Genomic DNA, 57,671 nt, shown 5'->3' with positions numbered 1-57,671 from the left:
GCGTCCTCCGCCGCCTGGGCGGTGGTGTACGCGTGCCCGGCCGCGTCCGCAGCGCCCGCGACCGCCTTGGCGGCCTCGGCCTTCGACGCGTCCGCCTGCTTCATGGCGTCGGCGGCGTGCTTCTCGGCCTCGTCGGCCAGCTTGACCGCGGTCCGGGCGGCGGACGCCGAGGCCTCGGACGCCTTGATGGCGTCGGCGGCCGCGCTGGTCGCCGTACGGACGGCCGCGTCCGCCCTCAGCTTGGCAGCCTGGGCCGCGTCCGCGTCGGAACGGGCCCGCTTCGCGGCCGCCTCCGCGCGGGTCGCGGCAGCGTCCGCGTCGGCCGCGGCCTGCGTGGCCGCGTCCGCCTCGGCACGGGCCGAACTCGCGGCCGACTCCGCGTCACCGGCGGCCTTGTCCGCCTCGTCAGCGGCGGCCCGGGAGTCCTTCGCGTCGGCATCCGAATCGTGGGCCTCGGCGTAGGCGTCCTTGGCGTCGGCCTTGGCGCGGGCCGCGTTCGCCTTGCTCTCCGCGTCCCACGCGTCATCGCTCTTGCCCTTGGCCCGGTCCCGGGCGCCCTCGGCGTCCTGCCGCTTGGCACGGGCCGTGGACTCGGCGCTCTCCGCCCGGCCCTTGGCCTCCTGGGCGGTCTGCGCGTACCCCTGCGCGTTCTGCTTGTGCTGGGCGGCCTCGGCCTGCTTGGCGGCCGCGGTCTCCTTCTCCGCCTTCGCCGTCGCCGCCTCGGCCTCCGCCGCGAGCCGCTTGGCGTGCGCGTCGGCGGCCGCCGCCTTCGCGTCGGCCTCGGCCTTCTGCGTCTCGGCGAGCTTGGCCTTCGCGAGGTCGCGGGCGGCCTTGGCGGTCTGCGCCTGTACGGCGGCCGCGTCGGCGGCGGCCTTCGCCTGGGCCCGGGCCTCGTTCGCGGCCGCGGTACGGAAGGCGGCCTTCGACTGCGCGGCCTGCGTCAGCGCGCGGGCGGCGACGGTGGCACTGTCCCCGGCGGCGGCACGGGTGGCCGCGTAGGCGGTGTCACCGGCCTTGGCGAGCGCGTCCAGCGCGGCCGACGACGCCTTGGTGACCTGCGCCTTCTGCTGTCCGACGAGCAGGCCCCGGCCGCGCGGGGAACCGGCCTTGTCGGCGATGTCGTACGCGGCGGTCAACGCGGTGTCCGAGGTGGTGGCAGCCGTCTTCGCCGTCGTGGCCTGGGCCTTGAGCAGGTCGACCTGCTTCTTCGCCGCGGCCTGGGCGTCCGTGACTCCCTTGGCCGCCTTGTCGAACTGGGCCTTGGTAGGGTAGTCGAGGTCGTCGGTGCCCTGGTGCCCGGACGGGACGACGTCGAACTGCTGCGGCGCCTTGCCGGTGCAGTCCCACATCCGGCCGTCACGGCTGTTGGTGTAGTCGGCGAGGTCGAGGCAGTTGCCGGTGCCCGGGTTGTACAGCCGGGAGGTGCCGTGGGTGCCGTACTCCCACTTCTGCGAGGCGCCGGTGCCGCACGTGGAGATCTGCACCGCCGTCCCGTTGGCGCTCGCGCCGCCCTTGACGGTCAGGCACTTGCCGGAGTTGGGGTTGACCAGGCGGTCGCCGTCGATCTGCCACTTCTGACCGACGCTGCCGTTGCAGGTGTAGATCTGCACGGGCGTGCCGTTGTCCTTCTTGCCGCCCGCCACATCGAGACACTTGTCGGTGGCCCCGTGGGCGTGCACGACGAAGGGGCTGGTGCCGATCCAGCCGGGGCCGCCGGCCGACCAGTAGTCCTGCCAGCGGACCAGGTGGTCGGCCCGCCAGGAGAGCCCCAGCAGTTCACCGAGCGCCTTGGAGCCGGTGGCCAGCGCCTTGACGGCGGTCTTGTTGGCGGTCAGGAGCTGGTTGCGCGGGGTGGCCTGCGCGGCGATCTCCTGCTGCCACTCGGCGGACGCGGCGGCGACCTCCTTGCCGAGCACCTTGTTCGGGTCGACGGGGGTGCGCCAGGCGCAGGACGCGAACCGGGTCTTCAGGTCCTCGACCGCGATGCGGTACTCGACGCTGCCGGGCTCGGGCGCGGTGCGCGGGAAGCCGCCGTACGAGAGGAAGAGCCGGGCGTTGTCCGCGGCCGTCGGCTCCATGGACCAGTTCACCAGGCCGTCGTAGGCCTGGTGCTCCTCGTACGCCTGATTCCAGTTGGGCGCGTTCGGGTCGGGGTCGCCGCCGTACAGCGGGTCACCCAGGCTCTTGACCGCCTTGACGGTGGCGTCGTCGGCCTTCGGAGTCAGGTCGCGGTAGAAGTCGCCCTCGCTCTTCCAGAACTGCTCCCAGATCCACTTGGAGATGCCGGTCTGCTGGAAGAAGTTCGGGCGGTCGTCCCCGCTCGTCCCGGGCGGCCACTCGAAGTCGGCCACCGACTTGAAGCCGCCGGGCGTGGGCAGCCCCGAGATCTCGAAGTCCCGGATGTGGTCGTAGAGAGCGGAGCCCTCCTTGTCGGCGGCGTCCCTGTCCTGCTTGAACGCCGTCGACAGCGGAGTGGTCTCCCAGTACGACCGGTTCGCCGCGGTGTGCAGTTTGTCCGGCGTCTGGTTCAGCCCGTCCTGCGCGACGCCGAACATGGCCGGGCCGCCCATGCGCAGCGTCTCGCCGAGCAGGCACTGGTCCTGGCGGAGCTCTTCGGCGGCCTTGGCGTCGAAGCCGTCGTAGCTGTCACCGACATCGGCCGCGGGTGCCATGTCGTCGGCCGCGTACCGGCTGATCAGGTCGGGCTGTACGGCCACCGATCCGATCAGAGCCACCGCGACGGCGGATGTCAGCAGCGGCGTGAGAAGCCCGGAGCGCGCGCGGGCATGCATGAAGCGCCGATGTCTCGGCATGGTGGTCTGTCCTCCCCGTGGCGACGGTGTTCCCCCGGTCGCCGTTCGACGCGCCCTGTGGCGGAGTGGTCGGCTCCGTCCGGCGCGGCGTTTACTTTAGGCATACATGTCGGGTGCAGGACAAGAGTTTTCCGGGTTACATGTGAGCAACATGTGAAGGCCGGGCAGGACGGGGCAGGCGCGGCAGGACATGACGAAGGCCCCGCTGCCGTGAAGCAGCGGGGCCTTCGCCCACATGGGGTTGCCTCCCGGAAGAGGCGAGTGGAGATGGCGGGAATCGAACCCGCGTCCAACGGTGCAGAACCAGGGCTTCTCCGTGTGCAGTTCGCTGCGATTTTCTCGGCCCCGGCGATCACGCGAACAAGTCGCCGACGGGCCCAGTCACTGTTTGATTTCCCATCGAACCCCGTGACCGGGCTCAATGGTTTAGTCCCCTAGATTATGCCAGGATCCGGGTCGGGAACACTCCCGGGCTGACACCCGTTAGGGCCTTCGCTCACTGCTTATTAGGCAGCGAGGGCGAAGACGCGGGAATCGCTCTTGGAATTGGCGATTATTGGTTGCGACATATGGTTTACGAGATCATTGCCGCTTCCTCGACACGCTTCCCCTGCCTCAACAGCCGCTGTCGAAACCGATCATCCCCATGTTTTGTTTTCAATGCGCCACCGACCTCGGCCGGTGTTGACTCCATCGTACGTGACCAACGCCCGCCGATGCCACCGTATTCCCGGCGGCCGCGCCAGGCCGGCCGCACCCTACTGGCCGCGCTCCTTGCGCTTGACCGCCGCGATCGCGCGGTCCGACTCGCGCCGGTCCTGCTTCTCGCGCAGGGTCTGCCGCTTGTCGTACTCCTTCTTGCCTCGCGCGAGAGCGATCTCGGCCTTGGCGCGGCCATTGGTGAAGTACAGGGCGAGGGGCACGATCGTGTGACCCGTCTCCTGGGCCTTCGTCTCCAGCTTGTCGATCTCCTCGCGGTGCAGCAGCAGCTTGCGCTTGCGGCGCGCGGAGTGGTTGGTCCAGCTGCCCTGGCTGTACTCGGGGATGTGGGCGTTGTGCAGCCACGCCTCACCGCCGTCGATCTGGACGAACCCGTCGGCCAGCGAGGTCCGCCCCTGGCGCAGCGACTTCACCTCGGTACCCGTGAGCACGATCCCGGCCTCGTAGGTGTCGATGATCGCGTAGTCGTGCCGGGCCTTCTTGTTCTGGGCGACCAGCTTCCGCTTGCCGCCCTTCTCCCCGTCCCGGGCCTTGCCGCCCCCGCCGCCCTGCTTCGGCTGGGACTCCTTCGGTACGTACATTCCCTTGCTCATAGTGCTGCCCATTTTCGCACTAGTGAGGGGGGCGGAGACCAGTCCTTATCCACGGGCGTCAGGTCAGCCCACCAGGGGGCGCGGGGAACTGCGCGACCAGCCCCCACCGGCGGCGGCCGAGGGACAACCTCTAGTCGCCCAGTCCCCCAAGCACCGTCTCGGCCTGCCGAAGAGCCCCCTCGTCGACCTCGAGGTCAGGCGTGATCCCCCGCCCGTCCACCCCTCGCCCCGACGGAGTCCGGTAGTGCCCCACGGTCAGCTCGGCCACGGCCCCGTCCGGCAGCCGGCTGGGCATCTGCACCGAGCCCTTGCCGAAGGTGCGGGACCCGACGACGACGGCCCGCCCCCGGTCCTGCAGCGCCCCGGTGAGCAGCTCCGCCGCGCTCATCGTCCCGCCGTCGACCAGCGCGACCAGCGCCCTGCTCGTGTCCCCGCCGGGCTCGGCGTGCAGCGCCTGCTGCGTGCCGTCGACGTCGTAGGTGGCCACCAGGCCGCCGTCGAGGAAGGCGGACGCGGTGGTGACGGCCTCGGTGACCAGGCCGCCGGAGTTGCCGCGCAGGTCGAGAATGATCCCGCCGCCGGCCGGTGCGTCCCGCACGGCGTCCCGGACCTCGTCCCCGACGCCCTTGGTGAACGAGTCGATCCTGATCACGGTGACCCCGCCGGCGAGTTCCCGGACGGCGACCGAGTCCGTGGACAGACGGGCCCGCCGGACGGTCTTCGTCCACGCGTGTGTGCCGCGCTCCAGGCCGAGCCGGACCGCCGTACCGGCGGCCGCGTCCTTGGCGTCACCGCGCAGTAACGAGACCACCTCGGTGACCGGATGCCCGTCCACCCGCTCCCCGTCGACGCTGCGCAGCCGGTCGCCCTCACGGATCCCGGCGGCGGCCGCGGGAGAGTCCGAGCTCACCCGGGTCACCTCGATACGGCCGTCCCGCTCGCGCCGTGCCCACAGGCCGACGCCGGTGTACCGGCCGTCGAGGGCCGCCTCGAACTCCTCGTACTCGCCACGGGAGTAGACGGCCCCCCAACGGTCCCCGCTGCGGCTGACGGCGCGCTCGGCGGCCTCCACGGGGGACGCGCCGTCGGCCACGGCCTTCTCGGCCGCCTCGGCCACGTCCTCGTGATGACCCGCAGGGGCGGCCGAACGGGCCGCGTCCGACGAGGACTTCCGGTCGTTGGCGTCGGTCTCGGAAAAGGAGCCGGTCGCCGCGCCGGCCACCAGAACGCTCGCGAACACCAATGTCAGGGCCGCCCCGCGGCGGATGCGGCGGGGCTGACAGAACAGATCTCGGCCCGACATGCCGGTGAGTCTAGGACAACGCAAGAGGGCCGCACGGCCGGTTGACCGTACGGCCCTCTTGGCATGTGTCACACCTTCAGGTACTTGCGCAGCGCGAAGAACGCGGCCAGCGCGGGCATCAGCACGCTCGCGGCGAGGATGAGCGGCAGCTTCGTGAGGACGGCGTCCCAGCCCACGAAGTTGATCAGGTTGAGCTTGGTGGCCAGGGCCATGCCGTGGTCGACGGTGAAGTACCGGCCGACGACCAGGAAGACACAGGCGAGCCCGCCGCCGATCGCACCGGCGACGGCGGCCTCCATGATGAACGGCGCCTGGATGTAGAACCCGGACGCGCCCACCAGCCGCATGATCCCGGTCTCCCGCCGACGGCTGAACGCCGAGACGCGCACCGTGTTGACGATCAGCAGCAGGGCGACGATCAGCATGAGCGCCATGACGCCGAGCGCGGCCCGGTTCATCAGGTTCAGCATCGTGAAGAGGTTGTCCAGGATGCCCTTCTGGTCCTGCACGGACTGCACGCCGTCACGGCCGTTGAACGCGGTCGCGATGACCTGGTACTTCTCCGGGTCCTTCAGCTTGATCCGGTACGACTCCTGCATCTGGTCCGGCGTGAGGGACGCGGCCAGCGGGGAGTCGCCGAACTGCTCCTTGTAGTGCTTGTACGCCTCGTCCTGCGACTCGTGGATGACCGTCTCGACGACCGACATCTTCTTCAGGTCGGACAGGACGTCCTTCTTCTGGTCCTCGGTCACCGCGCCCTTGGCGCAGTTGGGGTCCGACTCGGCGTCGCTCTTGTTGCAGAGGAAGATCGAGACGTTGACCTTGTCGTACCAGTAGCCCTTCATGGCGCCGACCTGGTCGCTCATCAGGAGCGACCCGCCGAACAGGGCGAGCGACAGGGCGACGGAGACGATGACCGCGAACGTCATCGTCAGGTTGCGACGGAGACCGACACCGATCTCGGAGAGTACGAACTGGGCGCGCATGGCGTCTTCTTCAGGCCTTTCCGGGGACTCTTCGAACGGCGGTCAGTGCTGGTAGCCGTAGACGCCGCGCGCCTGGTCACGGACGAGGCGGCCCTTCTCCAGCTCGATGACGCGCTTGCGCATCTGGTCCACGATGTTCTGGTCGTGCGTCGCCATCAGCACGGTCGTGCCCGTCCGGTTGATCCGGTCGAGCAGCTTCATGATGCCGACGGAGGTCTGCGGGTCGAGGTTGCCGGTCGGCTCGTCGGCGATCAGCAGCTTGGGCCGGTTCACGAAGGCCCGCGCGATGGCCACGCGCTGCTGCTCACCGCCGGACAGCTCACCGGGCATCCGGTCCTCCTTGCCGCCGAGCCCGACGAGGTCGAGCACCTGCGGCACGGACTTGCGGATCTCGCCGCGCGACTTGCCGATGACCTCCTGCGCGAAGGCCACGTTCTCGGCGACCGTCTTGTTGGGCAGGAGCCGGAAGTCCTGGAACACCGTCCCCAGCTGGCGGCGCATCTGCGGCACCTTCCAGTTGGACAGGCGCGCGAGGTCCTTGCCCAGGACGTGCACCTGACCCTGGCTGGTCCGCTCCTCGCGGAGCACCAGCCGCAGGAAGGTGGACTTTCCGGAGCCGGAGGACCCGACGAGGAACACGAACTCGCCCTTCTCCACTTCCAGGGAGACATCCCTGAGTGCGGGGCGGGTCTGCTTGGGGTAGACCTTGGATACGTTGTCGAATCGGATCACGGATGCACCACGGTAGGCCGGGGGTAGATGAGCGTGACCATACGCGAACCGGGTGCGCGAGCGCAGGCGCCGGTTCGGGTTGCGTATCGCTTGGGCGGTTTTGTGCCCACCTGGGAACCGCGTTCCGGCAGCGCACAGGCGACCCCCGGAGGAACCTGGCACAGTAGAGAGGGGAACGTTCTCCGACCCGGAGGCGTTCTCCCCGTGGAAAGCATTTCGCAAGAAGGGTGACGCGCATGACGTACGACCGCCTGGTGTGCGCAAACTGCGCGGCACCCGTGAGCGAGGGCCGGTGCCATGTGTGCCGCGCGAACCGCGAGCGGCTGCAGCAGGAGAACCTCTTCGCGGGCCTGAACCCGATGACGCTGATCGCGCTGCTCGCGGTGCTGATCGCGGCGGTGGCCCTGCTGGCGCACCAGACCGTGTAGGCGGCGGTCGAGGGACATACGAAGGGCCCGGAGCGTGTCCGCTCCGGGCCCTTCGTCGTACCGTGCGCACACGCTGAGCAGGTGTGCGACTACCGGACGTCAGCGTCAGGCGGCAGCGCCACCGCGCCCGCCCGCCAGACGGGGCAGCAGACGGAAGCCGACACCGCCGGCGATCATCGTGGCGGCACCGATGACCAGGAAGGCGGTCTGACCGGCACCGGTCTCGGCGAGCTCCTGGCCGTTGCCCTGGGCCGACGTGTTGGACGTGGTGTCCGTGCCGGTCTCGGTGAGGGCCGAGGAGCCCTCCTCCTGGGCGGAGGTGTTGGAACCGCCGTCGGGGTTGGTGTTGCTGTTGCCACCCCCGGCGTTGCCGTTGCCGTTCCCGTTGCCGTTCCCGTTCCCGTTGCCATTCCCGTTGCCGTTCCCATTGCCGTTCCCGTTGCCCGGGTCGGTCGGGTCCTCGGTGGGCTCGGTGGGCTCCTCGGTCGGGTCCGTGGGCTCATCGGTGACCGGCGGCGTGGTCCCCGGGTCCGTCGGCACGTCCGTGCCGGGGTCCGTGGGGAGCTCGGTGCCCGGGTCGGTCGGAATCTCCGTGCCCGGGTCGGTCGGGTCGTCGCCGAGGCCGGTGTCGACGTTCACGCCGACACCGCTCTCGCCCACGCTCACGCCGATCTCCAGCGCGGAAGCAGCGCCGGCAGCAGTCAGCGAGGCACCGGCCGCGATCACGGCACCGGCGGCTATGCGCGCGATCCGGATCCGCGTCTTCTTCGTCATGTGGTTGCTACCCCCAGTAGCTCATCGTCAATGAGGCGGCGCTCGGGGCCGTGATCGACGGGGGAAGGTAGCTGTGCTTCAAGTCCCCCGGTTCACATGCGCCCCAGAGATACGCATGCCGCGCTTCACCCTTCCCATTTTTCAAAGCAACGTCAAGGCCGTTGCGGGCCCGATGTCCTGGTAAGCGCTCTTTGCCGGGGAAAGCGGTCTGTGAGTGTGATGTAAAACCCAGACATAAAGCAAACTGCCGCCCGGTGGGCGGCAGTTGCGGAACGGCGGTCAAGTCGACAAAGTTACTTCTCCTGCTGCTTGCGCCAGCGAATTCCGGCTTCCAGGAAGCCGTCGATCTCGCCGTTGAACACGGCCTCGGGGTTGCCGACCTCGAAGTCGGTGCGCAGGTCCTTGACCATCTGGTACGGGTGCAGGACGTACGAACGCATCTGGTTGCCCCAGGAGTTGCCGCCGTCGCCCTTGAGGGCGTCCATCGCGGCCTGCTCCTCCTGGCGGCGCCGCTCCAGCAGCTTGGCCTGGAGGACGTTCATCGCGCTCGCCTTGTTCTGGATCTGCGAGCGTTCGTTCTGGCAGGAGACGACGATGCCGGTGGGGAGGTGGGTCAACCGGACCGCGGAGTCGGTGGTGTTGACGCCCTGACCGCCGGGACCGGACGAACGGTAGACGTCCACCCGCAGCTCGGACTCGTCGATCTCGATGTGGTCGGTCTGCTCGACCACGGGGAGGATCTCGACGCCCGCGAAGGAGGTCTGGCGGCGCCCCTGGTTGTCGAAGGGCGAGATGCGCACGAGGCGATGGGTCCCCTGCTCCACGGAGAGGGTGCCGTAGGCGTACGGGATCTGCACGGCGAAGGTGGTCGACTTGATGCCGGCCTCTTCGGCGTACGAGGTCTCGTAGATCTCGGTCTTGTAGCCGTGCTGCTCCGCCCAGCGCAGGTACATCCGCTGGAGCTTCTCGGCGAAGTCGGCGGCGTCGACGCCACCGGCCTCGGCGCGGATGTTCACGAGCGCCTCGCGGGAGTCGTACTCACCGCTGAGCAGCGTACGGACCTCCATCTCGTCGAGCGCCTTCTTGACGGAGGTGAGCTCCGACTCGGCCTCGGCGAGGGTGTCCGGGTCGTCCTCCTCCTGGGCCATCTCGAACAGCACAGCGAGATCGTCGATCCGGCTGCGCAGCGCGTCGGCCTTCCTGACCTCGGCCTGGAGGTGGGACAGCTTGCTGGTGATCTTCTGCGCCTCGTCCGGGTTGTCCCACAGGGACGGCGCGGCCGCCTGCTCCTCGAGCACGGCGATGTCTGCCCTCAGCTTGTCGAGGTCCAGAACGGCCTCGATCGACTCCATGGTCGAGGAGAGGGACTTGAGCTCTTCGGATACATCGACGACTGCCACGCCCTCCAGCCTAACGGCTGTGGCAACCGACGTCGGTCGTCCCCCGGAGCGCCGCCCCCTCAGGGGGAGGCGGGCGCCGAGTTCTTCGTGTCCTGCGGCGACGCTCCCGCGTCGTCGCCCGAGGTGGCCGCCCAGATCCCGGCGCCCGCCGCGGCGACCAGCACCAGCCCGGCGATGCCCACGACCAGCCTCCGCCGCCGCGTGGTCGCCCGGTGCCGCGCGGATCCCGGCCGCGGCGCCCCGGCGGGCCTCGGCACCCGGGCGGTCCCCCGGGCACCGCCGGCCAGCTCGTCGGGACCGGGCACCCTCATCGAGGTGTGCGTGTCCCGGTTGGAGTCCGCGGGCTTCGCCCCCGGCACCAGGGGCACCGCCCCCCGCCGGGCCGGTCGCGCGGACGGCGCCGGCTCCCTGGAGGAGTCCGCGGCCGCGTCCTGCGCGCTCTGCTCCTCCTCCTGCTCCGTGTCCGGCTCGTCCACGTCCAGCGGGGGCATCCCGGCCAGCAGCGGCAGCAGCTCCCGCAGCCGCGTCCCCAGCTCGGACGCCCGCAACCGGGAGGCCGGCGCCTTCGCCAGGCACTGCACGATCAGCTGCCACAGCTCGTCGGGGATGCCCGGAAGCGGAACCACCGTCTCCGTCACATGTCGTCGCAGCACCGCCCCGGGGTGCCCGCCCCCGAACGGCGTGAACCCGGCCAGCAGCTCGTACAGGACGGTCGCGAGGGCGTAGATGTCCACGGACGCCCGCGGCGGCAGGCCCTCGACGATCTCCGGGGCCAGGTAGTCGGGCGTCCCGATGATCTTCGTGGCCCGGGTGCGCCGGGGCGAGTCGATGAGCTTCGCCACACCGAAGTCGGTCAGCAGCGCCGGATGCGCGCCACCGGGGCCCAGCGGCCCCTGCATGTCCAGCAGGATGTTCTCCGGCTTCACGTCCCGGTGCACGACCCCCGCCGCGTGCGCCGCGGCCAGGCCGTCCGCGACGTCCGCCACGATCGCGGCCGCCGCCTCGGGGGCGAGCCGCTTCTCCCGGTCGAGCCGGGTGCGCAGATCGGTCCCCCGGACCAGGTCCATGACGAGCGCGAGGTCGTTGCCGTCGACGACGAGGTCGCGCACGGAGACCACGTGCGGGTGGTCCAGGCCGAGCAGGGCCGTGCGCTCCTGGACGAAGCGTCCGACGAGCTCCTGGTCGGACGCGAGATCCTCGCGCAGCAGCTTCACGGCGACGGGCCCCTCGGGTCCCTCGCCCAGCCACACCGTGCCGGCGCTGCCCCGCCCCAGGATCTGGTTGGCGGTGTACCGGCTGCCGATCTTCCGTGCCAAGGCTGCTCCTACAGACGCGTGTTGCCGATAAAACTACGCGTCGGATGAGCCAACCTTCACCGCGGAGACGGAAATCACCCGCCGGGTGTCGACAAATCCCCAGACTTACTGCTGACCTGAGGAGTTTCCGCCCAGATCTCCGATCCATCCGCTGACGGTGTCGACGATGTCCCCGATCTGCTGCCAGTAGCTCTTGCCCGTGCCGATCCAGTCCTGGAGCGGGCTCAGCTCCCAGATCAGCCAGCTCGCGACGAACAGGATGACGATCGTGAACAGGCACCCCTTGAGGCAGCCCAGACCCGGGATCTTCATCGGGTTGGCGCTGCGCTGCCGCGGCTGCCGGGGCTCGCGCGCGGGGCGCTCGGGCTGCGGCGGGGGCGCGTACCGCTGCGGCTGCTGCTGCGGGGCGTACTGCTGGGGCTGCTGCTGCGGCTGACGCCCGTAACCGCCCTGCTGCGGGCGTTGCTGGGGCCGCTGCCGGCTCTGCGGCGGCTGCTGTTGCTGCGGCCTGGCGACCTGCCGCTGGGGGCGGCGGCGCAGCGGGTCCTCGCCCGGGTCCAGGTACTGGACCTGCGTCTGTTCGTTGCGGTCCCGGGCCGCGCGCAGCTGGTTCTGCCAGGGGTGCGGGTCCTCGGGCGAGCCGGGCTGCTGTCCCTGCTGCCCGTACTGGCCCTGTCCCGGCTGTCCGGGCGGCACCGGCGGCATGACGGCCGTCGGATCGGCCGCGCCACGGTTCGGGAGTACGGCGGTGGGGTCGGCGGCGCCGACGGGATTACCGGCGCCGGTGTGCGGCAGGAAGCTGGTCGCGGCGTTCGGGTCGTAGCCACCCGCGCCGTGCGGCAGCACCTGCGTCGGGTCGGCGGCGCCGGGGGTGTCCGGCACGGCCGCCGGGTCGGGGTCGGGCAGCAGCAGCGCGCCGACGTTGTCCGCCGCGGCGATCTGCGCGGAGTTCGCGTGCACGCCGATGCCCTCGGCGACGACCCGCAGCCCGCGCGCGAGGTTCTCGGCGCTGGGACGGCGGTCCGGGTTCTTGCTCAGACAGCGCTCTATGACCGTCCACAGCGGGTCGGGGACCGTGGAGGGGCGGCGCGGCTCGGCGCTCAGGTGCTGGTGCAGGACTTCGAGGGCGGAACCGCCGGCGAACGGCGGACGGCCGGTGACCAGCTCGTACAGCAGGATGCCGGCGCCGTAGATGTCGACGGCGGAGGTCTGCGGACGGCCCTCGGCGGACTCGGGCGCGACGTACGCGGGCGTGCCGACGAACTCCTGGGTCCGGGTCAGGCCCGGCGAGTCCGCGAGGCGCGCGATGCCGAAGTCGGTCAGCAGGGGGTGCATCTGGCCGCCGTACTGCCGCAGCAGCACGTTGGCCGGCTTGAGGTCGCGGTGGACCACGCCGTCGGCGTGGCTGGCGGCGAGCGCGTCGGCGATCTGGGCGGTGATCAGGGCGGCGCCGACGGGGCTGAAGGGGCCGTTCTCGCGCAGGTAGCGGTGCAGGTCGGGGCCCTCGACGAGGTCCATGACCAGGGCGAGCAGATCGCCCTCGACGACCAGGTCGCGCACCCGCACGATGTTCGGATGGGTCAGCCGCAGCAGGACGGAGCGCTCGCGCAGGAACCGCATCACGATGTCCGGGTCGCTCGCCAGCTCCTCCTTGAGGACCTTGATCGCGACGGTCTCGCCGGGCTGTCCCGGAACGGCGGCCTCGGCGCCCGCGGTCTCCCGCTGGCGGGCTCGCCACACGGTCCCCGTGGCACCGCGTCCGAGCGGCTCCTCGAGGAAGTACTTGCTGCCTACCGGCCGCACGTCATGCACTCCCTGCTGCTTGCTGTCGTTCCGACCCACTTCCGACCCACTGTAGTGCCGCTCCTCCTGGCACCGCGTAAGCGTTCCCGAGCACGTTCGCAGGAAAGACGCTCCGTCCGGGTCTCCCGGTTGCCGGACGTTGACGTGACCGATCTCAAGTGATCGCCGGCGCTGCACTGGTCAGGCACTTTTGGGGGCAGAGCTGACCAATCAAGATCACTTGCCCTCGGGCGACGGGCGCGTTGTCAGTGGCAGGTGCGAGGATGCCTGCAGTACTGGCCGATGGTGCTCGTGCGGGGTGGGGATGTCCGCGTCCGAGCAGAAGGGACCGCTGACGGCGATGCAGATCCGGCTGACCGTCGTAGACCCGCTGGGCCCGCCCGACCGGGCCCGGGGCCGCGCCGCGAGCTGCGACGTGCTGGTCACCGCTCCCGTCGGCACCGCCCTGGCCGCGGTGGCCACGGCCCTCGCCTCGGCGGTCCCGGGGGACGGGGGGACCTCGCGCGCGGGAGAGACCGAGCGCGGCGGCGGTCCGGTCGTGCTGTACGCGGACGGTGAGCGGCTGGACGCCCAGCGCGCCACCCTGGGCGAGCCCCCGCTGATCGACGGTGCCGTGCTGTCGCTGGGCGCCCCCGCGGCCCCCGAGCCCCACCCGGAGCTCGACGACGCCCCCACCCAGCTCCACGTGGTCGCCGGCCCCGACGCCGGCGGCGTCCATCTGCTGCACGGCGGCCAGATCCACATCGGCCGTTCCGCCGACGCCGACGTCCCGCTGGACGACCCCGACGTCTCCCGCCTGCACTGCGCGGTCACGGTCTCCGCCGACGGCCGCGTATCGGTGGCCGACCTCGACTCCACCAACGGCACGACCCTGGACGGCACCCGCGTGGGCACCCGTCCGGTCCGCTTCCCTCCGGGGGCGCTCCTGAGGATCGGCGAGTCGGTGCTCCGGCTGTCGCCGAGCGGGGGGCGCAGGCTCGGGACGGAACCGGACGGCGAGGGCCATGTGCGGGTGATCTCCGTCGAGGCCGGGGGCACGCCGGGCGACGAGCGGGCGCGCGGGGGCACGGATGCCACCGCCCGGACCGGCCGAGCCGGGCCCGCACCGGGCGGGAGCCGGACCCACGGACCCTCGGCACCGGCCGGTGAGCCGGGCGGCGGGCGGCGGCGAGAGAGCACCTCCACAGGCGAATCGGGCGCTGCCCAGGGGCGCGGGACGACGGAAGCCGGCGAGAACGGCAGGGGTGCGTCGGGCACCGTCCCCGGACAGGCCGAGCGCTCGCCCCGGGCGCGAGGCAGGGTGTCGGCGGCCGCGTCGGCCTCGGCCGAGGACTCGGCACGCGCGCGGGATGCCCGGGAGGGCGGCGGCAGCTCGCCGCAGCCACCCACCGGCCGGACCCACCACGCCTACGGCTCCGGGAGCTGGGGCGCCTCGGGCGGCGGCCCCGAAGCCACGGGAGCGCAGGGCCACCGCCCCACCGAGCCACCGGTCGTCGTGCCGGGCCAGGGCGGCGCGCCCCGGATCGAGCGCCGGGACGACCTCGGCGACGGACGTCCGGACACCGACGGCACCCCTCGGGCACGGGCCGCCTCCGACGCCCCCGGCGACGAGCGCGGCAGGGACTCCGGCGGCGACACCCACGGCGGCCGGTCGGGGCTCGGCTCCTTCGAGGTCACGCGCACGACCCCCGTCCCCTCACCTCCGCCGGCCGACCAGGACCGGCTCTTCTCTTCCTCCGCCCTCCCTTCCTCCCCTCCCGCCTCCGAGACCCCGGACGCCCCTGCCACCGGCCGCCGCAAGGGCACCCCGCTGCGCGGGACCGACGTACCGCAGGGCGTGCGGCGACGCGGTGGGCTGTCCGCGTGGGCCCGGCGGCTGGCCGGGGGGCGTGGCGAACAGGAGACATCCGAGCGGGACGTGGCGTACGACGAGCCGGCCGCGCCGGTCACCGCGGTGCCGTCGGCCGACGCGCCCCAGGTGCCCGAGGTCTGGCCCGACCCGGCCGCCCTGCTGCTGACGGCACTGGGGCCCGGCGCGCGCCTGTGGGAGCGCGGGCCGGGGCATCCGGAGGCGCTCACCGTGCGGCTCGGCACCGCCGACCGGGCGGCCCCGGACGGCTCGGGGCTGCTGCCGGCCGTTCCGGTCACCGCGGATCTGCGCGAGGCCGGCGCCCTGGGCCTGGCCGGTCCCCGCGCGCGACTGTCCGGGCTGGCCCGCGCGGTGGTGGCCCAGCTCGCCGCCCTGCACGCGCCCGAGACCCTGGAGATCGTCCTGATCAGCACGGACCGCTCCCGGTCCGCGCAGGAGCGCACCGCCGAGTGGGCCTGGCTGGGCTGGCTCCCCCATGTCCGCCCGGGGCACGGCCAGGACTGCCGCCTCCTCCTCGCCCACGACCGCGAACAGGCCGCGGCCCGCACCGACGAACTTCTGCGGCGCCTGGACGACCACCTGGCCGACGCGGAGCTCGCCCCCGCTCGCGGGACCGTCCCGGCCGCCCGCTCCGCCGCCCCGCAGGACCGCTCCCGGAACACCGCCCGACGGCCCTCCTGGGCCCGGGACGACGCGGAGGACGAGACGAGCGGCGGCTTCCCGGGGCCGTACACCGTGGTCGTCGTGGACGGCGACCCCGGCGGCGCGGACCTGCGCAAGGCGGTGGCACGGCTGGCCGCCGAGGGTCCCGGGGCCGGTATCCACATCGTGTGCCTGGCCGAGACGGCCCCGGCCTCGCCCGCGTCTCCGGTGACGGACACCTACGAGGCGGCGTGCGCCGCGGCCCCGACGTTCCACGAGTGCGGGGCGGTCGGCCTGCTCAGCGGGGACGTGGCGACGGCACTGCGGCTGATGCGGGTGGCGCGGACCGGGGTTCCCGGGCAGGGGGGCGCCGGGACCGGCGCCTCCCACAACCACCCCGAGCCCGGCCGAACCGGCACCACCCCGCCCCCGGCCGGGACCCGCCACGCGGACCGCGCCGACGCCGACACCCTTCACCTCACCGCGGCCCCCACCCCTGTCGGTCACGGCACGGTCGCCGCCGTGGACGCCGTCTCCGCGGCCTGGGCCGAGCGGTTCGCGCGGGCGCTGGCACCGCTGCGCACGGACGGGACCTCCGGTGCGGGCCACGCACGCGTGTCCTCTCCGCTGCCCCAGTCGGCGCGTCTGCTGGACGAGTTGGGGCTGGCCCGGGCCACCCCGCCGTCGCTGATGACCCGCTGGGCGGACGCGGCCGACGACCCGGAGTCGCTCGGCGGCCGGGCCTGGGCGGTGCTGGGCGCCGGACCGCGCGGCCCGGTCTGCGCCGACCTCGTCGCCCAGGGCCCGCACCTGCTGATCGAGGGACCCGCGGGCAGCGGCCGTACGGAACTGCTGCGGGCGGTCGTCGCCTCGCTGGCCGCGGCCGAGCGCCCCGACCGTCTCAGCGTCGTCCTGATGGACGGCCGGGACAGCGTGGGCGGCGGCGGCCAGGGCGAGGGCCTGCGCGTGTGCACGGACGTACCGCACGTGACCACGCATCTGACCGCCAACGACCCGGTCCGCATGCGGGAGTTCGCACAGTCCCTGAGCGCGGAGCTGAAGCGGCGCGCGGAGTTGCTGGGCCGCTGCGACTTCGCGGAGTGGCACACCGGCCGGGAGCTGTCGGGCCGCATGGTCGCCCAGCGCACGGCGTCCCCCCGCACCCCGACCGGCCCCGCGGGCACGAGCGGCGACCAGGGCGCCGGCGACCTCGACTCGCCGTCCAGTTCCACGATCCGCCTGCGCCCGGCGGCGGCCCGGCGCCGGACCGAGACGGCACCCCCGCTCCCCCGTCTGGTGGTGATCGTGGACGACCTGGACGCCCTGGTCTCCCCGCCCCTCGGCTCCCCGGGCAGGCCGGCCGCCGGCTCGGTCATACGCGCGCTGGAGGCGGTGTCCCGTGAGGGCGAGCGGCTGGGCGTCCATCTGGTGGCCGCGACCGGGCCGGGCGGTCGTACGGCCGAGTCGGAAGCGGCCCGCCGGGCCACCCTCCGCGTCACCCTGGACACCCCGGCCACCGGCCCGGACGAACCGGCTCCCGGCCGCGGCCGGCTGACCTGGCCCGACGGCCGGGTCACGGCCTTCCAGGCGGGCCGGGTCACCGGCCGCATCCCCCGCACGGCGACTCTGCGCCCCACGGTCGTCCCGCTGGAATGGGACCGCATGGGCGATCCCCCGGCCCGCCGCCCGGTCCGGGAACTGGGCAACGGCCCGACGGATCTTGCCCTGCTGGCAAGTGCATTGGAACGGGCAGCGAGGGAAGTGGCAGCAGCAGAGGTCCCGTCACTGCTCTAGACGCGAAGGGGTCCGGGGGCACCGCCCCCGGTGACGTGTGCCACGACGCACCGGCACTGGTCACGACGGCATCACGATCTTCCGGTTGACAGCGGACGCCCACTTGCCGACCTCCGCCCCCCGGCGTAGACCAGATCGCACGGGACAGCCCTCGAACGTTCGACGAGGAACGAAGAACGGGGTCGTGATGCGCAGCACGAGCAGCACACAGCGGAAGCCCAGGTCAGCGAACAGGGCTGCGAAATCGGCGGCCGCCGCCCTCGCGGCGGCCCTCGCCCTGTCGCTCACCGCATGCGGCGGAGACGATGACAAGAGCAGTGACACGGGCGGCGCGACAGGCGGCAAGGAGACCGGCACCACGGTCACCCTCCCCAAGCTGAACGGTCAGAGCCTGGAGGTCGCCGCCGTCTGGAGCGGCGAGGAGCAGGCCAACTTCAAGAAGGTCCTGGCGGAGTTCGAGAAGCGCACCGGCGCCAAGGTGACCTTCGTGCCCGCCCAGGACCCGATCGTGAACTTCCTGGGCTCGAAGGTCGCGGGCGGCCAGCCGCCGGACGTCGCGATGCTTCCGCAGCCGGGCGCGATCAAGCAGGCCGTGGACAAGAAGTGGGCCAAGCCCCTCGGCACGGAGGCCAAGGCGGAGCTCGCCAAGAACTACTCGCAGGGCTGGCAGGACATCGGCAAGGTCGGCGGCACCCAGTACGGCGTCTACTACAAGGCCGCCAACAAGTCGCTGATCTGGTACAACGCCAAGGTCTTCGAGAACGCGGGCGCCACCGAGCCGAAGACGTGGGACGAACTGCTCACCACGGCCCAGACGGTGTACGACTCGGGCGTGACGCCGTTCTCCGTGGGCGGCGCCGAGGGCTGGACCCTGACGGACTGGTTCGAGAACGTCTATCTCTCCCAGGCCGGCCCGGAGAAGTACGACCAGCTCGCCAAGCACGAGATCAAGTGGACGGACCCGTCCGTGAAGGACGCGCTGACCACGCTGGCCCAGGTGTGGGGCAAGAAGGACTATGTCGCGGGCGGCGCCAAGGGCGCCCTCCAGGTGGACTTCCCGGCCTCGGTGACGCAGACCTTCACCGGCGGCGACCAGCCCAAGGCGGCGATGGTCTACGAGGGCGACTTCGCGCAGGTCAACATCCAGACCGCCAAGGCGAAGGTGGGCACGGACGCGAAGGTGTTCCCGTTCCCGAAGGTCGGTGACACCGCCCCCGTGGTCTCCGGCGGCGACGCGGCCGTGATCCTGAAGGACTCCAAGGCGTCGCAGGCGCTGGCGACCTTCCTGGCCTCCCCGGACGCGGCGACGATCCAGGCCAAGCTGGGCGGCTATCTCTCGCCGAACAAGAGCGTGGACATCTCCGCGTATCCGAACGCGGTGCAGCAGAAGATCGCCAAGGCGCTGATCGACTCGGGCGACGACTTCCGCTTCGACATGTCCGACCAGGCCCCGCAGGCCTTCGGCGGCACCCCCGGCAAGGGTGAGTGGAAGGCGCTCCAGGACTTCCTGACGAACCCGAAGAACATCGCGGGCACGCAGGCGAAGCTGGAGGCCGACGCGGCGGCCGCCTTCGGGAACTGACGCGATGACGTCGGCCAGCGAGGCAGGGGTCCCACCGGCCCCTGCCTCTCCCAAGTCGCGCAAGAGCGTGACCGGCACGCGCAGGTCCGTGGCAGCGCTGTTCCTGCTGCCCGCCCTCGTGCTGCTGGGCGCGCTCGTGGTCTACCCGATCGGGTACTCGATCGGGCGCAGCTTCTACGACCAGTCCGGTGACGGCTTCGCCGGAATCGACAACTACAAGGCCCTGTTCACCGACGACGGCATCCGCACCGCCCTGAAGAACAACGTCATCTGGGTGGTGTTCGCGCCGACGATCTCCACCGCACTCGGTCTGATCTTCGCGGTGCTGACCGAACGGGTGCGCTGGGGAACGGCGTTCAAGCTGGTCGTCTTCATGCCGATGGCGATCTCCATGCTGGCGGCGGGCATCATCTTCCGGCTCGTCTACGACCAGGACCCGGACAAGGGGTTCGCGAACGCGGTATGGGTGGGTGTGCACGACACGTTCGCGCAGTCCTCGGCGTTCCCGAAGGCCCACCCGGGCCGCGACTCGCCGCTGGTGGCCCAGAGCGGCGGCTTCATCACCAAGGCGACGGTCCGCACCGGCGGCACGGTCACCCTGCCCCTGGTGGGCGTCGCCCCGGACCAGATGCCCACAGACGCGAAGAAGGCCGTGGCACCGCAGGCCGACCCGGGCCGGATCACCGGCACGACCTGGCAGGACTTCACGCGCGGCAAGGGCGTCGGCAAGCTCGGCGGGGTCGACCCGACCGAACTCGGCTACCCCGGCATGAAGATCGAGGCGGTCAAGGACGGCAAGGTCGTCGAGACGGCCAAGGCCGGGGACGACGGCACGTTCTCCTTCTCCGAGAAGGCCGACGGGGCCCGACTGCGGCTTCCGGCGAGCAACTTCAAGGAGGCCTACAACGGGCTCGACTGGCTCGGCCCCTCGCTGGTGACACCGGCGATCATCGGGTCGTACATCTGGATGTGGGCCGGTTTCGCGATGGTGCTGATCGCGGCCGGGCTCGCGGGCATCCCCCGGGAGCTGCTGGAGGCGGCCCGGGTCGACGGCGCGAGCGAGTGGCAGGTCTTCCGCAGGGTCACGGTCCCCCTGCTGGCGCCCGTCCTCGCGGTCGTCACCGTGACCCTGATGATCAACGTCCTGAAGATCTTCGACCTGGTCTTCATCATCGCCCCGGGCTCCTCGCAGGACGACGCGAACGTCCTCGCCCTGGAGCTGTACCGCAAGGGCTTCGCCGAGGACCAGCCCGGCATCGCGAGCGCCATCTCGGTGTTCCTGCTGCTGCTGGTGATCCCCGTGATGTGGTTCAACATTCGTCGGCTCAGGCGGGAGGTGCGGCGATGACGACTCAGGCCGAAAGGCTCCCGGAGACGGCGGCGGCCGACGGTGCGAAGGCGAAGCAGTCGCTCGGCTCACGGCTCGTCGAGCGCGTCAGCGGCGGCCTGATCAGCGTCCTGCTCGTCGTCGTCGGCCTGTTCTGGCTGGTGCCGACGATCGGGCTGCTGATCTCCTCGCTGCGCAGCCCGGAGGACCTCACCGCGAGCGGCTGGTGGACGGTCTTCACCAAGCCCTCCCAGCTCACCCTGGACAGCTACGACAAGCTGCTCCACAACAGCGACATCACCGGCTCGATCGTCAACACCATCCTGATCACGGTCCCGGCCACGCTTCTGGTGATCACCATCGGCGCGCTCGCGGGCTACGCGTTCGCGTGGATGGAGTTCCCGGGCCGCGACTGGTGGTTCATGGCCGTGGTCGGTCTGCTGGTGGTGCCGGTGCAGGTGGCGCTGATCCCGATCGCCGAACTCTTCGGCAAGATCGGCCTGTTCGGCAACATCTTCGGGGTGATCCTCTTCCACACGGGCTTCGGCCTGCCGTTCGCGGTGTTCCTGCTGCGGAACTTCTTCGCGGAGATCCCCCGCGAGCTGCTGGAGGCGGCACGGCTCGACGGCGCGGGCGAACTGCGCCTGTTCGTGCGGGTGGTGATGCCGCTCGGCGGGCCCGCGATCGCGAGCCTGGGCATCTTCCAGTTCCTGTGGGTGTGGAACGACATGCTGATCGCGCTGGTGTTCACGGACGCCGACAGCCAGCCGATCACGGTCGCGCTGCAGACGCAGATGCGCGCCTTCGCCGACAACGTCGACGTCCTGGCACCGGGCGCGTTCATCTCGATGGTGATTCCGCTGATCGTGTTCTTCGCGTTCCAGCGGCAGTTCGTGTCCGGAGTGATGGCGGGCGCGGTCAAGTAGCGCGTGGGGCAGTCGATTTGAGGGGGCGGGCCGGAACCGGTCCGCCCCCTCGCGTTCGCCCGAATGCCGTACGGACCGTAACCCCGCGCCGCCGTGGGGCGTTCCCGGGCAGAACGCCCGCGCCGACCCTTGGATGTGCCGTGCCCAGGTTCAGTGTCATCGTCCCCGCGTACAAGGTTCAGGCGTACCTGACGGCTTGCCTGGAATCGGTGCTGTCGCAGTCGTACGAGGATCTGGAGCTGATCGCGGTCGACGACCGCTCGCCGGACGCCTGCGGCGAGATCGCCGACGAGTTCGCGGCCCGCGATCCCCGGGTCCGGGCGGTCCACCTGGCGCGGAACGCGGGGCTCGGTGCCGCCCGCAACGCCGGGACGGCCGAGGCGAGCGGCGACTACCTGCTGTTCCTCGACGGCGACGACACCCTCGCCCCGCACGCGCTGCGGGCGATCGCCGACCGGCTGAAGGAGACGGGCGAGCCGGACGTCCTGGTCCACGACCACGCGCTCGTCGACCGGTCGGGCGAGCGGGTCCGCGCCGCCTTCACGGCTCAGCTCACCGAGCAGGGCCCGGCGCCGTTCCGCCTGGAGGACCGCCCGGGACTGCTGCGGGTGCCGGCGGTGGCCTGGAACAAGGCGTACCGCAGGGAGTTCGTCGAGCGGGCGGGCCTCTCCTTCCCGCCCGGCCACCACGCCGACCTGCCGTGGACCTACCCGGCCCTGACGGCCGCCGAGTCGATCGCCACCCTGGACCGGGTGTGCGTCCACCACCGCCGCAGCGAGGGCGAACTCCTCGACACGGCCGGCCGCCTCGACCTCTTCGACCAGTACGACAGGGTCTTCGCGTACGTCGACCGGCGGCCCGAACTCGCCCGGTGGCGGCTGGTGTTGTTCCGCCGCATGGTGGACCACCTCTCGGCGGTGTTCACCGACCGGGACCGCTTCCCGCGCGGCACCCGCGCCGCGTTCCTGCGGCGGGCCCGCGACCACTACCGCGCCCACCGCACCCCGGGCCACCCGGTCCCGGCGCGCTCCCGGCTGCGCCACACCGTGATCCGCCTGGGCCTCTACCGCACCCAACGGCTCGCGGAACTGGCCCGGGGCCTCGCCCGCCGCACCGCCCGTCCGGTCCTACGCCTCGCCAGGTCCCTGCACACGGCGGCCCTCCGCCTCCACTACCGCGTCCAGCGCTGCCTTCCCCTGCGCGAGGACCGTGCCGTCTTCACCGCGTACGAGGGTCGCGGCCACGGCTGCAACCCGGGCGCGCTGGAGGAGGCGTTCCGCACCTTCGCCCCGCACATCCGCACCGCCTGGGTCGCCCGCCCCGAGCACCACCACACCGTCCCGACGGCCACCCGCAGGCTGCGCCCGGGCACGGCCGCCCACTGGACCGCGCTGGCCCGCTCCAAGTACCTCGTCAGCAACACCGACTTCGACCGCCGTACGGTCAAGCGCCCCGGCCAGGTCCTCGTGCAGACCCAACACGGCACTCCCCTCAAGCACATGGGCCTGGACCTCAGGGAACGCCCGGCAGCGGCAGGCGACTTGGACGTCGAGGCGATGCTGAGCGGCGTCGACCAGTGGGACTACCTGCTGTCCCCCAACCGCCACACCACCCTGACCTGGGAGCGGGTCTATCCCGGCCGCTACACCACGCTCCCCTACGGCTATCCCCGCAACGACGTGTTCCAGCGGGCGACTTCGGAGGACGTACGGCGGCTGCGCGAGTGCCTGGGCATCCCCGAGGGCTCGGTCGCGATCCTGTACGCGCCCACCTACCGCGACTACCGCCGCACCCAGCGCACCACCCTCGACCTGGAGCGCCTCCTGCGCCGCCTGGGCCCCCGCTTCGTCGTGCTGGCCCGCGCCCACCACCGCCACGGCGGCCCGCTCGTCTCCCCCGCGACCGGCCGGGTCGTCGACGTCAGCGACCACCCGAGCGTGGAGTCCCTGTGCCTCGCCTCGGACGCCCTGGTCACCGACTACTCGTCCCTGATGTTCGACTACGCCAACCTGGACCGCCCGATCGTGATCCACGCCGACGACCGGGAGGCGTACGAGGCGGCCCGCGGCACCTACTTCGACCTGCGGTCCTTCGCACCGGGCGCGGTCGCGCGCAGCGAGGACGAACTGATCGACATCTTCGCCACCGGCCACTGGCGCGGCTCCCGCTCCACCCAGCTGCGCTCGGCGTTCCGCGAGCGCTTCTGCCCGTACGACGACGGCCGCGCCGCCGAACGGGTCATACGCCATGTCGTCCTGGGCGAGACCCGGTTGCCGGCCGTGGTGCCGCTCGCGGAGCGCCATCCGGTGCCGTCGGCGGCGGCGCTCGACCGCTCCCCGTCGGCCACGGTGCCCCGCCCCGCGACGCACACAGCCGTCACCGAGAACCTTTAGGAGGGGCCCGTGCCGTCCAGCCCGTCCCATCCCACACCGACCCGTCCGTCCACCTGGCGCCCGGTGGGCCGGCCGGGGCGCGGGGTGCGGCACGCCGGCCGGCGGCGTTGTCGTCGGTTGCCGACGCCCGGCGCTGTCGCCCTCCTCCGCCGTGCGTCTCGACCCGCCGGACCCCGCTGACCGGCACGGAAACGCGCGGGCCACCCGGATGCGACCTGATGCGCCCGACGGGCCCTGGGGCCTGTCGTTTGGATCAGGCCGGCCGTGAGGTGCGGTGCTTTTCTGCCGACGCGAGCGGGGTCTGGTGCGTGCAGCTGCAAGGCGGAGGAGGGCGACAGCGCGGAGCGTCGGCGACCGACGACAACGCCGCAGATGTGCGTGCCAGACCCCGCTCGCGTCGGGCTGATCCAAACGACAGGGCCTAGCCCCGGGCCGCCTGCGGATGCAGCCGCAGCCATCCCTCCCAGGCCGAGGTGATCATGTCCCGCACGTCGTGCTTGGCCTTCCAGCCGAGTTCCGTGGCCGCCAGGTCGGCGGAGGCCACGACCCGGGCCGGGTCCCCGGGGCGGCGGGGGGTGACGGTCGGGGGACGGTCGTGGCCGGTGACGGCGTTGATGTGGTCGATCATCTCGCGCACGGAGACGCCCTCGCCGCGGCCGATGTTGACGGTGAGCTCGCGTCCCGGGCTCGACTGCAGGGTGCGGGCGGCGGCCACGTGGGCCTCGGCCAGGTCGGCGACGTGGATGTAGTCGCGGACGCAGGTGCCGTCGGGGGTGTCGTAGTCGTCGCCGAAGATGCGCGGGGCCGCGTCCTCGGTGAGCTTCTCGAAGACCATCGGGACGATGTTGAAGACGCCCGTGTCGGCCAGCTCGGGGCTCGCCGCGCCCGCCACGTTGAAGTAGCGCAGGCACGCGGTGGACAGGCCGGTCGCGCGGCCCGTGGCACGCACCAGCCACTCCCCCGCCAGCTTGGTCTCACCGTACGGGGACATCGGCGCGCACGGGGTCCGCTCCGTCACCAGCGGGACGTCCGGCATGCCGTACACCGCCGCGGAGGAGGAGAAGACGAAGGAGGGGACCCCGGCCGTCGTCACCGCCTCCAGGAGGACGCGCAGGCCTTCGACGTTCTCCCGGTAGTAGTGCAGCGGCAGGGCCACCGACTCACCGACCTGCTTCTTGGCCGCTAGGTGGACCACACCGGTGACCTCGTGGTCCGCCAGGGTGTGCGCGACGCGCTCGGCGTCCAGCGTGGAACCCGTCACCAGCGGCACGTCGGCGGGCACGCGCTCGGCGATGCCGGTGGACAGGTCGTCGTACACGACCGCCTGCTCGCCCGCCCCGGTCATCGCCCTCACGACATGGGCCCCGATGTAGCCGGCGCCGCCGGTGATCAGCCAGGTCATGTACGGCCGTCCCCTCTTCGGTTGACCCGTGTGCGCGTATCAGTGAACCAGGCGGCCGGCTGGGGCGGCCGCGGTGTCGAGGGCCCGGGGCGCCGGCCCTCTCAGCTCTCTCGGTGCTCGGCGGGCAGCTCGGTGTGCACGGCCGCGTCCAGTGCCGAGGTGAGCTCGTCGAGGCGGGCCCGCAGGGCGCTGATCTCGTCCACGTCGAAGCCGGTCGCCGCGGCGATCCGCCGGGGCACCCGCTCCGCGCGCTCGCGCAGGGCGACGCCCTCCTCGGTGAGCCGCACCTCCACCGAGCGCTCGTCACGGGCGCTGCGCTCGCGCCGGACGAGGCCGGCCGTCTCCAGTCGCTTGAGGAGGGGGGAGAGGGTGCCCGAGTCGAGCCGCAGGTGCTCGCCGAGCTTCTTGACCGGCAGGTCGCCGTGCTCCCACAGCACCAGCATCACCAGGTACTGCGGGTAGGTGATCCCCAGGTCCTTGAGGATCACGCGGTAGACGCTGCCGAAGGCGCGGGAGGCCGCGTTCAGGGAGAAGCAGATCTGCTGGTCGAGGCGGAGCCAGTCGGAGGTGGCCGGGGACGTGTCCATGCGTCCAGGATAGCCCTTGCGAGCCATTTAGTTGTGCGCAATTGAATTGTGTGCTCTACTTATGACCGTGAGGCGGCCGCGAGAGAGCCGCCGGAACGAACTTCGAGAGGGACGGTTTCCATGGACGCGCTCTACACCGCTGTCGCCACCGCCACCCACGGCCGCGACGGCCGCGCCTACACGAACGACGGCAAGATCGACGTCGCTCTGGCACCGCCGGTGGAGCTGGGCGGCAACGGACAGGGCACCAACCCGGAGCAGCTGTTCGCCGCCGGCTACGCCGCCTGCTTCGGCAGCGCCCTCGGTCTCGTCGGCCGCCAGGCCAAGGTGGACGTCAGCGACGCCGCCGTCACCGCCGAGGTCGGCATAGGCAAGCAGGGCGAGGGCTTCGGCCTCAAGGTCACCCTCCGCGTCGAACTCCCCGAGACCGTCGACGCGGAGACCGGCCGCAAGCTCGTCGAGACCGCCCACCAGGTCTGCCCCTACTCCAACGCCACCCGCGGCAACATCGAGGTCGAGCTCGTCATCGAGTAGGGCGGTAACCCGGGGACGGGGAAACGGGGACGCGGAAACAGTGACGGACCGCTCAGGGGGGCCCTGGGCGGTCCGTCGTGCTGCGTTGCGGGGCGGGGGGGGTGCCCGCGCGGGGCTCCTTGGCCGGTCGGTCGGCCGGCGCGGGTGGCGGTGGCGGTGGCGGCTCAGGCTCAGGGGTGGCCGTGCGCGGCCCGCTCGCGGTCTGATTGAACCGACGGCCACGTCCCCCGCCTCGACAGGGTGGACCGACCAGCCCGCGAACAGACGTGACGGCGGCCAAATCCGGGGGCTCGGGCCGCAGCCACGGCCGCGGGCCCGGCCGCCGACGCTCAGAGCGCCTTCAGTGCCTCCGTCGTCGCACTGGCGAGCGTCGCGAGATAGCCCTTCGGCAGCTTGGGGCTGCGGATCACCACCGAGCGCCAGTACAGGGGGCCGGAGATCAGGTCGAGGGCCAGTTCGTCGTTGAAGCCGGCGCGGAGCTCCCCGCGCTGCTCCGCCGCCAGGATGATCTTGCTGGCCACGCCCTCCTGGCCCTTCTGCAACGCGTTCTGCAGGGCCTCGGCGATCTCGGGGTTACGGGCCGCCTCGGCCTGGAGGTCCGGGATGATCTGCGAGGCCACCGGGTGCCGCAGCGCCCGGGACGTCACCTCGTACAGCATCCGCAGGTCGTCCTCCAGCGAGCCCGTGTCCGGCACCGGCAGACCCATCACCGCGATCTCCGACACGACGTCGAGGACGAGGTGCAGCTTGGAACGCCACCGGCGGTAGACCGCGGTCTTGCCGACGCCCGCACGGCGCGCGATGCCCTCGATCGACATCCGCGCGTATCCGACGGCCGCGAGCTCCTCGAAGACGGCCGCCCGAATGGCTTCCGTCACATCCTCACGGAGGACGGCGGCTCCTGCCGGGGCACGGCGGCGCGGACGGGTCTGCGGCGCGTCGGCGTTGGTCGTCATGCGGACCAGCATAGGGCGTAGCGACGAAACGGTCCCGTTCCGACGCGGGAGGGTCGGGACGGGACTGCGTCGTCCCATCGGCGCGCGTCACGACGATACCGTCACGTCCCGACGTACGAGGTCACGACGAAACGGTTGCGTTCCGACGCTCACTCGTCCTACTCTCACGTTGCGACGATACGGTCCCGTCCCGACGTAAGAGAACGTAAAGAGTCACGTAAGGAAACGCCGGACGACGGGCGCACCGGCAGCACGCGCACCACCCCCACCCCCCGAGCGAAAGCAGCGGATGTGAGCCAGGTCCTCGACACACCGCCCCCGACAGCGCCCCCGGCCGACGACGACCTGTCGGCCCTGGCCGCCCGGCACGGCCTCACAGTCAGCGGCGCCCGCCCCACCCTGCCCGACTACGTCCGTCAGCTGTGGGCACGGCGCCACTTCATCACCGCGTTCTCGACCGCCAAGCTCACCGCGCAGTACAGCCAGGCGAAGCTGGGCCAGGTCTGGCAGGTGATGACCCCGCTGCTGAACGCGGCGGTCTACTACTTCATCTTCGGTGTGCTGCTGGGCACCAAGAGGAATGTGCCGGACTACGTCCCGTTCCTGGTCACGGGCGTGTTCATCTGGACGTTCACACAGAGCTCGATCATGGCCGGCACCCGGGCGATCTCCGGCAACCTCGGCCTCGTGCGCGCCCTGCACTTCCCGCGGGCCGCGCTGCCGATCTCGTTCGCCCTTCAGCAGCTCCAGCAGCTGCTCTTCTCGATGGCCGCCCTGGTCGTGATCCTGCTCTGCTTCGGTGTCCCCGTCGCCGCGTCCTGGCTGCTGGCGGTCCCGGCGCTGGTCCTGCAGTCCGTCTTCAACGCCGGCGTCTCGATGATCATGGCCCGGATGGGCGCCAAGACGCCGGACATCGCGCAGCTGATGCCGTTCGTCCTGCGCACCTGGATGTACGTCTCCGGCGTGATGTGGAGCATCGACAAGCTGGCCAAGGGCCACCATGACTGGCCGTCCTGGGTGGTGCCCGTCCTCCAGGCCAACCCGGCCGCCATCTACATCGACCTGATGCGCTACTCCCTGATCGACAGCTTCCACGCCAGCCAGCTGCCGCACCACGTGTGGGCGATCGCGGTGGGCTGGGCGCTGGTCGCCGGCGTCGGCGGCTTCATCTACTTCTGGAAGGCTGAGGAGACGTACGGCCGTGGCTGACATCGAGAACGACAAGATCCCCACCGTGGTCGTCGACGGCGTCGACATCGTCTACCGCGTCAACGGCACCGGCGCCGGCAAGGGCTCCGCCACCGCCGCCCTCAACCGCATGCTGCGCCGGGGGCAGGTCGAGAAGGCGTCGGGCGTACGCAAGGTGCACGCCGTCAAGAACGTGTCGTTCGTCGCCTACAAGGGCGAGGCGATCGGCCTGATCGGCACCAACGGCTCCGGCAAGTCGACCCTGCTCAAGGCGGTCGCGGGCCTGCTCCCGGTGGAGAACGGCCGGATCTACACCGACGGCCAGCCCTCCCTCCTCGGCGTCAACGCGGCCCTGATGAACGACCTCACCGGTGAGCGCAACGTCCACCTCGGTGGCCTCGCCATGGGCATGTCCCGCGAGCAGGTCAGGGACCGCTACCAGGAGATCGTCGACTTCTCCGGCATCAACGAGAAGGGTGACTTCATCACCCTCCCGATGCGCACCTACTCCTCCGGTATGGCGGCCCGGCTGCGCTTCTCGATCGCCGCAGCCAAGGACCACGACGTCCTGCTCATCGACGAGGCCCTCGCCACCGGCGACCGCTCCTTCCAGAAGCGCTCCGAGCAGCGCATCCGCGAACTGCGCAAGCACGCGGGCACGGTGTTCCTGGTGAGCCACAGCAACAAGTCGATCCGCGACACCTGCGACCGGGTGCTGTGGCTGGAGCGCGGTGAACTGCGCATGGACGGCCCCACCGACGAGGTCCTCGCGGCCTACGAGGACTTCACGGGCGGCCCGGACAAGGCGAAGCCGCAGCCGAAGGTCGCTGCCTGAGAAGCCGTACAGGACAGACCCCCGGACGACCGAGGGCGCCCCGAGCCGCATGGCCCGGGGCGCCCTCGTCGTCGTACCGCTGCCCTACCGCTTACGAGTGCTGCCGCAGCAGCGTCCTCATCGTGCGCATCGCCACCGACAGGTTGGCCAGGTCGAACGCGTCCGAGCTCTGGATCTCCTCCAGGGTGGTGCGCGCCCGGCCGAGGATCGGGGCGTTCTTCTCCTCCCAGGCCTTGAAGCGCTGCTCGGGAGTGGACGTGCCGTTGCCCACTGCCAGTACGTCGGCCGTCAGCGCCGAGTGGGCCGCGTACAGGTCCTCACGGATGGAGGCGCGGGCCATGGACTGCCAGCGGTCGGCGCGGGGCAGCTCGATGATGCGGTCCATGAGCTGGGTGATGTGGAGACGGTCGGCGAGGTCGTAGTACACCTCGGCGACGTCCATCGGGTCGCGACCCATGCGGTCGGCCACCGAGACGATGTCCAGCGTCGGGAAGGCCGAGGAGAACCCGGCCACGCGCGTGGCGAGTTCGTCGGGGACGCCGGCACCGCTCAGCTCGTCGTAGATCTTCTGGTACCACTCCAGGTCGGCGCCCCGCAGCAGCTTGGGCAGCTGCGACCACACCTGTTCGACGCGGTCGCCGAAGAACTCGACGGTCTCGGCGAGCTGGAGCGGCTGCGGCCGGTTGTTGAGCAGCCAGCGCGTGCCGCGCTCGACGAGTCGGCGGGAGTGCAGCCGGATCCGGGTCTGTACGGCGGCCTCGACACGGTTGTCGAGCGCCTCGACGCCGTCCCACACCACACTGGAGCGGAAGATCGCGCGGGCCACGGTCTGCGCCCGGACGATCTCCTCAAGCGACGCGCCGGTCTCCTCGCGCAGACGGTGCAGATAGGTCGTACCGCCGGTGTTGACCGTGTCGTTGACCAGGACGGTCGTGGTGATCTCGCGGTGCAGCGGGTGGTGGTCGATGTGCTCCGCGAACTGCTCCCGCAGCGCCTTCGGGAAGTACGTGTGCAGCAGACCGTGCAGATACGGGTCGTCCGGGAGCGAGGTGTGCAGCAGCTCCTCGGCGACCGTGATCTTCGTGTACGCCAGCAGGACGGCCGTCTCCGGGCTGGTCAGGCCCTGTGCGGCGCCGAGGCGTTCGCGGATCTGGCGGTCGGTGGGCAGGAACTCCAGTGCCCGGTCGAGGTGGCCCTCGCGCACCAGGTGGCGCATGAAGCGCTGCTGGGCGTGGAGCATGTCCTTGGACTGGGCGAGCGCGTTGGCGATGGCGGTGTTCTGCGCGTAGTTGTTGCGCAGGACCAGGCGGCCCACCTCGTCGGTCATCTCGGCGAGCAGCTTGTTGCGCTGCTTGACCGTCATGTCGCCCTCGGTGACCAGGCCGTTGAGCAGGATCTTAATGTTCACCTCGTGGTCGGAGGTGTCCACGCCCGCGCTGTTGTCGATGGCATCGGTGTTGATCTTGCCGCCGTGCAGCGCGAACTCGATCCGGCCGAGCTGGGTCAGGCCCAGGTTGCCGCCCTCGCCGACGACCCGCACCCGCAGGTCGGCGCCGTCGACGCGGATCGGGTCGTTGGCCTTGTCGCCGACGTCCGCGTGGGTCTCCGTGGACGCCTTCACATAGGTGCCGATGCCGCCGTTCCACAGCAGGTCCACCGGCGCCTTGAGGATCGCCCTCATCAGGTCGGCCGGGGTCATCTTGGTGACCTTGTCCTCGATGCCGAGGGCCTCGCGGATGTGGGCGTTGACCGGGATGGACTTGGCGGTACGGGGAAAGACGCCGCCGCCCGTGGAGATCAGCTCGGTGTTGTAGTCCGCCCAGCTGGAGCGCGGGAGTTCGAAGACGCGGCGGCGCTCGGCGTAGGAGGTGGCCGCGTCGGGCTTCGGGTCGATGAAGATGTGCCGGTGGTCGAAGGCGGCGACCAGGCGGATGTGCTCGCTGAGCAGCATGCCGTTGCCGAACACGTCACCGGACATGTCACCGATGCCGACGACGGTGAAGTCCTCGGACTGAGTGTCGAGGTCCAGTTCGCGGAAGTGCCGCTTGACGGACTCCCAGGCACCGCGGGCGGTGATGCCCATGCCCTTGTGGTCGTAGCCGGCCGAGCCGCCGGAGGCGAAGGCGTCACCGAGCCAGAAGTTGTACGACTCCGCGACCCCGTTGGCGATGTCGGAGAAGGTCGCGGTGCCCTTGTCGGCGGCGACGACGAGGTAGGTGTCGTCCTCGTCGTGCCGTACGACGTCAGCGGGCGGGACGACTTCACCGGCGACCATGTTGTCGGTGATGTCGAGCAGGGCCGAGATGAACATCTTGTAGCTGGCGATGCCCTCGGCCAGCCAGGCGTCCCGGTCGACGGACGGGTCGGGCAGCTGCTTGGCGACGAAGCCGCCCTTGGCGCCGACCGGCACGATGACGGTGTTCTTGACCATCTGCGCCTTGACCAGGCCGAGGATCTCGGTGCGGAAGTCCTCACGCCGGTCGGACCAGCGCAGCCCGCCGCGCGCGACCTTGCCGAAGCGCAGGTGCACGCCCTCGACGCGCGGCGAGTAGACCCAGATCTCGAACGCCGGGCGCGGGGCCGGCAGGTCGGGGATGGCCTGCGGGTCGAACTTCATGGAGACGTAGTCGTGCGGCTTGCCGCCCGCGGCCTCCTGGAAGAAGTTGGTGCGCAGGGTCGCCTTGATGACGGTCAGGAAGGAGCGCAGGATCCTGTCCTCGTCGAGCGAGGCCACCTGGTCGAGTGCCGCGTCGAGCTCCTCCAGGAGGGCGTCCACGAGTTCGTGGCCGGCGCGCTGGCGGTCCGGCGACATCCGCGCCTCGAACAGGGAGACGAGCAGCCGGGTGGTGTGGACGTTGTGGCGGAGGGTGTCCTCCATGTAGTCCTGGCTGAACGTCGAGCCCGCCTGCCGCAGGTACTTGGCGTACGCCCGCAGCACCATCGCCTGGCGCCAGCCAAGACCGGCGCTCAGCACCAGGGCGTTGAAGCCGTCGTTCTCCGCCTTGCCGGTCCAGGTGGCGGCGAAGGCCTCCTGGAAACGCTCGCGGCCGTCGTCGCCGAGGTGGTCACCGCCGCCGTTCCGCGACGTGGGCAGGCGCAGGCCGAAGTCGTAGATCCAGGCGATGCTGCGGTCGGAGCAGCGCAGTTCGTAGGGCCGCTCGTCGGTCACCTCGACGCCGAGCCGGCTGAGGACCGGCAGCACGGCGGACAGGGAGATGGCGTCGCCCTTGCGGTAGATCTTGAAGCGGCGTTCCTCGGGGGCGGCGCCCACCGGCTCGTACAGGCTGAGCGCGAAGTCGTTCTCCTCGCCGAGCCGCTCCAGGTGGACGAGGTCGGCGACCGCGGAGCGCGGGGTGTGGTCGGCCTTGTAGCCCTCGGGGAAGGCGTTGCCGTAGCGGCGCGTCAGTTCGGCGGCGCGCTCCTCGCCCAACTCGGCGTTGAGCGCCTCGGCGAAGCCGTCGGCCCAGGAGCGGGCGGCCTCGACCAGGCGGGCCTCGATGCGCTCCTTGTCGCTGTCGCTGAGCTGCGGCAGCTCGGTGCCCTGCGGGACGCGCACCACGAAGTGCAGCCGGGACAGGATCGACTCGGTGTTCCAGGCGGTGAAGTCGACGCTGATGCCGCCGAGTTCCTCCTTCAGGATGTCGATGATCCTGAGGCGGACACCGGTGGTGTAGCGGTCGCGGGGCAGGTAGACGAGGGCCGAGTAGTAGCGGCCGTACTCGTCCTGGCGCAGGTAGAGGCGCAGCCGCCGCCGCTCCTGGAGGTACAGGACGGAGGTGGCGATGGACTCCAGCTCGTCGGCCGGGGTCTGGAAGAGCTCGTCGCGCGGGTAGGTCTCCAGAATCTGGAGCAGATCGCGGCCGTCGTGGCTGTGGGGCGAGAATCCGGCCCTTTCGAGCACCTCGTCCACCTTGCGCCGAATGACCGGAACCCGGCGCACCGACTCGGTGTAGGCGGCGGAGGAGAACAGCCCGAGGAAACGCCGCTCGCCGACGACATTGCCGTCCGCGTCGAACTTCTTGACCCCGATGTAGTCGAGGTACGACGGCCGGTGCACCGTTGCCCGGCTGTTCGCCTTGGTCAGAACCAGCAGGTTGTGCTCACGCGCCTTCGCGCGGGCATCGGCGGGCAGTCGCTCGAAGGACGGGCTGACCGGGTGGCCCTCCTCGCCGGCGTGGTGCGGGTCGGAGCGCAGGATGCCGAGGCCGGTGCCGGGCACGGCCGCGAGGGAGTCGTCCGGCCTGAGCTGGTACTCCCGGTAGCCGAGGAAGGTGAAGTGGTCGTCGGCCAGCCAGCGCAGCAGTTCGCGGGCCTCCTCGATCTCCATGTCGCGCAGATCGGCGGCGACGGGCTCGGTAGGCAGTTCGTCGGCCATCCGCAGGGCCGCGTCCCGCATCTTCTCCCAGTCCTCGACGGTCTCCCGGACGTCCGACAGGACGCGCAGCAGGTCGGCGTTGATCTGCTTCAGGTCACCGCGGTCGGTCTCGCGGTCGATCTCGACGTGGATCCAGGACTCGGTGTGCGCGTCGTGCGGGAGGTCACTGGCGGAGGGCGGAGGGGTGAGGACCTCGATCAGCTTGCCGGTGAGATCGCGACGGACGATGACCTGGGGGTGGATGACGACATGGATGCCGCGCCCCTGCCGGGTCAGCTCGTTGGTGACGGAGTCGACGAGGAAGGGCATGTCGTCGGTGACGACCTCGACGACCGAGTGGGTGCACGTCCAGCCGTTCTCCTCCACCGTGGGCGTGTGCACCCGCACGTTGGCCGTGCCCTGCGGGCGCGTCTCGCCCAGCCGGAAGTGGGAGAGAGCAGCTCCGTAGACGTCGACCGGGTCGCGGCCGGCGAGGTCTTCCGGTGCCGTGTGCAGGTAGTAGCGCTGGAGGAACGCGAGCACACTCTCGCTGTCCGGGGTGTCCGGGGAGCGGGGCGTCTCGTCGTCCGTCGTCCCAGTCGGTAGGTGCCCCCCGACCGGGCTGTTCTCAGCTACCCGTGCAGCCCTCTCGAGCAACTCGGCCTTGGCTTCGTCCAGCTTGGTCTGCATTGTCCTCTGGCTCCTGTCGCGCGCCGTTGCGTGACGTAGAAGGAAGTACGGTCTCTTCCCCTGCGGCTCGACGCCACGGCCCGGGGTCTCCGGTCTGCTCCGACGCTATGCCGCAAGGTGAGATGAGCGGGGGTATATCAGCCATTCTCGACACGCCCACCAGGTGTGACGCTGCTCTCTGCCGCGCCGGTGACGAGGGCGTATTCGGCGTCATGAGGGCCCTTACGGCCCCGTCCCGCCCGCGAGGACCAGCGGCCGCCGCCCGGCCACGGAGGTGTTCCGTGCGCACCGGGCGCGGGGCGGGGGCCACAGCGCCCCCGCGAACTATCGCGCTGATCACGCCACCAAGGCTATCGCTCCTTACAGGGGGGCCGTCATGAGCCGTATGTGTACAAAACCAGGGGTGGAACTTTGACACTCTGCACAGTGCCCACGCCGCATCCAGGCCATGACCTTCTCCCCTTCCTTGCGCACACCCTCTTGGCAAGCGCGTCCCGCCGGTGCACTTTGCCGACATGACCGCAAAAATCCTCATCGTCACCGGTGACGCAGCAGAGTCACTGGAGGTCCTGTACCCCTACCAGCGCCTCCGCGAGGAGGGCTACGACGTCCACGTCGCGGCTCCCGCCCGCAAGCAACTCCGCTTCGTCGTCCACGACTTCGAACCCGGCTTCGACACCTACACCGAGAAGCCCGGCTACACCTGGCCCGCCGACCTGGCCTTCGCCGAGGTCGACGCCGGCGAGTACGCCGCTCTCGTCATCCCGGGCGGCCGCGCCCCCGAGTACCTGCGCAACGACCCCGAGCTCCGCAAGATCCTCAAGTCCTTCTTCGACGCGGACAAGCCGGTGGCCCAGATCTGTCACGGCCCCCTGCTCACCGCCGCGGTCGACGGCCTCCGTGGCCGGCGCGTCACGGCCTATCCGGCCCTGGAGCCGGACATGCAGTCGGCCGGCGCGGCCTTCCAGGACACCGAGGTGGTGGTCGACGGCACCCTGGTCTCCTCCCGCGCCTGGCCGGACCACTCGGGCTGGATGCGGGAGTTCCTCAAGGTGCTCAGGGCGAAGGCACCGGTGACCTAACCGACGGGGTGCCGCATGCCGTCGTGGTCGCGGATCCGGCGCGATGCGTCACGCCGCTATTCGCTCGGCCTCCGCGACCGCCTCGGCCAGGGTGTCCACCACGGGCACACCCACACCTTCGAGGCTGGCCCGGCTGTGCGACCCCCCGGTGTACAGAACGGCGCGCGCCCCCACCCGCATCGCGGCCACCGCGTCGTCCGCGGCGTCCCCGATCACCACGGTCCGGGCCGCTTCCACCCCCGCCAGGGCGGCGAGATGCCGCTCCATGTGCTCCGCCTTGCTCCCCCCGGACGGTCCGGTCCGGCCGTCCACCCGCAGGAAGTGCGCCTCGATCCCGAACCCGCGCACCAGGGGCACCAGTTCGTCGTGCACGTACATGCTGAGGATGGACTGGCTGCGCCCGGCCGACCGCCACCCCATGAGCAGTTCCACCGCGCCGTCGGTGAGGCCGCACCCCACCCGGTGCTCGGCGTAGTACCGGTGGAAGGTCTCGTCCATGACCTCCCACTCCGCGTCGGTGGGCAGCCGGCCGAGCAGTCGCTCGTAGAACTTCGGCACCGGCACGCAGTACAGCGCCCGGTACTGCTCCATCGTGATCGGCGCGAGCCCCAGCTCGCCGAACGCCGCGTTCGTCGCCCCGATGATGGCGTCGTTGTCGTGGAACAGCGTGCCGTTCCAGTCCCAGACGATGTGCGCCCCTGTCAGCTTCCCCATGCCAAAAACGTACCCGCCCGCACTGACAATGAAGAGACCAGCAGGTCAAGACGGGTAAAGCCGCGACCCGGCACGGCAGGGGACGGGCTCAGCCGCCCAGCCCCACGAGGTTCGGGATCTCCTGCGTCGCGAACCACAAAAGCTCGTGGTCCTCGGCCCCGTCCACGACGAACTGGGCGTCGTCGTCCCCGGCGTCCGCCGCCGCCAGCGCGTCCACGGCGGCGGTGACGTCCTCCACCGCGTCGTCCGAGTCGACGTGCACCGCGGCGGCCTTGGCCAGCCGCACGGTTCCGGCGACCTGCACCTCACCGAGCGCCGCGGGATCCAGCGCCCGGTCGGGATCGGCGACCGCCGCCCCGTCGGCGACGTCGACGGCCACCACGACCCGGCGCCGTACGGCCCCGGCGTCCGCGGCGAGCAGCCGCAGCGAGGCCAGCGCGGCCCGGTTCAGCGCCGCGTACTCCAGCTCCTCGATGTCGTCGGAGAGGTACCACTCGCGCAGGGCGGGCGTGACGGCGTAGGCGAGGAGCGGTCCGGCCCCCAGCTCACCCGTCTTGTACGCCTCGGCGAGACCGGAGAGGGTCAGGGGGACGTAGACGCGCATGACTGGCCGCTTTCGTGGTCGGAGAACATCATCGGAGGGGCTCCGCGAAGGCCTTCAGGATACGTGCGGGCGTCCCCTTTCGAGTCCCTGCCCGGACCTCGGCAGGCGTCCACCCCGGGCCCGGAATTCACCCGCCCCGCCCCCGGATTCACGGGCTTCCGCACCCTCGGATCACCCTGATAGGTGAACATTCCGGCCGCCCGACGCGGCCCGCCTCGTCCTTGCCGCCGTGGTCCACGGCCCCGTACAAGATCCCCAAGCAGAAGTTACCGCCCGGTACTCTCCGGGCCCGCTGAACGGGGATCCCATGAACAAGGTCATGACCAGGGCCCAGCACCCTTCCGGCGCCCGCCCGCCGGCCCGCCGCGACTCCCGTCGCCCGGGTGGCACGCCGCCCCGCGCACCCGGCGGCAGCACGCCTCGTACGGCCCCGGGCGACGGCCGCCCACCGGGCTCCCCCGGAAGCGGCCCCCGCATCCTTACGCGCCCCACGGACAGCCGTCCGCGGAACATCCCGGAGCCGAACGCGACCAGCACTGCGGCCGCTCGGCGCGGCGCCCCGGCCGGCGCCACGACCACCGGCACGCGCGGCACCCCCTCGGGCACGAGCGGCACCGCCACCCCGGCGACGGTCGTCCCGTCGCAGACCCCGCGGCGCCCCGTGGCCCCCCAGCCCCGCCCCACCGATCTCTTCGCCGACCTCCTCCTCGCCGTCCTGAGCGGCCAGCGCCCCGTCCACTCGATGCTCCGGCACACCGCGGGCCGCGCCTACGACGAGCTGGCCCTGCTCGCCGAACGCGGCCCCCTGCGCACTCGCGGCGCGCGGCCCGTCGTGCGGGACATCGGCTACTACGTCCCCCGCCAGGGCGCCGTGGAGGCCTTCGCCCGCATCGGCGCCGGGGACCAGCTGCGCGCCATGGCCTTCCGCCTGGAACAGGGCCAGGACCTGCGCTGGCGCTGCACGGCCGTCGAGCTGGGCGGCGCCCGGTCCTCCCGTCCGGACCAGGACTGACAGCCCCGGAGAAGCCCGGCCCCTCGCACGCCGAAGGGCCGGCCACCCGAAGGTGACCGGCCCTTGTCATGCCGCAGGCACTACTTCTTGCGCCGGCCCCGGCCACGGGACTGCTTGCGCCGCTCCGCGCGCGTGAGGCCGTCCGCCTCGGAGCGCACGGGCTCGTCGTCGTCGGCGAACTCGCCCTCGATGACACCACCCTCGCCGTCCACGGTCGGGGCGGAGAAGTGCAGGTCCCGGCGCTGCGGGGCGTCGAGCCCCTTCGCGCGGATCTCGGGACGCGCGCCGGCCTGCGCCGGAACGGAGTCCTGCTTGGCGAGGGACGGCTTCTCGTCCTCGACCGGGACCTCCTCGACCTGCTGCTCGACCTGGACCTCCAGGTTGAACAGGTAGCCGACGGACTCCTCCTTGATGCCCTCCATCATGGCGGTGAACATGTCGAAGCCCTCGCGCTGGTACTCGACCAGCGGGTCCTTCTGGGCCATCGCGCGCAGGCCGATGCCCTCCTGGAGGTAGTCCATCTCGTAGAGGTGCTCGCGCCACTTGCGGTCCAGGACCGACAGCACGACCCGGCGCTCCAGCTCACGCATGATCTCGGAGCCGAGCTGCGCCTCGCGCGCCTCGTACTGCTCGTGGATGTCGTCCTTGATGGACTCGGAGATGAACTCGGCGGTCAGACCCGCGCGGTCGCCGGCCGCGTCCTCCAGCTCCTCGACGGTGATCTTCACCGGGTAGAGCTGCTTGAACGCGCCCCACAGCCGGTCGAGGTCCCAGTCCTCCGCGAAGCCCTCGGCGGTCTCCGCCGCGATGTACGCGTCGATGGTGTCGTCCATGAAGTGCACGACCTGCTCCTGCAGGTCCTCGCCCTCCAGGACGCGGCGGCGCTCGCCGTAGATGACCTCGCGCTGGCGGTTGAGGACCTCGTCGTACTTCAGGACGTTCTTGCGGGTCTCGAAGTTCTGCTGCTCGACCTGCGACTGCGCGGACGCGATCGCGCGCGTGACCATCTTGTTCTCGATGGGGACGTCGTCCGGGACGTTCGCCATCGACATCACGCGCTCGACCATCTGGGCCTTGAACAGGCGCATCAGGTCGTCGCCCAGGGAGAGGTAGAAGCGGGACTCACCGGGGTCGCCCTGACGGCCGGAACGACCGCGCAGCTGGTTGTCGATGCGGCGCGACTCGTGCCGCTCGGTACCGAGGACGTAGAGCCCGCCGAGCTCCTTGACCTCCTCGAACTCCGCCTTGACCGCCTGCTCGGCCTTCTCCAGGGCGGCGGGCAGGGCCGCGGCCCACTCCTCGATGTGCTCCTCGGGGTCGAGGCCGCGCTGGCGCAGCTCCGCCTCCGCGAGGTCCTCGGGGTTGCCGCCGAGCTTGATGTCGGTACCACGGCCGGCCATGTTGGTGGCGACGGTGACGGCGCCCTTGCGGCCGGCCTGGGCGACGATCGTCGCCTCACGGTCGTGCTGCTTGGCGTTCAGCACCTCGTGCTGGACGCCGCGCTTGCTGAGCTGCTGGGAGAGGTACTCGGACTTCTCGACCGACGTCGTACCGACGAGGATCGGCTGGCCCTTCTCGTGCTTGTCGACGATGTCGTCGACGACCGCCTCGAACTTCGCGACCTCGGTGCGGTAGATCAGGTCCGACTGGTCCTTGCGGACCATGGGCCGGTTGGTCGGGATCGGGACGACGCCCAGCTTGTAGATCTGGTGGAACTCGGCGGCCTCGGTCATCGCCGTACCGGTCATGCCGCACAGACCCGGCTGTTCCTTGCCGTTGTGGTCGTGGCGCTTGTAGAGGCGGAAGAAGTTCTGGAGGGTGATCGTGGCAAGGGTCTGGTTCTCGTCCTTGATGTCCACCCCTTCCTTCGCCTCGATCGCCTGGTGCATGCCTTCGTTGTAACGGCGGCCGGCGAGGATACGGCCGGTGTGCTCGTCGACGATCATGACTTCGCCGTCCATGACGACGTAGTCCTTGTCCTTCTTGAAGAGCTCCTTCGCCTTGATGGCGTTGTTCAGGTAGCCCACCAGAGGGGTGTTGACCGACTCGTAGAGGTTGTCGATGCCCAGCCAGTCCTCGACCTTGCTGACACCGGACTCGTGGATGGCGACCGTGCGCTTCTTCTCGTCGACCTCGTAGTCGCCGGTCTCCTCGATGCCCTTGAGGGGGTTGCCGGCCTCGCCCTTCTTCAGGCGGGTGACCAGCTTGGCGAAGTCGCCGTACCACTTGGTGGCCTGGTCGGCCGGGCCGGAGATGATCAGCGGCGTACGGGCCTCGTCGACCAGGATGGAGTCGACCTCGTCGACGATGGCGAAGTTGTGGCCGCGCTGGACGAGTTCGTCCTTGGACCACGCCATGTTGTCGCGCAGGTAGTCGAACCCGAACTCGTTGTTCGTGCCGTACGTGATGTCGCACGCGTACTGCTCACGACGCTGGGCCGGCGTCATGTTGGCGAGGATGCAACCGACCTCGAGGCCCAGGAACTTGTGGACGCGGCCCATCATCTCGGAGTCGCGCTCGGCCAGGTAGTCGTTGACCGTGATGAGGTGGACGCCCTTGCCGGAGAGCGCGTTCAGGTACGCGGGCAGGGTGCCGACGAGGGTCTTGCCCTCACCGGTCTTCATCTCGGCCACGTAGCCGAGGTGGAGGGCGGCGCCGCCCATGATCTGCACGTCGTAGTGACGCTGGCCCAGGGCGCGCTTGGCGGCCTCGCGCACGGTGGCGAACGCCTCGGGGAGCAGGTCGTCCAGGCTCTCACCGTCGGCGTACCGCTGCTTGTACTCCTCGGTCAGGGCCCGCAGCTCGGCGTCGGAGAGGTCGACGAAGTCCTCTTCGATGGAGTTGACCTGGTCCGCGATGCGGTGCAGCTTGCGCAGGATCTTGCCTTCGCCTGCACGCATGATCTTCGAGAGGACGGACACGGGGGTTGGTCTCCTTGCCGGTCGGGCCTGGGACGGTCGGTTTCCATTTGGCTTACTGAGCAACGGCCATCGTATGCGAGGACCCCGCCACGCCGGGAGGCCTGCCGGGTACGCCGACTGTCAGCTCTTTCAAATCTGCTTCAAAGGGGACAACGGAGGGGGAACGCCGATGGTGCCGCGCCCCGCTCACGAATTGCGCGAATTGTGATCACCCGCTCACCCACAGCGAAAATGATGGCATCCGCGCCGAACACCTGAGCAGAATCGGCCGATGGAACCCGTCACGCTGGCCACGGACCGTCTCCTGCTGCGCCCGCCCACCCCGCAGGACACCGAGACCGTCCTCGCGGCCGTGCAGGATCCCGACATCCTGCGCTGGACCACGATCCCCTCCCCCTACCTGCTGGAGCACGCCCAGAGCTTCACGGAGCAACTGGCCCCGGCGGGCTGGGCGAACGACACGATGTTCACCTGGGGCCTGTTCCTGCCCGAAAGGGAGGAGCTGGTCGGCATGCTGGGTCTGACCATGCGTTCGCCGGGCACGGCCGAGATCGGCTACTGGGCCACCAAGGAACACCGCGGCAACGGCTACGTCACCGAGGCGGTACGCGCCGCCTCCCGCTGGGCGTTCGCCGAACTGTCGATCGATCGTGTGGAGTGGCGCGCGGAAGTGGGCAACCAGCCCTCCCGCGCGGTGGCGGAACGCGCCGGTTTCGTCATCGAGGGCGTCCTGCGCTCCGGCATCGCCCACCAGGGCGTCCGCCGGGACTGCTGGCTGGGAGCACTGCTGCCCTCGGACCTGGGCCTGCCGTCGACGCTGCAGTACCTCCCCGCGGCTCCGTAGATCCGCAGGTCACCTCGCATTGTCAGTGCCGGCCTCTATCGTTCGGACCCATGACGACTGCGCCTCCCACCACCGACCTCTCGGCCGACGAGGCCCGCCGCATCGTGCTGCGCGCCCAGGGCTTCCTCGGCACCCCCGACCGCCGGGCCGGGGTCCGCGGCGTCCTCCGTCACCTCGGCGCGGTCCAGCTCGACACCATCTCGGTGCTCGCCCGCTCCCACGAGCTGATCCCGTACGCCCGGCTCGGCGCGGTGGGCCGCAAGAAGGTGGAGAAGGCCTACTGGACCGACACCCACGCCTTCGAGTACTGGTCGCACGCGGCGTGCATCCTCCCCATCGAGGAATGGCCCCACTTCGCCTTCCGCCGCCGCGCCTACCGCAGCCGCCCGCACTGGAACCACCAGCTCCCGGACGGCACCTACGACCAGGTCATCAAGCAGCTCCGCACCGAGGGCCCGCTCACCGCCACGGAGTTGGGCGGCGCGAAGAAGACCAGCGAGTGGTGGGACTGGTCGGGCACCAAGGTCGCCGTCGAGCGCGCCCTGATGTACGGCGAGGTGGTCTGCGTGGAGCGCCGCGGCTGGAAGCGCGTCTACGACCTCGCCGAGCGCGCGGTCCCCGCCGACCTGCTCCACGACGAGCTGGACGACGCCGAGTGCCTGCGCCGCCTGGTCCGTCTCGCCGGCCAGTCGCTGGGCGTCGGCACCCGCGCGGACATCGCCGACTACCACCGCCTCAAGGGCGAACAGGTCGACGCGGTGATCGCCGACTCGGGCCTGGTGCCGGTCACGGTCGAGGGCTGGGGCAAGCCGGCCTGGGCCGATCCCGCCGCCCTGGAGACCTCCCCGCGCGGCCGCCACCGCACCACCCTGCTGTCCCCGTTCGACTCCCTGATCTGGGAACGCGCGCGCACGGAGCGGATCTTCGGCTTCACCCACCGCCTGGAGGCGTACGTCCCCAGGCCCAAGCGGGTCTACGGCTATTTCGCGATGCCGGTGCTGGCCGGTGGCCGTCTCGTCGGCCGCGTGGACCCTGCCCGGGAGGGCGGCACGCTGGTGGCCAGGCAGGTCACTCTGGACGGCCCGAAGGCGGTCCCGGCAGTGGCCCAGGCCCTGGTCGAGGCCGCGAGCTGGGTGGACTGCACGGACATCCGGGTCGAGCGGGTGGACGCGCCGGATCTGCGCGAGCCGCTCGCCAAGGAGGTGACCCGAGCTCTGTCGGCGACCCTGCTCTGACCGGAAGCCTCGTCAGCGGATCTCGAGGATCTTCTCCCGCATCGCGTAGACCACCGCCTCCATCCTGGAGTGCAGCTGCAGCTTCTCCAGGATGTTGCGCACATGGTTCTTCACGGTGTTCTCGGAGATGAACAACTCCTTCGCGATGTCGCGGTTGTTCATCCCGGTGGCGACGAGCTTGAGGACTTCCAGCTCACGGTCGGTCAGCCGCGGCGCCGGCACCAGACGGCGCTCGTCCGTCCGCTGGATCATCGACTTGAACTCGGTGAGCAGTTTCGACGCCATGGAAGGGCTGATCTGCGACTGGCCGTCGGCCACGGCGCGAATGGCGGTGGCCACCTCGTCCGTCGAGATCTCCTTGAGGAGATATCCGGTCGCGCCCGCCTTGATCGCGTCGTAGAGGTCGGCTTCCTCGTCACTGATCGTCAACATGATGATCTTGGCGCTGGGTGCCACCTCCTTGATGGAGGTGCAGGCCTCGATCCCGCCCCGCTTGGGCATCCGCACATCCATCAGAACGATGTCCGGCAGCAGGTCGGCGGCCTTGTCAACGGCCTCCGCGCCGTCGCCCGCCTCCCCCACGACCTGGATGTCCTCCTCGGCCGCGAGCACGATCTCCAGTCCGCGCCGGAAGAGTGCGTGGTCGTCCACGACGAGAACCCGGATCGGCTCCTTGCGTGGAGAGCCCGTGTCCGCGCCCACGCCGACGACACCGTCGCCGGCGTCCTGGCCGTGCAGCGGTCCGAAGCTGTCCGCCATCGTTCCTCCCCCTGAAGGCTGTGGCTGGTCCTGTGCCATCGCCAACCCAAGGCAACGACCCACCGGTTGGGCCGGTGGGCCCATGATTTCATGCCCGGACGACAGTGAGGTGACAGAGCGGGGCGCGAAGTGGTTGCACGCGGGTGCCCCTGGGGGCGCGCACGCGCTCCAGGGGCACCGGCTCAGCTGTCATCCGGGAGGGTCAGCTGCCCGTCGTGTCGCCGGCCGCGGGAGAGTGCGCCCGGGCGACCATCGGGTCCGTGCTCAGGTGGATGACGCCGTAGTCATAGGCGTGCCGCCGGTAGACGACACTCGGTTCCTTGGTCTCGGAGTCGACGAACAGATAGAAGTCGTGCCCGACCAGTTCCATCTCGTAGAGCGCCTGGTCGAGGGTCATCGGGGAGGCGACGTGGGTCTTCTCACGGACGACGAGGGGGCCTTCACCCTTGATCTCCAGCGAGCCGATCTTCTTGGTGGGCACGCCGTCCGACTCTTCCTCGTGGACGGCCTGTCCGTTGCCGTTGAGCGTCGCCGCGTCCGGAACGTGGTCGGCCACCTCGGCAGCCGTGAGCCGTCGTGCGCCCCTGCGTGTGTGGCGCTTGTCGTGCTCCTTGCGCAGCCGGGCGTCCAGCTTCTCCGCTGCCAAGTCGAGTGCCGCGTACGGGTCGCTGGCTGCCGCTTCCGCCCGGATCACCGGACCGCGGGAGCGGAGCGTGATCTCCACTCGGTCACAGCGGTCGGCCTGTCGGGGGTTCGGCTCCTTGGACACCTCGACGTCGAGGCTGATCACCTTGCCATCGAGCTTCTGGATCTTCTCCAGCTTCAGCTTCTCGGCCACGTGCTTGCGGAACCGCTCGGGCACCTCGGTCTTGCGGCCCTTGACGACGATGTCCACGCAGAACTCCGTTCCCGGATCGCTCCGCCTCGATGCGGAGCATCTCCCTTTTGCACCAGGCTCCGGTGAGCCCCGGAACCTCGGACTCGGTGACGTCCACCTCCTCCCCCGCGGGCAAGATCTCCATTCCACCGTCGCGGGTGAAGGTGGAAATCCCGCGGGTACGGCATTCGGATTCGCGAGGTGTGGCCTGCGCCTTTCTCTCACAACCGAACATATCTCGCCTGGACGGATGTCGTCACCCTCTACTGCGGCGTACCTCCGTTCAGGTGAATTTACCCTCTCGTAACCTGCAACGATGCAACTACGCAGTCAGTTCCGGTTTATTTCGAAAGAATCCGGCGGCGCCGCGACCACGGCCGCGCAGACCACGTCACGGACGCCCCCGGCGCCCGCCGTTGTCGCCACGCAGCGCTCCCGGTCCGTGCCCTCCTCCGTCACTGCCGCCGTCCGTTCCCCCATGCCTTCCCGAGTTGCCGCGGTGTACACGAGGTCCGCCGGATCATCGCGACATCCGGCCACCACTCGTCCACCGCGCCGCCCGCTGCCGTCCTGCCGCCGTTCGTCATGGCATCCGTCCTTCCCCGGCTGTCCTCGGACACGCCTGCCCACCGTGCCCGGCGGTCGATCACCGGACAGCGACTCCGTTCCCGGCGACCGAGGACCGCCGCGCTCTCCTCGTCCCTGTTGTCGATGATCACGGTGTCCGGCGGTCGTCCGTTCACCGCGGCGCGCGAGGTCCTCCAGAGCCACCGCTGCCCGGTTCTCCCGAGCCCTCGCCTCCTGGACGGCCCGCGCCGCCTCCGTCAGGGACGCGCCCGTCGTCATCAGGTCGTCGACCAGCACGACCAGGCCCTCGGCCAGGAGCCGCCCGCCACCGGGGACCACGGTCAGCGCGCCCGCGAGGTTGTCCAGCCGCTGCCGGGAGTTGAGCCCCGACTGGTCGGCCACCCATCGCCGCTGCCGCAGTACGGCCACCACCCGCGCCGGCATCCCCGCCCGCCGCAGCTCCCCCGCCGCCGCGAGCGCGATCCGCCGCGCCGGATCATGCCCCCGAGCCCGAACCGCCCGTCGCGCGGACGGTACGGGAACGAGCAGGACAGGCCCCCGCAGCAACGGGGTGCCGGAGGCAGAGACCCTGGCCGCACGTGGTGCGTCGAGGGGTGAGACCCCGGCATTGACCGGGAAGGCAAACCCGCCCCCGCGCAAGGCCTCGACACCTGCCGCGTCCCGGCCGCCGGCCAAAGCTGCAGCACCCGCCCCACTGACCTCCGCCCCGTCAAGGCCCACCGTCACCCGTCCAGCAGGCCCACCCTCCAACTCCCCACCACGCCCCGCCAAAGCCCCATGACCCCGCTCCCAGGCCCCCCGAGACCATCCCCGGGCCGACTCCTCACCCCCCGACTCGCACACCTCCCGCACGCTCGCCGACACGGCCCCCGCCAGAGCCGTACCGAGCGGCCCCGCGAGGCCCAGCGCCCCCCTCTCCTTGTGGGCCAGCAATGCCGCCCGTACCGCATCCGCATACCGGGCCGCCGCGTGCACGACCGGCAGTCCGGGCGGTTCCGGCACCGGTCGCACCCGGCCCGGCACGGCCCCGTACAAGGCGGCACGGCACTCCGGACAGAGCACCGTGCGAGGCTTCCCGCAGCCTCCGCACTCGGCCGGCAGCACCAGATCGGTGAGGTCCCGCCACCACCCCCGCATGCCCACCACTGTGCCAACGCCGAAGCCGACCGGCCACCCCTGTGGATAACGCCCTGTGGAAAACCCCGCCCCGGGACACGAACAGCAGTTCCCACCACAATTACCGGCCCTATACAGCTAACCCTCGGTCGCAAACACAGCCCGCGAATCAACCCCGTACGACGATTCCGGTCCGCCCCACTCGGCGAATCCAGACCGTCCGCCCCGCCACGAATCCCCCACCCGCCCCAGAACAAAAGCGGCCGCCCCCGCCAGGGCCTCGCCCCGGCAAAAGCGGCCGCTCCCGACAGGGCGGTCCCGTCACGTCAGCCCGGATAGACCGGCGCCGTCCCGTCCGCGTCCACCTTCTGCCACTGCGCCCCGGACGGCAGCCGGACGATCCCGTCCTCCGAGTAGGCGACCAGGGGCATGTCGGCGTCCTCGGACGCCGCGATCTCCTTCACCCCCGTGAGCACGGCCGGCGGCGGCCCCTCCGGAGTGGAGCCGTCGACCTGGACGTAGCGCGTCTGCTGCACGCCGCCCTGCTCGCGCCCGACCACCACGAGCCTGCTGTCGCCGGCCCAGGACATGGTCGTGACCTCCTCCAGGTCCGGCGTCGTGGAGCGCAGTTCCCGCACCGAGACACTCTGCGGGTCCCCGGTCCTGCCCTCCCGCTCGATCCGCCCGATGAACAGCGACTGCTTGCCGCCCTTCTCCACGACGAGCGCGATCCGCACCCCGTCGGCGGCCACCCGCAGGTCCCTGATCCGCCCGTCCAGCCCCGGAGTCTCCACCTCCAGCGGCTTGCCCGCGCCCTCCTTGAACAGCAGCAGCCGCGGATCGGCGGGGTTCCGGTCGGCCACCCACAGATCGCCCTCGGTGTCCCAGCTCGGCGTGGTCAGCCGGTCCCCGGTCGTCTTGCCGCTGCTGACCAGCACCGGCTCCCCGAGCGACCCGCCCGACACCAGAGACCCGACGTACAGCGCCCTGCCGTCGAGGCCGACGCCGGCCGCCGTGTGCTCGTCACGCGAGACGGCCACCGACCGCAGGTCCTTGTCGCCCTCACCCAGCGCTCCGGGCACCGGCACCGGCTGGGCCTTCGCCCCGCTGCCGTCCGGCTCCGCCGCGACCCGTACCAGCCGGTGCTCACCGTTGACGAAGTACAGGAACTCGGGGTTCTCTACGGAGCCGCGAGTGGCGTCCCCGTTGGCGTCGCTCTCGGCGGCGGAGCACAACTGCCTGCCACCGGCCTGCAGCTCGACCTCGTCCACCGCAGGGGTGAGGTCCTGCAGCGTGAACAGCAGCTGGGCCGCCATCGCCTTGCACTGGTCCATGCCGGCGTTCTCGGCCTTGGTGTTGAGCGGCACCGTCAGCGTGCTCCGGTCGTCCGGAGCCAGCGAGGAGACGCCGCTCCTGAGCGCCGTACCGGTGGGAAAACTCGTCCTGACGACGGGGTCGAGCCAGCTCGTCGGTCCCTTGAGCAGGGACCGCACCAACTGCGTCATGGGATCCACGCGCTCACGCACATACACGGGGTCGGCGACCGCCACGGTCTGCGGAGCCGTCGCCGCCCTGGTGTTCGACGCGAAGTAGTACTTGTTGACGGACACGTAGTTCCGCTGGAAGTCCGACCTGCCCATGACGACACCGCGCGGGGGGCTGTCGATCCGCCACTGCTTGGTCTTCTTGTCGTGCACGAGGTGCACGGTCTCCCGGTACTCGCCCGATGCCGGCGCGTAAGACTGCTGCGCGTCCACCACCGCCACCTTGGTGCCGACCAGCGTGAACGACTTGTCGTCGCTCTGCTCCCGGTCCACCGGCGGCACGACGTCGGCACCGGGCCCGTCGTCGAGGACCGTGGTGGACAGCCCGGGCTGCCACTGCTTCGCCGCACTCGTGGTCAGGTATTTGCGGGCCGTCTCGTAGTTCGGGTCGTCGCTGGTCAGCGCCTCGAGAAAGCCCTGCACGATGTCCGTGGGCTCGGCGTCCTCCTGCGGCGGCATCGCGAAGACCCGCACCGGCGTGTCCTGCCGCGCCGTGGAGTCGACCCCGCGCAGATCGCCGCTGTCCGGCATGGAGGCACACCCCGCCAGCAGTACGACGCCACAGGCGGCGTACACCACGGTCCGCCCCGGCACCCGCCGGCCGCGTCCCTCGCGGTCAGCGTCCACGGAAGGCCTCCCCCTGCTGTTCGTACGACTCCTGCGAGCCGGTGTCCTGACGGCTCGCGGCGCCCGCGCCGGGCGTCTTCCCACCCGAAGAGCCCTCCGGCCGTGTCGCACTCGGCGACGGCCGGGGCACCACGCGCGCGCCGTTGCCGGGCAGTGCCGTCGGATCCGCCGTGGGTGTCACGGCGGCCGACCTGGGCGCTATCGGGTCCCGCGAGGTCACCTGGTCGCCCGTCGGCTGCGCCGGCACGGTGGCCGCCTTGTCGCCGCCCCCACGGGGCAGACCGGCGTCGTCGAGTCCACGATTGCGGCGCGAGTCCTTGGGCTCCAGCGGTATCGGCGAGCCCCGCAGCGGCTCGTCGGCCGTCCTCGGCAACGTCAGCCGGAACTGCGAACCGCCGCCCGGCTCACCCCACGCCTGCAGCCAGCCGCCGTGCAGCCGGGCGTCCTCCAGAGCGATGGACAGCCCGAGCCCGGTGCCGCCGGTGGTACGCGCGCGTGCCGGGTCGGCCCGCCAGAAGCGGCTGAACACGCGCGTGGCCTCGCCGGGCTTGAGCCCGACGCCGTAGTCGCGCACCGCGATCGCGACCGCCCCGCCCGCCGAGGCCAGTTTGACGACGACGTCCTTGCCCTCGCCGTGCTCGACGGCGTTGACGACGAGATTGCGCAGCACCCGCTCCACCCGCCGGGCGTCGGCCTCGGCTATGACAGGCTGCTGGTCGCCCACGATCCGGACCGTCGTGCCCTTGCGCTCGGCGAGCGGCGCGGCCCCGCCGACCACGCGTCGTACGACGTCCCTCAGGTCTATCGGTTCGGCCTCCAGCGCCGCCGCGCCCGCGTCGAACCGGCTGATCTCCAGCAGGTCCGCGAGCAGCGTCTCGAACCGGTCGAGCTGGTCGGCGAGCAGCTCGGCCGACCGCGCGGTCATCGGGTCGAAGTCCTCGCGCGCGTCATGGATGACGTCGGCGGCCATCCGCACGGTCGTCAGCGGTGTCCGGAGCTCGTGCGACACATCCGACACGAACCGCCGCTGCATCCGCGACAGGTCCTCCAGTTGCTGGATCTTCAGCTGAAGGTTCTGCGCCATCTTGTTGAAGGCCTCGCCGAGCCGCGCGATGTCGTCCTCGCCGGTGACCTTCATCCGCTCCTGGAGCCGCCCGGCCGACAGCCTCTCGGCGATCCCGGCCGCCATCCGCACCGGCGTGACGACCTGCCGCACCACGAGCCAGGCGATCGCTCCGAGGAGTACGACGACGAAGAGCCCGGCGGTCGCCAGGGTGCCCTTGACCAGGCTGAGCGACTTCTCCTCCTGTGTGAGCGGGAAGAGGTAGTACAGCTGGTACGGGTCGCCGTTGGGATCGTTGACCTGCTTGCCGATGACCAGGGCCGGCTGGGGCTCCTGGTAGGGGTCGTACACGATGCGGGTGTAGCTCTGGGCGGCCGTCGTGCTCTCGTCGATCTTCTCGCGCAGGGCCTCGGGGACGCTGGCCGTCGGGTCGACATCACCCGAGGCACGCGGCCCGCGCCCGCTGCCGCTGTCGCCGCCCACCGGCAGGGTCACCACGTCGAAGGCGCCCTGGCCGCCGCTGGAGAGGGAGTAGACGAGATTGCTCATCCACTCGATGACGAACTGGTCGGACTGCCCGTCCGCCGCGGCCGTGTCGTCGGTCCCGGCGTCGGCCTCCTCCGCCTTCTGCTTGGCCACCGCGAACCCTCCGGTGGCCTGGCTCTGCGACGCCTTGACCTTGGCGTCGAGAAGTCCGTTGCGCACCTGCCCGATGACGACGAAGCCAAGGAGCAGGACCACTCCGAGCGACATCAGCAGGGTCGTGACGACGACCTTGAGCTGGATGTTGCGCCGCCACAGCCGCATCACGGGCAGCAGCGGCCGGCGCACCCAGCGCATGAACAGCCTCAGGACCGGGCTGCCCTGGACGCCGCCCTGGAGCAGCCCGCCCTCCAGGAAGCGTCCCCAGCGGGAACCCGCCGACTTCCGCCCGACAGGCCGCCCCGCGTCCGCCCCGGTCCGCCGGGGCGACGACGCGGCACTGTCTCCGGACATGTCAGCTGGGCCCTGCCTTGTAACCCACACCACGGACGGTCACCACGATCTCGGGCCGCTCCGGGTCCTTCTCGACCTTGGAGCGCAGCCGCTGCACATGCACATTGACGAGCCGGGTGTCGGCGGCGTGCCGATAGCCCCACACCTGCTCCAGCAGCACCTCACGCGTGAACACCTGCCACGGCTTGCGCGCGAGCGCGACCAGCAGGTCGAACTCCAGCGGCGTCAGCGCGATCGACTGCCCTTCCCGCTTCACGGAGTGCCCGGCCACGTCGATGACCAGGTCGCCGATGGCGAGCTGCTCGGGAGCCGGCTCCTCCGACCTCCGCAGCCGTGCCCGGATGCGGGCCACGAGCTCCTTCGGCTTGAACGGCTTCACGATGTAGTCGTCGGCGCCGGACTCCAGCCCCACGACGACATCCACCGTGTCGCTCTTGGCCGTCAGCATCACGATCGGCACCCCGGACTCCGCCCTGATCAGACGGCACACCTCGATGCCGTCCCGTCCGGGCAGCATCAGATCCAGCAGCACCAGATCCGGTTTGGCCTCACGGAACGCGGCCAGCGCCTTGTCACCGTCGGCTACGAAAGACGGCTCAAAACCTTCACCACGCAGCACGATGCCCAACATCTCGGCAAGTGCGGTGTCGTCGTCGACGACAAGGACTCGTCCCTTCATAAAGACATCATCCCATTCTCATAACAGTGGTGAAGGCAGTGGTGAGACAGCTCACCGACCAGTGACCTTAGTCGTACCGGACGGTCACTGTCTGCCTCGGCCGCCGCGGACGCGAGCCAAGGGCGTCGGGCGCAATACGTGGCGCCCGCATCCACATCAGCTGATCGGCACCTCCCGGGCCCTCGCACACAGCCCGGCAAGGGCCTCGGCCGTCACCGGCGACACCACGCCCTCCTCCGTGACGATCGCCGTCACCAGCTCCGGCGGCGTCACGTCGAAGGCCGGGTTGTACGCCTGCGTCCCCAGCGGCGCCACCGGAATCCCGCCGCCCGCCTCCGCGCCTGCCACCGGAACCTGCGGCGCCGCGATCTCGGTCACCTCGTGCCCGGCCCGCTGCTCCACCTCGATCGACGCCCCGTCCGGCGTGTCCGGATCCACCGTGGTCACCGGCGCCACCACGATGAACGGCACATGGTGATACCGGGCGAGCACCGCGAGCGGATAGCTCCCCACCTTGTTCGCCACCGAGCCGTCGGCCGCGATCCGGTCGGCCCCGATCAGCACCGCGTCCACCTCCCCGGCCGCGAACAGCGAGCCCGCCGCGTTGTCGGTCAGCAGGGTGTACGCCATCCCGCTGCGCGCCGCCTCGTACGCCGTCAGCCGGGCCCCCTGCAGCAGCGGACGTGTCTCGTCCACCCACAGCCGCCGCAGCCGCCCCACCCGGTGAGCCGCGAGCGCCACCGCGAACGCCGTCCCCTCACCGCCCGACACCAGCGAACCGGTGTTGCAGTGGGTCAGGATCCGGTGCCCGCCGCCCGGCAGCAGCTCGTCCAGCAGTGCCAGCCCCCGCTCGGCCATCGCCGTACTGGCCGCCGCGTCCTCCCGGTGCAGCCTGCGTGCCGCCGCCAGCGCCGCCCCGGCGGCCAGTTCCTGGTCGCCGCTCCTGCCGAGCTCGGCACGGTAGGCCGCCTCGGCTCTGCGCACCCCGACAGCGAGGTTCACCGCGGTCGGACGCGCGCCCGCCAGCACGGCCGCCGCCTCTTCCACGTCGAACCCGCGCGCGGCGGCGAGCGCGACTCCGTAGGCCCCCGCGATGCCGAGCAACGGCGCCCCGCGCACGGCGAGCGAACGGATCGCCTCCACCAGCGCGGACGCGTCCGTACAGACCAGTTCCACTTCCTCGGCCGGCAGCCTCGTCTGGTCGAGAAGCACCAGCACGGGGCCTTCGGGTGGCTCCTCCCAGCGGATCGCCGGGATCTCGGTGGGCTTGCTGTCCTCGCCGGATTGCACGTACTGATCAGCCATGCGATCAGTCTGCCCCTTGTCGGCCGGAGTATTGAAGGTGCGCAGCCCATACCGCGGCTGGTCCCTCGCCGACCACCCCATGGCACGATGGCTGCCAACCTGCCGCCGCGACCGCGGACGGGCACCGTGAAGGAGCGACGATGAACGACACTCCGGGCTGGGCCTCGCCCGGATCCGCCCCGTCCGACGGACACGAGCCCGGCACGTCCGGTCCCGCTGAGCCCGCCGCCCGGCCCGACACCGCGAACCCCGCACAGCAGCCGGAGGACGACCCGCAGGACGCGGGCACGAAGTGGTCCCAGGAGCAGCCGCCCCCCGGTCAGTGGTCCGCCCCCACCGGCCCCGCCGCTCCCGGCCCGACGCCTCCGCCCCCGCCTCCCGGCCCGGGCTGGGGCACGCAGCCTCCCGCAGGTCCGCCCGGAGGCTACAGCCCTCCCCCGGGCTGGGGCGGCGGCTACGGCGGCTGGGGTGGCCCCCCGCCCGCGGCCAAGCCCGGTGTGATCCCCCTGCGCCCGCTCGGCGTGGGCGAGATCCTCGACGGCGCGGTCTCCACCATGCGCACCTACTGGCGCACCGTCCTCGGCATCTCGCTGACCGTCGCCGTCGTGACCGAGGTCCTCGTCATCCTGCTCCAGGGCTTCGTCCTGAACGACAGCGCGGGAAGCGCGGCTCTCAACGACCCCAGCGCCAGCGCCGACGAGCTGACCCGCGCCCTGGGCGAGACCATGCTCGGCACCACCGTCGTCTTCCTGATCTCCCTCATCGGCACGGTCGCCGCGACCGCGCTGCTGACGACCGTCACCAGCCGGGCCGTGCTCGGCAGGCCCGTCACCACCGGCGAGGCATGGCGCGACGCCCGCCCGCAGGTGCCCAGGCTGTTCGGCCTGATCTTCCTGCTGCTGCTCATCACCTTCGGCGTGCTCGCCGTCGGGGCACTGCCCGGCATCCTCGTAGCCGCCGCGGGCTCGAACGGCGGCGGTATCGCCCTCGCGATCCTGGGCATCCTCGGCGCCGGCGTCGTCGCGCTGTGGCTGATGATCCGCTTCTCCCTGGCCTCGCCCGCGCTGATGCTGGAGAAGCAGAGCATCGTCAAGTCGATGAGCCGCTCCACCAAGCTGGTCCGCGGTTCCTGGTGGCGGGTCCTCGGCATCCAGCTGCTCGCCGGGATCATCGCGAACATCGTCGCGGCGATCATCGTCGTCCCCTTCACCTTCCTCGCCGCGGCGCTCAGCGGCGAGGGTGTCGGCGGCTTCGTCAACGGCACCGGCGACCTCGGCTGGACGTTCCTCATCATCAGCGGCATCGGCTCGGTGATCGGCTCCATGATCACCTTCCCGATCACGGCGGGCGTCACCGTGCTGCTCTACATCGACCAGCGCATCCGCCGCGAGGCCCTCGACCTCGAACTGGCCCGCGCGGCCGGCCTCCAGGACTACGAGACCCACCCCACTCCCGGGAGCTGATGCGGTGAACCTACCGGGGGGAGTGCTCACCATGCTGCGTGCCGTCGACGCCTCCGCGCTGTCACTGGCACGGTCCGACGACGAGCCGCCGCTGACGATCCCGCGCGACCCCGCGCGGGAGGCGGCCCGCCGCGAGCTGTCCAAGCGCATGTACCACGAGAACGACCCCAGCTGGTTCCAGCGCGCCCTCGACGCGTTCTGGGACTGGGTCGGCAGGCTGTTCGACACCGCCTCGTCTGCGACCCCGGGCGGACCACTCGGCCTGGTCGTCGTCATCGCCGCGATCGTCCTGGTCGTGGGCGCGCTGTGGTGGCGCCTGGGCACCCCGAGCCGCGGGCCCGCCTCCTCCGCCGCCCTGTTCGACGACCGCCCCCGCAGCGCCGCCGAACACCGCGCGGCCGCGGAGGCACACGCGGCCCAGGGCCACTGGAACCAGGCCGTGCAGGAGCGCATGCGCGCGATCGTCCGTTCGCTGGAGGAGCGCGCCCTCCTCGACGTCCGTCCCGGCCGCACCGCGGACGAGGCCGCCGCGGAAGCGGGCCGCGCCCTGCCCTCCCGCACGGACCGGCTGCGCTCCGCGGCCCGGGACTTCGACGACGTCACGTACGGCGGCCGGGCCGCGACCGAGCAGTCGTACCACCGCATCGCCGAACTCGACCGCGACCTGGAACGCACCAAGCCGGTACTCGCGAACAGCACGAGCAGCAGCCACAGCGCGGACCACAACGCCCGCCGGGGAGCCGCCGAATGACCACCGAGGCCACGCTCCCGTCCACCTCGGCCTCGCCCACCGCCCGCCAGGTGTGGACCCGCGCGCGAGGCGTCGTCCTCGCCCTGGTGCTGCTCCTCGTCGCGGCCGTGGCGATCGCGGCGATCCGCTCCACCGAACGCCACGGCAGCCTCGACCCGCGCTCCGCCGACCCCTTCGGCAGCCGCGCGGTCGCCGAACTCCTCGCCGAACGAGGCGTCGACACCCGCGTGGTCACCACCCTGGACGAGGCACGCGCCGCGGCCGGCCCCGACACCACGCTCCTGGTCGCCGTGCCCGACCTCCTGACGCACCGCCAGCAGAGCGCACTGCGCTCCGCGACCGCCGACTCCGACGGCCGCACCCTCCTCGTCGCCCCCGGCAGCTGGTCCGTCGAACGGCTGGCCCCCGGCGTCGTCGCGGACCCCGCGACCAGCCTCGACTCGACGCTCTCCCCCGACTGCGGCCTGCCGGCGGCCCAGCGGGCGGGCAAGGCCGACACCGGCGGCATCCGCTACACCGTCACCCACCCCGGCAACGACGAGTGCTACCGCAGCGAGCGACTGCCCACCCTGGTACGGGTCCCGGCGGCCTCCGGGGACGGCGACACCCTCGTGCTCGGCGCGCCCGACATCCTCTACAACGACTCCCTCGACGAGCAGGGCAACGCCTCGCTCGCCCTCCAACTCCTCGGCTCCCGCCCCCATCTGGTCTGGTACCTCCCCTCGCTCTCCGACGCCTCCGCCGCCGACCCGGCCGAGCAGAAGGACTTCCTCGACCTGCTCCCCTCGGGCTGGCTCTGGGGCACCCTGCAGCTCTTCTTCGCGGCAGCGCTCGCCGCCCTGTGGCGGGCACGCCGACTCGGCCCCCTGGTGCCCGAGAAGCTCCCCGTGGCGATCCGCGCCTCCGAGACCGTCGAAGGCCGCGCCCGCCTCTACCGCAAGGCCAACGCCCGCGACCGCGCGGCCACCGCTCTTCGCTCCACCATCCGCACCCGCCTCGCCCCCCTCGTAGGCGTCCCCGTCTCCCAGGCGCACGCGCCCGAGACCTTGCTCCCCGCCCTGTCCGCCCATCTCCGCACCGACGGCGACGGACAGTCCCTGCACTCCCTGCTCTTCGGCCCGCCGCCCGGCGACGACGCAGCCCTCATCTCCCTGGCCGACCAACTCGACGCCCTCGAAAGAGAGGTACGACGTCCATGATGGACCCGACCACTGACAACGCCGGGACCACCGGGGACCCGGACAGCGCCCGCGCCTCCCTGGAGGCCCTGCGCGCCGAGATCGCCAAAGCCGTGGTCGGCCAGGACCCCGCCGTGACCGGTCTTGTCGTCGCCCTCCTCTGCCGCGGGCACGTACTCCTGGAAGGAGTCCCCGGAGTCGCCAAAACGCTGCTCGTCCGCGCCCTCGCCTCCGCACTCGAACTCGACACCAAGCGCGTCCAGTTCACCCCCGACCTCATGCCGAGCGACGTGACGGGCTCCCTGGTCTACGACACCCGCAGCGCCGAGTTCTCCTTCCAGCCCGGCCCGGTCTTCACCAACCTCCTCCTCGCGGACGAGATCAACCGCACCCCGCCCAAGACCCAGTCGTCCCTCCTGGAAGCCATGGAGGAGCGCCAGGTCACGGTCGACGGCACCCCCCGCCTCCTCCCCGACCCGTTCCTGGTCGCCGCGACCCAGAACCCGGTGGAGTACGAGGGCACTTATCCCCTCCCCGAGGCCCAGCTGGACCGTTTCCTCCTCAAGCTGACGATCCCGCTCCCCTCCCGCCAGGACGAGATCGACGTCCTCACCCGCCACGCCGAGGGCTTCAACCCTCGCGACCTGCGAGCCGCCGGCGTACGCCCCGTGGCAGGCCCCGCCGACCTCGAAGCCGCACGCGCCGCGGTCGCCAAGACCACGATCTCCCCCGAGATCACCGCCTACGTCGTCGACATCTGCCGCGCCACCCGCGAGTCCCCGTCCCTCACCCTCGGTGTCTCCCCACGCGGCGCCACGGCCCTCCTGGCCACCTCGCGCGCGTGGGCGTGGCTGACCGGCCGCGACTACGTCATCCCCGACGACGTGAAGGCCCTGGCCCTCCCCACCCTCCGCCACCGCGTCCAGCTGCGCCCGGAGGCCGAGATGGAGGGCGTGACAGCCGACTCCGTCATCAACGCGATCCTCGCCCACGTCCCGGTCCCCCGCTGATGGCCCTCACCGGACGCGCCGCCCTCATCGCAGCCCTGGGCTCCATCCCCATCGGCATCTGGGAACCCAGCTGGACGGGCATTCTCGCGGTCAACGCCCCCCTGGCAGTGGCCTGCGCCTGCGACTTCGCCCTGGCGGCACCCGTACGACGGCTCGGCCTGACCCGCTCCGGCGACACCTCCGCCCGCCTGGGCGAGACGGCCGACGTCACCCTCACCGTCACCAACCCGTCCGGCCGTCCACTCCGCGCCCACATCCGCGACGCCTGGCCCCCCAGCAGCTGGCAGCCCGGCACGGAGGTGGAAGCCTCCCGCCACCGCCTGACGGTCCCGGCCGGCGAACGCCGACGCCTCACCACTCGCCTGCGCCCCACCCGCCGCGGCGACCGCCACGCAGACCGCGTGACGTTTCGTTCCTACGGCCCCCTCGGCCTCTTCTCCCGTCAGGGCACCCACAAGGTGCCCTGGACGGTCCGCGTCCTGCCCCCGTTCACCAGCCGCAAGCACCTCCCCGCAAAGCTCGCCCGCCTGCGTGAACTGGACGGCCGCACCAGCGTCCTCACCCGCGGCGAAGGCACGGAGTTCGACAGCCTGCGCGAATACGTCCCCGGCGACGACACCCGTTCAATCGACTGGCGAGCCACCGCCCGCCTGACCTCCGTCGCCGTACGCACCTGGCGCCCGGAACGCGACCGCCACATCCTCGTGGTCCTCGACACCGGCCGTACCTCGGCAGGCCGCGTGGGCGACGCCCCCCGCCTCGACGCCTCCATGGACGCCGCTCTCCTCCTGGCCGCCCTCGCCTCCCGCGCCGGCGACCGAGTGGACCTCCTCGCCTACGACCGCGGAGTACGCGCCCTGGTCCAGGGCCGCACAGCCAACGACCTGCTCCCCGCCCTGGTCGGCGCAATGGCCACTCTCGAACCCGAACTCGTCGAAACCAACGCCCGCGGTCTCACGGCCACTGCCCTGCGTACGGCCCCCCGCCGCTCCCTGATCGTGCTGCTCACCACCCTCGACGCCGCACCCATCGAAGAGGGCCTGTTGCCCGTACTTCCTCAGCTCACCCAACGGCACACGGTCCTTCTGGCTTCAGTCGCGGATCCCCACATCGCCCGCATGGCCACAGCCCGCGGCAACACGGATGCGATCTACGAGGCCGCGGCCGCCGCCCAGGCCCAGACGGAACGCGACCGCACCGCGGAACAACTCCGCCGCCACGGAGTGACCGTCGTCGACGCGACACCGGACGACCTGGCTCCAGCGCTGGCCGACGCCTATCTGGCATTGAAAGCAGCCGGACGCCTGTAAAGAAAAAAGGGGGCGCATAGCGCCCCCTCGGGAGAAACGATCCGT

General features: G+C 71.2%; 41 protein-coding genes and 1 other RNA gene (1 of these 42 running past the window's edge). 18 read left to right on the top strand and 24 right to left on the bottom strand.

The window, feature by feature from the left end; genetic code table 11:
• From AQI94_RS00210 to ftsE, 6 genes are all read right to left on the bottom strand, one after another.
• Positions 1-2,813, bottom strand: the 5' portion of a protein-coding gene (locus AQI94_RS00210; protein ID WP_062229517.1) for a ricin-type beta-trefoil lectin domain protein. The gene continues 2,092 nt to the left of window position 1, outside the view; the window shows 2,813 of its 4,905 coding nt (coding positions 1-2,813); the start codon lies at positions 2,811-2,813; its stop codon lies beyond the left edge, outside the window.
• Between the two features lie 259 nt (positions 2,814-3,072).
• Positions 3,073-3,459, bottom strand: a transfer-messenger RNA (tmRNA) gene (gene ssrA / locus AQI94_RS00205).
• 112 nt (positions 3,460-3,571) lie between these two features.
• Positions 3,572-4,114 carry an SsrA-binding protein SmpB gene (smpB, locus tag AQI94_RS00200; protein ID WP_007382420.1) on the bottom strand — a complete coding sequence of 181 codons (543 nt, stop codon included), beginning with the start codon at positions 4,112-4,114 and terminating at the stop codon, positions 3,572-3,574.
• 142 nt (positions 4,115-4,256) lie between these two features.
• The gene (locus AQI94_RS00195; RefSeq protein ID WP_199814350.1) at positions 4,257-5,429 is read right to left on the bottom strand and encodes a S41 family peptidase; all 1,173 of its coding nucleotides are present in this window, start codon (positions 5,427-5,429) and stop codon (positions 4,257-4,259) included.
• 68 nt (positions 5,430-5,497) lie between these two features.
• Positions 5,498-6,415 carry a permease-like cell division protein FtsX gene (gene ftsX / locus AQI94_RS00190; protein ID WP_031050043.1) on the bottom strand — a complete coding sequence of 306 codons (918 nt, stop codon included), beginning with the start codon at positions 6,413-6,415 and terminating at the stop codon, positions 5,498-5,500.
• Between the two features lie 42 nt (positions 6,416-6,457).
• Complete coding sequence (gene ftsE, locus AQI94_RS00185; RefSeq protein ID WP_007382424.1) at positions 6,458-7,147, bottom strand: cell division ATP-binding protein FtsE; 690 nt, start codon at positions 7,145-7,147, stop codon at positions 6,458-6,460.
• 236 nt (positions 7,148-7,383) lie between these two features.
• Between ftsE and AQI94_RS00180 the strand changes: the two genes are divergently transcribed.
• Positions 7,384-7,575, top strand: a complete 192-nt coding sequence (locus tag AQI94_RS00180) for a hypothetical protein (RefSeq protein ID WP_031050040.1) — start codon at positions 7,384-7,386, stop codon at positions 7,573-7,575.
• A 105-nt stretch (positions 7,576-7,680) separates the two neighbouring features.
• On the opposite strand, the gene AQI94_RS00175 is transcribed toward AQI94_RS00180, so the two are convergent.
• The 4 genes from AQI94_RS00175 to AQI94_RS00160 form a co-directional block, all read right to left on the bottom strand.
• Positions 7,681-8,349, bottom strand: a complete 669-nt coding sequence (locus AQI94_RS00175) for a hypothetical protein (protein ID WP_031050037.1) — start codon at positions 8,347-8,349, stop codon at positions 7,681-7,683.
• A gap of 293 nt (positions 8,350-8,642) precedes the next feature.
• Complete coding sequence (gene prfB, locus AQI94_RS00170; RefSeq protein WP_020121273.1) at positions 8,643-9,749, bottom strand: peptide chain release factor 2; 1,107 nt, start codon at positions 9,747-9,749, stop codon at positions 8,643-8,645.
• 59 nt (positions 9,750-9,808) lie between these two features.
• Positions 9,809-11,065, bottom strand: a complete 1,257-nt coding sequence (locus AQI94_RS00165) for a serine/threonine-protein kinase (RefSeq protein ID WP_062229516.1) — start codon at positions 11,063-11,065, stop codon at positions 9,809-9,811.
• Positions 11,066-11,170: 105 nt separating this feature from the next.
• Positions 11,171-12,868, bottom strand: a complete 1,698-nt coding sequence (locus AQI94_RS00160) for a serine/threonine-protein kinase (protein WP_031052969.1) — start codon at positions 12,866-12,868, stop codon at positions 11,171-11,173.
• Between the two features lie 340 nt (positions 12,869-13,208).
• Between AQI94_RS00160 and AQI94_RS00155 the strand changes: the two genes are divergently transcribed.
• From AQI94_RS00155 to AQI94_RS00135, 5 genes are all read left to right on the top strand, one after another.
• Positions 13,209-17,174, top strand: coding sequence for an FHA domain-containing protein (locus tag AQI94_RS00155; RefSeq protein ID WP_062229635.1), 3,966 nt, complete (start codon positions 13,209-13,211; stop codon positions 17,172-17,174).
• 187 nt (positions 17,175-17,361) lie between these two features.
• Positions 17,362-18,756, top strand: a complete 1,395-nt coding sequence (locus AQI94_RS00150; protein WP_031061312.1) for an ABC transporter substrate-binding protein — start codon at positions 17,362-17,364, stop codon at positions 18,754-18,756.
• Between the two features lie 4 nt (positions 18,757-18,760).
• Entirely contained in the window at positions 18,761-20,104 is a 1,344-nt protein-coding gene (locus AQI94_RS00145) for a carbohydrate ABC transporter permease (protein ID WP_031061309.1), read from the top strand.
• A complete protein-coding gene (locus tag AQI94_RS00140; RefSeq protein ID WP_031061306.1) occupies positions 20,101-21,009 on the top strand; it encodes a carbohydrate ABC transporter permease in 909 nt (302 codons plus the stop codon). Before AQI94_RS00145 ends, AQI94_RS00140 begins: the two co-directional genes overlap by 4 nt.
• A 140-nt stretch (positions 21,010-21,149) precedes the next feature.
• The gene (locus AQI94_RS00135; RefSeq protein ID WP_062229515.1) at positions 21,150-23,402 is read left to right on the top strand and encodes a bifunctional glycosyltransferase/CDP-glycerol:glycerophosphate glycerophosphotransferase; all 2,253 of its coding nucleotides are present in this window, start codon (positions 21,150-21,152) and stop codon (positions 23,400-23,402) included.
• 421 nt (positions 23,403-23,823) lie between these two features.
• Here the strand turns inward: AQI94_RS00135 and galE are convergent, their stop codons facing one another.
• Both galE and AQI94_RS00125 read right to left on the bottom strand, forming a co-directional pair.
• Positions 23,824-24,804: a UDP-glucose 4-epimerase GalE gene (gene galE, locus AQI94_RS00130; RefSeq protein WP_031061300.1), complete on the bottom strand. Its 981-nt coding sequence runs from the start codon at positions 24,802-24,804 to the stop codon at positions 23,824-23,826.
• A 101-nt stretch (positions 24,805-24,905) separates the two neighbouring features.
• Entirely contained in the window at positions 24,906-25,391 is a 486-nt protein-coding gene (locus AQI94_RS00125; protein ID WP_037945388.1) for a MarR family winged helix-turn-helix transcriptional regulator, read from the bottom strand.
• A gap of 120 nt (positions 25,392-25,511) precedes the next feature.
• On the opposite strand from AQI94_RS00125, the gene AQI94_RS00120 reads away from it, so the two are divergent.
• Entirely contained in the window at positions 25,512-25,925 is a 414-nt protein-coding gene (locus AQI94_RS00120; RefSeq protein WP_031061295.1) for an organic hydroperoxide resistance protein, read from the top strand.
• A gap of 329 nt (positions 25,926-26,254) precedes the next feature.
• Here the strand turns inward: AQI94_RS00120 and AQI94_RS00115 are convergent, their stop codons facing one another.
• A complete protein-coding gene (locus AQI94_RS00115) occupies positions 26,255-26,893 on the bottom strand; it encodes a TetR/AcrR family transcriptional regulator (protein WP_031049251.1) in 639 nt (212 codons plus the stop codon).
• A gap of 279 nt (positions 26,894-27,172) precedes the next feature.
• On the opposite strand from AQI94_RS00115, the gene AQI94_RS00110 reads away from it, so the two are divergent.
• A complete protein-coding gene (locus AQI94_RS00110; RefSeq protein WP_031049250.1) occupies positions 27,173-28,090 on the top strand; it encodes an ABC transporter permease in 918 nt (305 codons plus the stop codon).
• A complete protein-coding gene (locus AQI94_RS00105) occupies positions 28,083-28,904 on the top strand; it encodes an ABC transporter ATP-binding protein (RefSeq protein ID WP_031049248.1) in 822 nt (273 codons plus the stop codon). The genes AQI94_RS00110 and AQI94_RS00105 overlap by 8 nt, the downstream gene beginning before the upstream one ends.
• 91 nt (positions 28,905-28,995) lie before the next feature.
• Here AQI94_RS00105 and AQI94_RS00100 read toward each other — a convergent pair whose 3' ends face one another.
• Positions 28,996-33,948 (bottom strand): NAD-glutamate dehydrogenase, encoded by a 4,953-nt coding sequence (locus AQI94_RS00100; RefSeq protein WP_031049246.1) that lies wholly within the window; start codon positions 33,946-33,948, stop codon positions 28,996-28,998.
• 515 nt (positions 33,949-34,463) lie between these two features.
• Between AQI94_RS00100 and AQI94_RS00095 the strand changes: the two genes are divergently transcribed.
• A complete protein-coding gene (locus AQI94_RS00095) occupies positions 34,464-35,030 on the top strand; it encodes a DJ-1/PfpI family protein (RefSeq protein ID WP_031049244.1) in 567 nt (188 codons plus the stop codon).
• Between the two features lie 48 nt (positions 35,031-35,078).
• Here AQI94_RS00095 and AQI94_RS00090 read toward each other — a convergent pair whose 3' ends face one another.
• Both AQI94_RS00090 and AQI94_RS00085 read right to left on the bottom strand, forming a co-directional pair.
• Positions 35,079-35,744 carry an HAD family hydrolase gene (locus tag AQI94_RS00090; protein WP_031049242.1) on the bottom strand — a complete coding sequence of 222 codons (666 nt, stop codon included), beginning with the start codon at positions 35,742-35,744 and terminating at the stop codon, positions 35,079-35,081.
• Positions 35,745-35,832: 88 nt separating this feature from the next.
• Complete coding sequence (locus AQI94_RS00085) at positions 35,833-36,348, bottom strand: DUF6912 family protein (RefSeq protein ID WP_031049240.1); 516 nt, start codon at positions 36,346-36,348, stop codon at positions 35,833-35,835.
• A 307-nt stretch (positions 36,349-36,655) separates the two neighbouring features.
• On the opposite strand from AQI94_RS00085, the gene AQI94_RS00080 reads away from it, so the two are divergent.
• A complete protein-coding gene (locus AQI94_RS00080; RefSeq protein WP_062229514.1) occupies positions 36,656-37,360 on the top strand; it encodes an Rv3235 family protein in 705 nt (234 codons plus the stop codon).
• 80 nt (positions 37,361-37,440) lie between these two features.
• On the opposite strand, the gene secA is transcribed toward AQI94_RS00080, so the two are convergent.
• Complete coding sequence (secA, locus tag AQI94_RS00075; protein ID WP_031047172.1) at positions 37,441-40,281, bottom strand: preprotein translocase subunit SecA; 2,841 nt, start codon at positions 40,279-40,281, stop codon at positions 37,441-37,443.
• Between the two features lie 271 nt (positions 40,282-40,552).
• Here secA and AQI94_RS00070 point away from each other — a divergent pair, with 271 nt between their 5' ends.
• Entirely contained in the window at positions 40,553-41,125 is a 573-nt protein-coding gene (locus AQI94_RS00070; RefSeq protein WP_031047174.1) for a GNAT family N-acetyltransferase, read from the top strand.
• Positions 41,126-41,175: 50 nt separating this feature from the next.
• Positions 41,176-42,360 carry a winged helix-turn-helix domain-containing protein gene (locus tag AQI94_RS00065; protein WP_031047176.1) on the top strand — a complete coding sequence of 395 codons (1,185 nt, stop codon included), beginning with the start codon at positions 41,176-41,178 and terminating at the stop codon, positions 42,358-42,360.
• Between the two features lie 12 nt (positions 42,361-42,372).
• Here the strand turns inward: AQI94_RS00065 and AQI94_RS00060 are convergent, their stop codons facing one another.
• The 7 genes from AQI94_RS00060 to mtnA all read right to left on the bottom strand — a co-directional run bounded on the left by AQI94_RS00060 (position 42,373) and on the right by mtnA (position 51,914).
• On the bottom strand, positions 42,373-43,119 hold the full coding sequence (locus tag AQI94_RS00060) for a response regulator (RefSeq protein ID WP_031047177.1): 747 nt from the start codon (positions 43,117-43,119) through the stop codon (positions 42,373-42,375).
• Positions 43,120-43,321: 202 nt separating this feature from the next.
• Positions 43,322-44,014, bottom strand: coding sequence for a ribosome hibernation-promoting factor, HPF/YfiA family (gene hpf / locus AQI94_RS00055; RefSeq protein ID WP_031047179.1), 693 nt, complete (start codon positions 44,012-44,014; stop codon positions 43,322-43,324).
• A 312-nt stretch (positions 44,015-44,326) separates the two neighbouring features.
• Positions 44,327-45,007 (bottom strand): ComF family protein, encoded by a 681-nt coding sequence (locus AQI94_RS45435; protein WP_037942677.1) that lies wholly within the window; start codon positions 45,005-45,007, stop codon positions 44,327-44,329.
• Positions 45,008-46,026: 1,019 nt separating this feature from the next.
• On the bottom strand, positions 46,027-47,871 hold the full coding sequence (locus AQI94_RS00045) for an LpqB family beta-propeller domain-containing protein (protein WP_031047183.1): 1,845 nt from the start codon (positions 47,869-47,871) through the stop codon (positions 46,027-46,029).
• Positions 47,861-49,930: an MtrAB system histidine kinase MtrB gene (mtrB, locus tag AQI94_RS00040; RefSeq protein WP_031047186.1), complete on the bottom strand. Its 2,070-nt coding sequence runs from the start codon at positions 49,928-49,930 to the stop codon at positions 47,861-47,863. The genes AQI94_RS00045 and mtrB overlap by 11 nt, the downstream gene beginning before the upstream one ends.
• A 1-nt stretch (position 49,931) precedes the next feature.
• Positions 49,932-50,609, bottom strand: a complete 678-nt coding sequence (mtrA, locus tag AQI94_RS00035) for a two-component system response regulator MtrA (protein WP_005486885.1) — start codon at positions 50,607-50,609, stop codon at positions 49,932-49,934.
• Positions 50,610-50,765: 156 nt separating this feature from the next.
• The gene (mtnA, locus tag AQI94_RS00030) at positions 50,766-51,914 is read right to left on the bottom strand and encodes an S-methyl-5-thioribose-1-phosphate isomerase (RefSeq protein ID WP_031047191.1); all 1,149 of its coding nucleotides are present in this window, start codon (positions 51,912-51,914) and stop codon (positions 50,766-50,768) included.
• Positions 51,915-52,054: 140 nt separating this feature from the next.
• Here mtnA and AQI94_RS00025 point away from each other — a divergent pair, with 140 nt between their 5' ends.
• From AQI94_RS00025 to AQI94_RS00005, 5 genes are read left to right on the top strand one after another with little or no spacing between them, the layout of a single operon-like run.
• The gene (locus AQI94_RS00025; RefSeq protein WP_062229513.1) at positions 52,055-53,377 is read left to right on the top strand and encodes a glycerophosphoryl diester phosphodiesterase membrane domain-containing protein; all 1,323 of its coding nucleotides are present in this window, start codon (positions 52,055-52,057) and stop codon (positions 53,375-53,377) included.
• Between the two features lie 31 nt (positions 53,378-53,408).
• Complete coding sequence (locus tag AQI94_RS00020) at positions 53,409-54,128, top strand: DUF4129 domain-containing protein (RefSeq protein ID WP_031052098.1); 720 nt, start codon at positions 53,409-53,411, stop codon at positions 54,126-54,128.
• Positions 54,125-55,327: a DUF4350 domain-containing protein gene (locus AQI94_RS00015; RefSeq protein ID WP_031052102.1), complete on the top strand. Its 1,203-nt coding sequence runs from the start codon at positions 54,125-54,127 to the stop codon at positions 55,325-55,327. Before AQI94_RS00020 ends, AQI94_RS00015 begins: the two co-directional genes overlap by 4 nt.
• Positions 55,327-56,316: an AAA family ATPase gene (locus AQI94_RS00010; RefSeq protein ID WP_107064299.1), complete on the top strand. Its 990-nt coding sequence runs from the start codon at positions 55,327-55,329 to the stop codon at positions 56,314-56,316. Before AQI94_RS00015 ends, AQI94_RS00010 begins: the two co-directional genes overlap by 1 nt.
• On the top strand, positions 56,316-57,626 hold the full coding sequence (locus tag AQI94_RS00005; RefSeq protein WP_031052107.1) for a DUF58 domain-containing protein: 1,311 nt from the start codon (positions 56,316-56,318) through the stop codon (positions 57,624-57,626). Before AQI94_RS00010 ends, AQI94_RS00005 begins: the two co-directional genes overlap by 1 nt.
• Positions 57,627-57,671 lie beyond the last annotated feature (45 nt).

This window comes from Streptomyces pseudovenezuelae, from assembly GCF_001513955.1.
GTDB classification, from domain to species: domain Bacteria; phylum Actinomycetota; class Actinomycetes; order Streptomycetales; family Streptomycetaceae; genus Streptomyces; species Streptomyces pseudovenezuelae.
The sequence above is the reverse complement of the archived record's forward strand: the minus strand, read 5'-3'. Positions and strand labels throughout refer to the sequence as shown.

What these genes read in the sequence shown, in the direction of transcription:
- AQI94_RS00145 (WP_031061309.1), top strand. Translation starts at nt 18,761, where the DNA reads ATGACGTCGGCCAGCGAGGCAGGGGTCCCACCGGCCCCTGCCTCTCCC.
- smpB (WP_007382420.1), bottom strand. Translation starts at nt 4,114, where the DNA reads ATGTACGTACCGAAGGAGTCCCAGCCGAAGCAGGGCGGCGGGGGCGGC.
- AQI94_RS00080 (WP_062229514.1), top strand. Translation starts at nt 36,656, where the DNA reads ATGAACAAGGTCATGACCAGGGCCCAGCACCCTTCCGGCGCCCGCCCG.
- AQI94_RS00090 (WP_031049242.1), bottom strand. Translation starts at nt 35,744, where the DNA reads ATGGGGAAGCTGACAGGGGCGCACATCGTCTGGGACTGGAACGGCACG.
- AQI94_RS00125 (WP_037945388.1), bottom strand. Translation starts at nt 25,391, where the DNA reads ATGGACACGTCCCCGGCCACCTCCGACTGGCTCCGCCTCGACCAGCAG.
- AQI94_RS00015 (WP_031052102.1), top strand. Translation starts at nt 54,125, where the DNA reads ATGACCACCGAGGCCACGCTCCCGTCCACCTCGGCCTCGCCCACCGCC.
- AQI94_RS45435 (WP_037942677.1), bottom strand. Translation starts at nt 45,007, where the DNA reads ATGCCGGCGCGGGTGGTGGCCGTACTGCGGCAGCGGCGATGGGTGGCC.
- AQI94_RS00180 (WP_031050040.1), top strand. Translation starts at nt 7,384, where the DNA reads ATGACGTACGACCGCCTGGTGTGCGCAAACTGCGCGGCACCCGTGAGC.
- AQI94_RS00150 (WP_031061312.1), top strand. Translation starts at nt 17,362, where the DNA reads ATGCGCAGCACGAGCAGCACACAGCGGAAGCCCAGGTCAGCGAACAGG.
- AQI94_RS00195 (WP_199814350.1), bottom strand. Translation starts at nt 5,429, where the DNA reads ATGTCGGGCCGAGATCTGTTCTGTCAGCCCCGCCGCATCCGCCGCGGG.
- AQI94_RS00100 (WP_031049246.1), bottom strand. Translation starts at nt 33,948, where the DNA reads ATGCAGACCAAGCTGGACGAAGCCAAGGCCGAGTTGCTCGAGAGGGCT.
- AQI94_RS00065 (WP_031047176.1), top strand. Translation starts at nt 41,176, where the DNA reads ATGACGACTGCGCCTCCCACCACCGACCTCTCGGCCGACGAGGCCCGC.
- mtnA (WP_031047191.1), bottom strand. Translation starts at nt 51,914, where the DNA reads ATGGCTGATCAGTACGTGCAATCCGGCGAGGACAGCAAGCCCACCGAG.
- AQI94_RS00140 (WP_031061306.1), top strand. Translation starts at nt 20,101, where the DNA reads ATGACGACTCAGGCCGAAAGGCTCCCGGAGACGGCGGCGGCCGACGGT.
- AQI94_RS00060 (WP_031047177.1), bottom strand. Translation starts at nt 43,119, where the DNA reads ATGGCGGACAGCTTCGGACCGCTGCACGGCCAGGACGCCGGCGACGGT.
- ftsX (WP_031050043.1), bottom strand. Translation starts at nt 6,415, where the DNA reads ATGCGCGCCCAGTTCGTACTCTCCGAGATCGGTGTCGGTCTCCGTCGC.
- galE (WP_031061300.1), bottom strand. Translation starts at nt 24,804, where the DNA reads ATGACCTGGCTGATCACCGGCGGCGCCGGCTACATCGGGGCCCATGTC.
- mtrB (WP_031047186.1), bottom strand. Translation starts at nt 49,930, where the DNA reads ATGTCCGGAGACAGTGCCGCGTCGTCGCCCCGGCGGACCGGGGCGGAC.
- AQI94_RS00025 (WP_062229513.1), top strand. Translation starts at nt 52,055, where the DNA reads ATGAACGACACTCCGGGCTGGGCCTCGCCCGGATCCGCCCCGTCCGAC.
- AQI94_RS00115 (WP_031049251.1), bottom strand. Translation starts at nt 26,893, where the DNA reads ATGCTGGTCCGCATGACGACCAACGCCGACGCGCCGCAGACCCGTCCG.
- AQI94_RS00085 (WP_031049240.1), bottom strand. Translation starts at nt 36,348, where the DNA reads ATGCGCGTCTACGTCCCCCTGACCCTCTCCGGTCTCGCCGAGGCGTAC.
- mtrA (WP_005486885.1), bottom strand. Translation starts at nt 50,609, where the DNA reads ATGAAGGGACGAGTCCTTGTCGTCGACGACGACACCGCACTTGCCGAG.
- AQI94_RS00020 (WP_031052098.1), top strand. Translation starts at nt 53,409, where the DNA reads ATGCTGCGTGCCGTCGACGCCTCCGCGCTGTCACTGGCACGGTCCGAC.
- AQI94_RS00005 (WP_031052107.1), top strand. Translation starts at nt 56,316, where the DNA reads ATGGCCCTCACCGGACGCGCCGCCCTCATCGCAGCCCTGGGCTCCATC.
- AQI94_RS00010 (WP_107064299.1), top strand. Translation starts at nt 55,327, where the DNA reads ATGGACCCGACCACTGACAACGCCGGGACCACCGGGGACCCGGACAGC.
- AQI94_RS00175 (WP_031050037.1), bottom strand. Translation starts at nt 8,349, where the DNA reads ATGACGAAGAAGACGCGGATCCGGATCGCGCGCATAGCCGCCGGTGCC.
- AQI94_RS00155 (WP_062229635.1), top strand. Translation starts at nt 13,209, where the DNA reads ATGCAGATCCGGCTGACCGTCGTAGACCCGCTGGGCCCGCCCGACCGG.
- AQI94_RS00120 (WP_031061295.1), top strand. Translation starts at nt 25,512, where the DNA reads ATGGACGCGCTCTACACCGCTGTCGCCACCGCCACCCACGGCCGCGAC.
- AQI94_RS00095 (WP_031049244.1), top strand. Translation starts at nt 34,464, where the DNA reads ATGACCGCAAAAATCCTCATCGTCACCGGTGACGCAGCAGAGTCACTG.
- AQI94_RS00070 (WP_031047174.1), top strand. Translation starts at nt 40,553, where the DNA reads ATGGAACCCGTCACGCTGGCCACGGACCGTCTCCTGCTGCGCCCGCCC.